Source organism: Lederbergia ruris (assembly GCF_018332955.1).
Classification (GTDB): Bacteria; Bacillota; Bacilli; order Bacillales; family Bacillaceae_C; genus Lederbergia; species Lederbergia ruris.
The window spans coordinates 173,014-228,144 of record NZ_BORB01000002.1 but is presented as its reverse complement, the minus strand read 5'-3'; the positions used below and the strand labels follow the sequence as shown (position 1 = coordinate 228,144).

Genomic DNA, 55,131 nt, shown 5'->3' with positions numbered 1-55,131 from the left:
CTTGGGTCTCTATTTGTTCTTCTCGCAACCTCTGCATATGTATGCCCTTTTCCGTTCACTTGTTGTCTGATATAATTAATTTCAGTCACTTCTAACACTCCTAATCTACCTCCTGCCAGAATAATGGGTCCAACAGGAAGTGTAGTTAATTATTGAGTTGTTAGCAAGTGGCTTTTTCTTTTATGCATAGCCCTATAGGACATGCATAAAAGAAGTGCCATAACCTACATTTTTAGTTTGCCATAAACATCCACCCTTCAATGCAAAGAAAAATACCAATAAATACACAACCAAAGAGCCTAGCAAAAACAACCACGATTTATCTTCCAAGTTCTCTGCAGCTAAAAAAACCCACCTATGAAATAAATACGCAACTCGAAAAATTAAAAGGGCTATTCGATCTCGTAAATAAAAAGGAAGGACATATTCAATTTTTTAGGGATCATTATCAATGGTCCCGTAAAAAAACAATCACTAAACCATATCGCATTATTATTAATAAGGAACATAAAATTTACTTATCAAAAATCAAACAAATTACTGGACTTTCGAATAGTAGAATTATTGAATGGTGCTTTCGAAAATAAAACTTGATTGAAAAGTTGCTATCGAATTATTATCTGGTATATAATGATTTTAATAGAATATAGTGACATTGTATGTCTTGAAAGGGAATCTGGTTAAAATCCAGAACTGTTTTAAGCAACTGTGATTGTGGATGAAAGATTGACCACTGAACTTAATGTTTGGGAAGGTATTCGAGTAAGGTGAAGCAAAAGTCAGGAGACCTGCTATGTGCTATTCGTATGAACGAGAAATTCTGGATTTGTGTTCAGAGGGACTCCAGTAGGATGAAGCACATTTAGCGGATTTATTGAACTTGTGAATCAAGAGTACCCTTTGAACCCATTATTTAAGTAGAGGTGGAGAATTTGACAAATGTTATTACTAGTATTTTCGCTTCATTAATTGGGAGTGCAATATGGTATTTTTTGTTAAACTATAAAATCATCTTTAAAATTGAAAAACGCAATTAGGCACAAGTAGGCTCGGTAATTCACCGGGCCTTTAGTTTGTTTTCATTGATTTTATTCAACTTAAGCGCCTGATAATGTTTAATTCCTTACGCTAGTCGTTTCCAACTACGTTGTGGTTAGAAAAGCTCTAAGGGTTTTCCAGCAGTTCAACCGATCATACTCCCTAAACGGTACCAGCAAGGACAACTGTACCTGTGCGCTCTTTGTGAGTAAAATTAATGTCACGGAAACCAGATTAATCTGTAGGAGTGTGTTGGTGCCAACTTCACTGGGCAACCAGAACCTGGCACTTAAACTAAGACTATTGAATGCTGAGGTAGAGACAAAAAGAATCTAGCTGCTATCGGGTTGGTCCCTTTTCATAACGCTAGGTACTCGAACAATTCTATATTTCTTCGAATGTCGGCAGCAAATACTAAGACAAGTAAATTGACAGTCTCGGATTTATTTTTATAATGCCTTCACCGAAATCAACGTTACCAACTTGTGCGAGAAATTCCGCCACCGGTAGAAATGTATAATCTCCTAAATTTGAGACTTTTTGAAATATCAAGGTTTGCTTTACCAATTCTTTTTTCCAATTTATCAACCACTTCTTTATGAGGATGTTTATATTTTTTTGAGTTGCCTGCCGAAATGAAAGCATAATTTGGATTCAAACGTGATAACATTTTATCATTTGTCCCTGTCCTACTTCCATGGTGTGATACTTTTAAAACTGTATCCGCATTTCCTTTATGAGGAGAAAATTTGTGATATAGATATTCGTGACCTGTATCTCCAGTTAGATAAATGGTATCATCTCCATTTAAAATCTGAATGGATATAGAACTATCATTCATATCTGGAGCCACTTGATTAGAAGAAGTATCATAATCGGGATTGACGATCTCAAACTTAACTCCTCCGTCCATAAAAAGACCTGGTTTATTAATATTAATCCAGTTTGGTATAGACTTAGCAGCTTCTAATAACATTTTCACTGACTTTAAATCATGTTTATAATCATGATTTATTAAGAAGTATTCTATATCAAACACTGCTTTGTTTAACAAAATACTAGCCCCTCTAAGATGATCTACATGTTTATGGGTTATTATTAATGCTTTTATCTTTGTAGAGGGTAGTCCATGAGAAGTTAAAATATCTTTTACATTTTCAATGAAATTTTCAACTGATTTTCGGGAGTAGTAATTGGTATCTATTATATACACAGACCCAGTCGGTGTAATAACCAGCAAGGAATCTCCTTGTCCAACATTAAAACAATATAAATATAAATTTGAAAGTACTTTCTTTTTCTTAGGTCTTACTATCTGAAGATCACCATCAAAGTGTTGGATCTCTTTCTCCTCTACTATATCTTTGTATGGTGATTCAATTCTAGTGTTATTAAAAATACTATTTTCCTTGGAATAAATGTTTTCAAAATTGATCGTACCATTTGGTAAATCAATTCCGTTAATACTGTAGAATCCCCCCTGGACTACTTGTCCTAAAAACTCAGTACTTATTGAGTCCTCAGATATATCGGGGTTATATTTCCTCATAATTGAAAAGTACATTTCCTTCTCTAGTAATTCCCCCTGAAATTTTATATTCTTTAGAAGATTAGGTGGGAAGTATTTTGCATTGAATTCAGGAATAATGTTAGCAATAAAAATCTCCTTATCTAAGTTATATAAATCTATTTCATCTATAGAAAATTCAAATAAATCTCTCACAAATAATTTCCTATTCAATATAACCACCAACTTTCTTTATTCTACTCTTTTCTTAATTTAAAAAAAGAAACCCTAGAAAAACTAGAGTTCCTTTGAATAATTCAAATTAACGAAGCAATTGCAATACTCCTTGTGGTGCTTGGTTAGCTTGTGCAAGCATTGCTTGAGATGCTTGTGCAAGGATAGAGTTCTTTGTTTGTTCCATCATTTCTTTCGCCATCGTGCGAACATTTACTTTCATAAATGACTAGACTATATCTTCACCCTCTAGGATTCTAGTAGGGGTCGGGCACTTCGGATTCACAATGCTGATGGACATTGTTTCACCTATGGATTTCATCATCATAGCTTGCGCCTAAGATGGTCTATCCTAGTCGTTGAACCTTCTCCACTCTTTCGGGACAGGAGCTTGGCTGCTGATTGCCCAATCTTTTCTTTTTTCACACCATCACGCTTGTCGTTTCCAACTACGTTGTGGTAAGAAAAGCTCTAAGGGTTTTCCAGCAATTCACCCGATCATACTCTCTAGCCGTTACCAGCTAGGACGACTGTACCTGCACCGCTTAGGCGGCTTCAGTATAATCAACGTCACGGATACGAGATTCCGCAGCTGTTAGGTTTTCGGAAGAAGTACTTAAATTATTAATTGTGTGTTCTAGGCGGTTTTGGTAGGCACCAAGTTTTGAACGCTCAGCAGAAACTTTTTCAATAGCTTCATTTATAGTAGTGATTGCTGTATCTGCATTTTCTTGACTAGAGATATCAATTCCTCCAGCCTTTGTCATATATTTACCATCATCATTAGCTTCTAGAGCTTTAGCTCCTGTTTTTGCCTGAAGGTTATAAGTACCTGGATCAGCGTCATCTTCAACTGCTGTTACATCAGATAGATTATAATATTCACCATTGATTTCAACAGCTACGATTTCGTCACCATTTTTAAGGACGGTTTGTCCTGTAAAATCCTGACCATCAACTTTCACATCTTCACTATTAGCAGTTTCTAACTCTGTCCCCCCTTCAGCAACTCCTAAGGACTTAGCATCCATGGCATTTATTGACAATTCAATATTTTGTTCGGCATTAGCTCCAATATGGAATTTACCTGTGAATCGATCGTTCTCATCAGCACCGAATAATTTTTTTGTATTAAATTCAGTTGTATTTGCAATTCGTGTAATTTCTTCCGATAGTTGATCTATTTCCTTTTGAAGCTCTTTTCTATCAGAATCATTGTTTGTATCGTTTGATGATTGAACAGCAAGTTCACGCATACGTTGTAGAATTGAATGTGTTTCGTTCAATGCACCTTCTGCAGTTTGGATTAGAGAAATCAATTTTGTTATCGCAAAAGCATTTAATCCTTTACCTCTTTATGTTTCCATAAAGTTCAGATCATATCTTCATCCACTTGGGATGCCCCGCGCTCGTGGGTGGGTTATTAGTTTGGTTCTTCACCACCTGATCGTTACACCTTCCTAATTACTTTTAACCAATTCATTAGGCTTGGCTCGGTATTGCCCACCATCCACTACTGCAAAGCTGGTTTGGGGTTCCACCGAATTCACGGAGTGTTCATCTAAGTATTACTACTTAGAGCGGCATTTCTCGTTTACCGTCTTGAGCGTTTTTAGACGCCATATCTAATCCTTTAACCTGCGCACGCATCTTCTCAGAAATAGCAAGCCCTGCCGCATCGTCACCAGCACGGTTAATACGCATACCAGAAGCCAATTTTTCCATAGATTTTGATTGTGCGTTTGTAGCAGCACCAAGTTGACGGTGTGTGTTCAACGCTGCGATATTGTGATTGATAATCATAATGTGTTTTCCTCCTTGAATGTGCCAGCCACGTCCTTGTGGTTGGTTGTTCTTGTGTTTTTGACGGGGTTGAGGATCGGCCGCGCTCCTCTCATCCGTTCTACTAGTTATATCGTCATGGTTCGGGAAAGTTTAATGGTTTTTGCTAATTTTTTCTTCTTTTTTTGTAAAAATTTAGGAAGTCGATTGCTGTTCTTTGTGGAAAAAGCAACATAAAAAACTGCCAATGATCATCATTAACAGTTTCATTTCATGACCTATTCTTTTTTCGCCTTCACTAAGACACCAAACAGATCTCCAACTCCTGTAGATGCTGCGGCATTTTCCTGCTGAATTTCTACCCAGATTTCCTTTCTGTGTATCTCTACATTTTTCGGGGCTTGGATGCCGATTTTCACTTGGTCGCCTTTGATTTGCGTGATGGTGATTTCGATATCATCACCAATTTGAATCGATTCGCCTTTTTTTCTTGTTAGTACAAGCATCGAATCACCCCTTTACCGTTTGGCCAAAGAGCGGCGTTTTAGTTTTGTAGTTTTCTTGATTGAGAATCACTTGCTTGGCATGGTTCGTTTTTACATTGACAATGATTGGCGCCTGCAAATTAGCGGTTGTTTTTTCAAATGGGTCGTGCACCGTTAAAATCACAAAGGCACTCACATCTTGATCACTTTCTATCTTTAACAGTTCAACAGTATTTTCATCTAAAGTAAAGGTGTAATCTGCAAAAAAGCTATATGGATCCGCAATGACAAAAGCAAGTGTTGGTGTTGTGACCGATTGCAAGACCGAAACCGCGTCCATCTCTGGTAATGGCAATAAAGTGAATTGCTTTTCATCTTGGAAACCGGGGATCCCTTTTTCAAAAGTAAGAATGGTCTCTGGCTGGATGTCGATTTCTCCATGGTATTTCGTTTGGATGTTCATCTTTCACACTCCTATTTTACAAGATCAATTTTCAACTGGTTTCGTTGTGCTAGCTGGATTTGTACATCTCCCGGTGAATAATGAATGATTGGCTTTTGGATGGCTACATCAATCCTAGGTTTTCTTGGTTGGAATTGAATGTCCACACGCCCTGGTTGGTAATGCGTTTTGACCGCAAAGGGGGATGGAATCCACGTGATATTTACGTCTGGCATGGGTGGGGTGGCATGGCGTTTCGCTTGCTCGACAAAAGCGTTTTGCCCATTCTGGATCTCAATCATTTCATCGCCTTCCTGGGCCACACGGGCAATGCCCTCCAAAACTTTTTGATTTCCCTTCACCGCATTTTCCTTTACTGCTTTAAACGTACTCTTTAGATTCATTTCTTCCCATGCTTGCGACTGGTCAATCGTTAATTTTCCTGGAGTTGTTCGCATTTTCAATTCAGCTTGTGGTTGTTCCATTCTTACATCCGCTTTTGGCTGTTGGATCAATTGTCTTGCTGGAACCGTCTGAATCGCGATTTTCGCTTGTCTTGATTCCATTTGAATCTGTGGGATTCGCATATCGTCCCCCCTTTCTTAACAAAAGGGATGTCCCTAATGAAGACCATCCCTTTTTTTAAAAAAATATCTATACCGGATCTAGTTCCAACGCCCAGCGACTAGCAAACTTTCGGTGCCTGCTTGCGTAAGTCAACATCGATTCACCCTTTGGTGTCTAGCTACAGGCGGTAGGGGCTCGAGGTCAAATAACCCTAAACCTAGGAAGGGAAAAACCGCCCTTCCTAGGTTTAGGAACATTTGCTTGTCGCCCCTAAACAACCGCCTTCCGCTTTTCGTGGTTCATCGTGTTTCCTTTATCTCAGGCCAACAGGATGTTGGTCAGAACGGCGTTGCGCCAGGACGGCGCGATTTTAGCCGTTCAGCCTTATTATCCAAGTTTGTACATCGCTAAACGGGCGCTTTATCTTAAAAAGTCCATTAATGTCGGTTGAATAATCCGCGCCCCAATTGACATGGCTGCACGGTGGACCGCTTCTTGTGCTTTAAAGTCCATGATCACTTTTTCAAATTCAATATCTTCATTGTCAGACATAATCCGCTTGGCGATCACTTCTTGGTTATCGATGCGGTCTTCCATAAAATCAAGTCGATTAGTCCGTGCCCCAAGTTCAGCTCTACCAGAAAGCATTTTATCGCTACTCGCATCGAGGTCATCCAAAAAGCCATTTAAATCGGTATCTCCTGATTTTAAAGCTGTTTCTAATCGATCGAGCACGGCAAATACGCTCGACTCACCAGTTCCAAATACAGCTTCCCCTTGCATATTGACTGCAACCTTTATCCCTTTTGCCAGTTCAAATTCCACATCATCTGAATTAAATTCGATTTTTTCCCCATTGACAGGGGCGGTTAATGTATCTGTTCCATTGAAAATATATTTGTCTCCAACTTTAGCATTGGCGATCGTTTTTATATGTTCTTTTAACTGGGCGACTTCCTCAGCCACAGACTTGAGTTGGCTTTCATCATACGTACCATTGCTTACCTGTACAGTTAATTCCCGAATCCGCTCCATGGCTTCACTCGCTTCGCCGATGGCAGAATCCGTTGTCTCCACCCAGTTCCGCGCTTCTGAAAAATTACGTTTGAACTGCTCAATCTCGGTCACATTTGTCCGATAGAACATCCCCTTCATTGCTACAACCGGATCATCAGATGGACGAGAAATCTTCTTCTGTGTTTGCGCTTGTTCAAATAATTTATCCAATCGAGCATAGCTTTGATTAATATTGTACATCACATTATTGGCAATCATGCCATCTGTTACACGCATTTCAAAATCCCCCTTATCGACCTACCATACCCATGCCATTAATAATTTTATCCAGCATTTCATCAATTGCCGAAATCATTCTTGCTGACGCTGAGTAGGCATGTTGAAACTGAATTAAGTTCGAGAATTCTTCATCTAACGAAACCTCACTGACAGAACGGCGATTTTTATCGATTGATTGTAGTAACACCGTCGTATTATATTCCATCCTATTCGCTTGCTGCCCTTTAACCGCCATTTCCCCAATCACACCTTCATAAAAGGATTGGAGTGTGCCTGATTTAATGTCTAAATCAGTTAGACCCGGTAATTCTTCCATGGCACCTTCTCGAATTACCCAATTTTTCATATCCGCCAGCTTTAAGGCATTTTCACCGTTCCCAGTTTCTTTTCCTGATAAAGCAGCGGCTACTTTGTCAGGATCTTTTAAAAGAACACTGATTCTACCAGCTGCCCCCTCATACGAGTCACCTGCAGCAAAAAAGTCTTCCCCTGTATCACCGTTCAAGTCGACTCCGCCTTTATGGACTTCATTAAATACCTTCGCAAAGGTAAAAGCATATTTATCAAGATTTTCAAGCATCTCGGGGTAATCTTCCTTGTATGCCTTGAATAAGGCCGACAGTTCCCCATTTCCTTCTCCAAGCGTGTCGTAGGAAAGTTCTTTTTCGCCTAAAAAGAGCTCTCCCGTTTCTTCTTTCCATTCCAATGAGCGAGCCCCTTGTTCATCCACAAGCAGCGTTTTTTCCCCATTGATCATCGCATAGACCTTCTTGCCTCCTTCAGCAATGGCTAAGGTATTTCCGCCATTTGTCACCGTTTCAGTTGAAATAGGAAGATAGCTTGCGAGTTCATCTAATAATTGATCTCTCGCATCATACAAATCATTCGGTAAATACCCATGTGGTTCCACCTCACTAATTTGCTGGTTAATCGACGCGATATCTTGCGCAAGTGCATTGATTCTCGTAACCGTTAGGTCCATTTCTTTTTTAAGGTCATTTTGCACCGTCGTTAGAGAAGAATGTAAGTATTGAAATGTTTCGGCCACGGAGCGAGCCCGTTGTAAAACCACTCTTCTCGCTCCTTCATTTTCCGCATTGGTACTCAAGTCTTGAAGAGATTGCCAAAACTGGGTCATTGCGGCTGAAAGACCATTTTCACTTGGCTCATTCATAATATCTTCCATTTGTTTGATGGAATTAGACATCGATTCATAGAACCCTAATTGATTTCTCTCACCACGATATTGACTATCAATAAATGTATCGCGAATCCGTTGAATCGATCCATCTTGAACACCCGTTCCTAATTGGCCCGGAATTTGCGGGCGGTTCATCGAGGCTGCTGGATATGGTGTCGTTTGTTCGAAATTAACACGTTGGCGTGAATAGCCTGGTGTGTTCTTATTCGCAATATTATGCCCTGTGACATATATGGCACTTTGTTGCGAATACATACCCCTTTTGGCTGTTTCAAACCCCATAAAAGTAGAGCGCATGAAAGATCCTCCTATTATTTCTCTTTGAAAACTTTTTATTTATCGGTAGCTTTTTCTTTAAGCTTGTGAGTCAAACATTGATCGCTTGTGGTCAGAATACGGATTGGCTGGACCTTGTTCTTTTGTGTAGTTGGGCAGTTCTTGTTCAGGGGCCAACAAGTCGAGATTCATGTTCACAAACTGTAAAGAGTACTGGAGCAACTGCTGGTTCAGAGCATTCGCCTCTTGTAACTCTCCTAACACTTGAATGAGTGCTATTTGCAATTCAGACAATTTTTCCTGATCCGTATCATTTAATTCTTTTAAAATCTCGGAAACCGTTGCCTCTCCTGGATGATTCGTGATCAGCAGGGAAGCTTTTTCCCTTTTTTGTTCTGCTACTTGAATCGCAGTTAAAACCTTTTGTTCCTCACGGAGCATGTTCGATAATGTTTCTATATCATTTTTCTGCAAAACCTCAGTCTTCTTGACCGTCATCGCAAGTAGCTGTTGATGGAGGTCAAGCAAAGTTTCCATAGATTCAATGAGTGTCTGAATCGACATTCGTAGCCACTCCCTATTTTAAGTGTAGATATTGATTAATAATCCTTCAATTTCTCCAACTAAACTTAATATGTTAAGCCCAGATTTCTCTTTATCAAGAACAGTATTTGCCAAATCGATCAGCTTTTTGTCCACTTCTTTGACAATTTTATAGACTTTGGTCCGGCCACGCCAATCAAGCCCACGTTGTTCTTTTAACTGAAGTCCATTATTCACCGCATCTTCCATAAAAGATTTCACAAGTTGCTTATACTTTTTAAAATCTTCAATGGTCTGTGATTTGGCAAGTTTCTGCCCTTGAGCTTCAATATCTTGGCGCATCTGGTCCATCCGCTCATAGACAATCTGCTCTCGTCCCTTCGTCATCACTTCAGAAAAACGAACAGACTCTGTCGCTTGACTAGCCTTCTTCTGAACTTGATGGACCCCCGTCTTTTCAACTCTGCGTACATCCATGAATATCACTCCACGTTTTCATTAAAATCTTGCCTTGGATGAATTGAATCCTGTGAGTTATGGGTTTCTTCCATGAGTTATGGGTTTCTTCCATGAGTTATGGGTTTCTTCCATGAGTTATGGGTTTCTTCCATGAGTTATGGGTTTCTTCCATGAGTTATGGGTTTCTTCCATGAGTTATGGGTTTGCGATCGGTCAGTCCCTTCCGATCGCAATCAACTTAACTGTTATTTTATTGCAATAATTGCAAGATTCCTTGTGGCAATTGATTGGCCTGCGCTAGCATCGCTTGTCCAGCTTGGTTTAAAATATTATTCCGTGTAAAGTTGGTCATTTCCAGCGCCATGTCAAGGTCACGGATACGTGATTCCGCCGCGGTTAGGTTTTCATTGGCTGTTTGTAGGTTGGTGACAGTATGCTCAAGGCGGTTTTGGTAAGCACCGAGTTCTGCACGCTGGGTCGAGACCGTTCCAATTGCAGTATCCAACGCTTTAATGGCATTTTGGGCATCAGCACTTGTTGAGACTTTCACAGTGCTAATCCCTAACTTGGATGTATCCATTGCGCCTATTTTCACGGTAAGTTCATCACCATCATTGGGTCCAATTTGGAAGTCAAACCCATTTGCATTATTTCCATCCAGTAATTTCATTCCATTAAATTCAGTTTTCTCAGCAATTCGATCTACTTCATTAATTAGTTGATCGATTTCTAATTGAACAGCTTCCCTATCACTATCATCCAACGTCCCATTCGCCGCCTGCACACTCAACTCTCTCATTCTTTGCAAAATCGAATGAGTTTCATTCAATGCACCTTCTGCTGTTTGAATCAACGAAACAGCGTCCAACGCATTCCGTTCTGCCATACCAAGGCCGCGGATTTGCGAGCGCATTTTTTCCGAGATAGCCAGTCCAGCGGCGTCGTCGGCTGCACGGTTGATGCGGAGTCCGGATGATAGTTTTTCTAGGCTTTTGGATGTGCTGGCCATGGTTTGTGATAGGTTTCGATAAGCGTTCAAGGCTTGGATATTATGATTAATTCTCATTGATTTTTCCCCTTCCGTTTGGTTATTCCCCTTGTTGGATCACTCTAACGTTTTTCTCGTAGGCGTTGGTTTGCTTAAAGCGTTCACGTTGTCCGGTTTTGACTTCCATGTTCATGGCTTCGGTCCAAGCTGTGGCCAGTTGCTCCATGATCGTCAGTACTTCTTGGAGAATCTGGACATCTTTTTTCAAGTTACCTGTGACGACCTCATTGGCCATATAGTTATATAAAGTATCGAGCTGGTTGGCGATCGTGCCTGCTTCATAGTTCAGGCCAGCTCCAAGTCTTTCGATAATGTCATTGACTTTTTGTAATTTCTGATTCGCTTCCGCCCATTGTTCGTTCTCAATACAGGCGATGGCTTCCTGCAATTGCTGAATGCCCGCTTCATAAAGGAAGGCTGTGAGTTGCTGTGATGATTTTTGATAAAGCAATTCTTTTGATAAAAAGTCCAAGTGCTTAGCCTCCATTCATATTGAATATCGGATTATTTCCCATATTATTTAGTGATTCGATCGATTTCTTCAATCATTAATAAAATTTCTGCAATCACAGAATACAGTTGCGGTGGAACATTGTTACCAAGATCAATATCCATTAACTGTCCGACGAGACTCGCATCCTCTTGCATATGGATCCCGTGTTCTTTGGCCATTTCCATTAGTTTGACAGCCATCGCTCCTGTTCCTTGGGCAACAACTTGAGGGGCCTGCTGGCTATCTGACTCATCATAACGGAGCACCGCTGCAGATGGGCCGTTTTTTAATCGGCGCATTTTTTGATTGTAATAGTGTGGCATGATCGCACACTCACTTTCTATTAAAAATTAAACAGAATAATCATAACCATGATCAGAAAAAGTTGGTTGACTTTTTACAGGGATATCCCCTTTCGCCTCTTCCGTTTTCAATGGCGAGAAGTGAATTTGTCCAACTTGGTAACCGATCTCCTGAAGGCGTTCCTTTGTTGTTTCGACTAATGGCGTCATTTTTCGTTCAAAGTCGGCCGAGTCATTTTTTAATGTCACGGATAATACGCGATCGGTCGCATTTAAAAGTATACCGATATCCCCCACCTGCTTCGTTTCCAGCAAGAAGTAGAGACTACAATTCTCCCAATCCATTTTTTGCCCAGATTGTTTCGATTGTAAGAAAACTTTTACATTTCCCACCTGTTCCCGCAAGATGAGCGGCAGGGTAAACATTAGCGTTTGTAATCCAGATGCATCGGGCTTACTGAGCAATTGTTGACCGGTCATATTTTGCAAAGCCTGTTCAGCCTTCTGACCTGTCCCATGGCTCTCCGCTAATTTCATCAGCACTTGCTTAAGGGATGAATCGGCCTCATGAGTTTTACCATTTAATAGATTTTGAGCAAACTCCGATTCACGTGTTAAGCCGAGCTGTCTTATGTATTCAAGCGCATGTCTAGCCGTTGGTTCCTGGCGTATGGCTTGTTGTGGTTCCTCAATTGTACGCCATAATTGCCTGGCTATTGGCTCCTCCCGCAAATCGGCCCATTGCTTCGCCACAAAATGCTTCACCTTTTGATCCGAGGGCTGAAAGATGATTTTGTCCACGGTTGTTCTTACTTGCTGAACAATCTCACTGGCCTTTCCACGCTCGCCTTTTGTCAACCATTTTTTCGCTTCATGCAGTTGCGAGCTTGCCTGCAATAACTTTTTCTCCGTCGTCATATCCATATACAGCATGAAATCACTTTTTAAAATCGCTTGATCAAGCTGTTTGATCGCTGTTTCCAATGATGGCCTTGCGAGTATAGGAGATTGCTGCACCATTTTCTCCGCTGTATAGAGGGCATTCGAAATATCTCGTTGCACGGCTTTAAAATCAAGAGCCGCCTGGGACATCTTCTTCGTGATCGTCGTGACAATTAGATCTCGTGATGAAGCAGGAATTGTTGCTAAGAATTCCTCACTCAATTGATAAGCCGGGTTCGCTCCTGTATTCACTTGGATCGGTTGCTCGGTTTCTAAGGCTGTCAAACCTTCAGCAAGCACCTGACGTGCCGCTAATTCTTTTCCAGTTGTCAATAGTTGTTCCGCTTTTCCGATCGTCTCTTCCAGAGCCTGTTGCTGATGGACTGATAAAATATCCATTTCCTTTTGGAGTGTCGCAAAAATCCGCTCCAATTGCGGTTGCTTTTTCACCTGGGAAAGTGCCTTTTCAATAAAGGCTTTTTGCGGTGAAATCATCGGTATTTCTTGTTCCGCATCGGTTTGTGAAAGGATAACAGAAGGAAAGGCTGTCCGTAAACTCGCCACCACTTTCGCCAATTCAGGATTTCCCTTTAGCTCTGCCGCAAATTCCGCTTCGATCATTTTAAGAGCCTGACTTTCACTCCCACCTGTTTGTAAAAAGCGAATGATTTCTTGTGTGAGTCGAGCTTTTTCTGGTGAGCCTTGTTGTTGTAAGTTTTTTAAAACATCGACCAAGCGAGCCGCATCTCGCTGCTCTACACTTGTCCCTGATGAAGGCCCTTTCGCCACAAGTCCATTCAATACTTCCCCCAATTTTGTACCATGTAAAGCTTCATGTACAGCCTTCAACTGGCTTGTTGTAAAGTCTAAATTTTTATTCGCCATCTGTTGCATCGTGGTCAACTTCTGCTCGGTCGTTCCATCTGCCTTCTCCATAAATTTCTGGATCGTCTGCAACATTTCACGTGTGATCGGGATTTGCTGTTGCTGTAAAATTTGAATGGCTTGCCTTGTTCCCTCGGGAAGGGCAGATGTCTGCGACGGGTTTGGTAGTGGCTTTTCAGGTACCACCTTCACAGTCGGGGGTTCAGTTTTCAGATCCGTTATTTGCAGCCGCACATTTCCAGAATCCGGAAGTTTCCCCTCATATTGCACCTTCATTTCTTGGCCTTTTACTTGAATAAGGGCTTCCTTTCCTGCAAGTTTTTCTTTCACATTGACGGAATAGGTTCCACCCTCCTTGACCGTATCCGTTACATCTATTTGCGGCAAAATCGCGGTCTGTCCTTCATTTTGTACCTGCATTTTTTCACACCCCTTTTCCTCTCACTAGCTGTAACGATTTAAATGAATTCCGTAGTTAACTGCAGTATCCTTCTTTACTCAATTAAAAAAGGAATTCGCCTCTTTCCGCGGATTGCGGAAATCCCCATTTGACTGGTGCAAATTCCCTAACCTTCGGATGATGGCATAGTGATGCAAGGGGATACATAGAATCGATATCACACCACTTCTATAAAAATCCCCCTGTTATTTTCGCTCTTCCTTGAGCTATCTTCGAATCCGTTCGGTACCTATATTCAAATATTTTCGGCAACCAAGCAACCAATCTCCATCCTAGAAATCAAAAAACTTGGCGATGCCTTTTGCGACTTCTTGCGGATCGACCTCGTAAGTTCCAGTCTGCACTTGTCGTTTTAATTCGGCGACACGCAATTCTCTTTCCTTCACAACTGATGGAGTATTTTGCATCTTTTGGGCCTCGGAGGAAATTTCAACTTTATCTGTCTTTTGACTAGATTCAGATCCTTCTTTTTTATGGGCTTGTCTTTGATATGGATTATTTTCGACGTGCCGAAAAGGATTAATTTTCATTTCATTCCCTCCCTCTTTTTTCATCTGTATCATTAATATCGGTAAACGCCTCGATTTATTTAGATCCTTTTGCTAGGTGAAATTCACTATTTTTTTCGTTACTTTTTTCGTTGATCTTGTGAATAATAAACGACCTTACTTAGTTCTTCATGCCGTTCTTTTTCCTTTTCAAATCGAGTTAGCTCCTCCTTAAGTCCTGTCGAGCATGGCTCACATAGCTTTCCCTCTTTAATTAGTTTACCACAACGCTCACAAGGATAACCGAGATTAGGAAATTGAGCCGCATGCAATCGCCCTTTCCGCACCCATTTGTATAATAAATCTTCCTTCACACCAGTCGTATGTGCAATCGTCTCAATCGTGGCTGCACGATTTTCCCTTTTACGTAAAAAACGATAGACCTGTTCATAATCGGCTTCTTCCTTCCGGTAGCACTCATCACACACATCGCGCACGGAATGATTTACATAGATCTTCCCGCAATTTGGACAATTTAATAAGTCCATGAAAATCCCCCACTCTTTTCATTTTATCTCATAGTTAACTGGCGGTAAACGTTCGTTTAGGCCTTCGAGAAGTTGGTTACATTGCACTGACCAACTCATATATTCCAAATAAAGTTTGCTTTTTTAATCGGTGAAGGAGAAAGTCCCCTAACTAATTGACTTTCTCGCTTTATTTACTTTTTATATCGACATAAAGATTGGGTTGTTTACGACTTTTTGAAGGGGAGTACAATCCACATCATTCATCCCCGCGCCAAGGTAAGTGAATAAATTCTTTTCGCTCCTTCCTTTTTCAATACCTTCGCAGCCTGTCGTAATGTGGTCCCAGTCGTGTAAATATCATCGATTAGAGCAATGTTTTTCCCTTTGATCTCCTCGTGATTGCCTTGAAACTGGAAAATTTGTTTTTGTTTTAGTCTTTCACCGCGTGATTTTTTCGATTGTTTTTCTGTATGGATTCTTTTTAAATAATCCTTCGTTTTCTGCCCGGCCATTCGGGCCAGGGCTTCCGCTTGATTAAATCCCCTTTCTTGTAAACGTTCTTCACTTAAAGGAATAGCGACAATGAAATCGAATGAAAGTTTATCCAATTCTTTTGCTAGAGTTTGAGCAAATATTTCAGCTAAAATATAATCGCCACGGAATTTGAAAAGGGCGATAACTTCTTTTAAAAATTCATTGTAATGATAGATAGAGAGATTTTGTTTGAGACAATTGGCCCAATGCGGATCTTGTTCCCAACGAACACAATCCATGCACAGATCTTCTTTTATGAATTTTTTATTTAATGTCGCTAGAGAACGGGAACATATTCGGCAGCGTTCTCCTGTAATGGGTTGGAGTTTCGCTTCACATGTGGCACATATTGGAGGTAGTGCGGACGGGAAGAGGAGGTTTGTCCATGTCAACTCTCTTTTCAGGTGGCTGTCACAAACTAAACAATAATCATTCATGAATCAATCAACCCTTTCTTTCTCGCCTCTTGATTCATTTGATCGATATGAGTGAGCGCGCGAATCATCGCCTTCGTCCGGCCATAATGAAAAAATGTAATATTTCCTTTTGGGAAATCAGCACTTCTTCCGACTCGACCAGAAATTTGCACAAGCGCGGCTTCTGTAAAAATATCATCCTCCGCCCCTAAGACAGCGACATCAATATTCGGAAAGGTGACGCCTCTTTCTAAAATGGTGGTCGTTAAGAGAAGGGGTGTTTCTCTGTTTCTCATTTTTTCAACCTTTTGCTTGCGATCAGGGTCTTCGGCATGAACAGAATCTATTCTTGGATCTAATTGTTGAAATAGGGGTAAAGCTTTCTCCATTAAATGAATATCTGGCAGGAAAACGAGGGCTTGTTTATTTTGGTCTAGTCTTGTTTGCACCCATTTTTTAACAATCGATGGGATTTTGCCTTTTGCGAATGATTTTGGCCAATTTCCACACCACTTGAATATAGGAATTGGTAGGGGATGGCGATGATAACGGGCAGGGATTTTGATATGGTTTCGTTTCCCATACTTACACTCGCGCTGCCATTTTTCCGAAGGTGTCGCCGTTAAAAAGATGCGGGCAGATTGGGGCTTGGCAGCTTTTTGGACGGCTGCTTGCAAACTTTGATCATATGAAAAAGGAAAGGCATCAACTTCATCGACAATCACAACATCAAAAGCCTGTGCAAAACGATATAATTGATGAGTCGTAGAGATCGTCAGCGGGGCAAAAAGATGGCGATCTTCACTGCCACCATATAGAGCCGCAACTTGAATACGGGGAAAAACCTTTTGAAACCGTGGCGCTAATTCCAGGACGACATCTGTTCTCGGTGTAGCCACACATACTCTCTGTTTCCTTTTTAACGCCTCATCAATCCCAGCAAATAAAACCTCTGTTTTTCCCGCTCCACAAACGGCCCAACAAAGAAACTCAGAATGGGAGCGAACCGCTTCTATGACAGCCAACGAGGCTTCCTTTTGTCCTTTAGATAAAGTGCCATCCCAGACCAAATGACTTTGTGTTTCGCCTTCTTTTAAAGGGGGCAAGACACTGGCCCAATCTACAGCAGGACCGCTCCAACTATAAAGCGACGTACATGTAGATACACGTCCCATTTTAATGCAATTTCGACAATAATGACTTTCTTCCCCACAACAAGCACATGGAAATGTCGCAAATAAACGTTGCTTGCGATTGTGACAGCGTTGGCATAGAAAAGCGCCCTTCTTACCAGTGATTCCTGGAGCTTTCTTTACAAAACCATGTTGGAGATGATCTTGGATGATGTTTTCTGGAAAGGGGATTTCTTGGAGTAATAACGAGCGGCCTAAGAGGAACTTTTGTAGATCTGGAGAATGTTTTTTCAATGTATCACCTCAAAAAAGTTCGTTGGAGACGATAGATCGTCCCCGTAGCTTTTATTTTAGCGAATTTTGAATTATTTGGAAAGCCTTTCTAACGATTGTCTCCGTGAATAGATCGCTTGTTTTTTGTTGATTTTTTCAAATGCACGTTGGGCAGGAATCATGATCACAATGGCGAATACGCTCATACTAAAGAAGATCGCTAATCCTTGGAATTTCCATAAAATAAAGCTAATCCCAAAAGTTCCAACGAGCATCGTGAGAGTGGGCAGTGGGTTCATGATCGTGACAAAAAAGGAATTTTTCATGACTTGAAGAATCTTTTGATCATAATGTACGAAGGTGGGAAACACATAAAATAACGTTAAGACATAAATAAATCCGATAATAAGAAACGGGATCGTTAAGATCACTGTCATATTACTTGGCGACACCGTAAGATAAACGAAATCGAGATACAGAATATAACCGCCCAATAGTGATAAATAGCCGAGAATATTACTTTTCATAAATTCTTTTTTGTATGATGCCCAAAACGTTTTGAAAACAGCGACATCAGTTTGACCCATGGCCCATTTGCGCGCGACAGCAAATGTGGCAGCTGTAGCCGGAAAAAGTCCCGCAACAATCAATCCGATGGCCGAAAAAAAGATCCACAAAATATTTAAAAAGGCTAGTCTTGTGATCCATTCCAGTGCTGTATTTATTGCTCTCATTTTGCTATTCCTCCTTCCGTCATGTGGATTTTCCGGGGCAATTACCTAGGTAATTACCCTAGAATCAATTCTCCGCTGAACTATCCTTTCAAACCACTCGTACTAATGCCATCGACAACATAGCGTTGAAATATAAAGAAGATCACAAACACGGGAATCAGTGTGACAACAGACATCGCAAACATCGCTCCCCAATTTGATACCGTTTCATTACTTAAGAACATATTTAGTGCCATCGAAACGGTATATTTACTAGGACTATTTAAATACAGTACTGGTCCAAGCAAATTATCCCAAGTCCAATAAAAGGTGAATATCGCTGTAGTCGCTAACGCGGGTGTAATCAAAGGTAAAATGATTCGCCGATAGATGCCAAATGTATTACAACCATCAATAGTCGCAGCCTCATCTAGTTCCCTTGGAATTGTCCGAATAAACTGAACCAATAGGAAGATGAAAAAAGGATGACCAAAATAGGCTGGGACAACAAGTGGTTTCAGTGAATTCAACCAATCCAATTTGGCAAAAATAATGTATTGCGGAATCATGACAACTTCATACGGCAACATGAGTGTCACAAGCATAATCGCAAACCAAAATCCTCTTCCAGCAAACTTGATCCTAGCAAATCCGAACGCAATTAACGAACAGGAAACTAAATGTCCAATCAACACTAAGAAAACAAATACTAAAGTATTTTTGATAAATACACCAAAGGAGTGGCCACCAAACCCTTGCCAACCTTGGGCAAAATTATCGAGAATAAAGGGCTTAGGAATTAAAGAATCAGCCGTAATAAAAATTTGCTCACTGACTTTAAAGGAACTCATGATTAGCCAAATGACCGGGTATAGCAACAAGATCGCAAAACCACCAACTAAAACATGATATAAAATATACTTCGGCTTTAACTTAGAAGGCCGGCGTTTGCCAATGCTTTTTTTCGTATCATGCTGTACCATTTCCTTAGAATTTAATTCCTGCATGGTTACCTGCCTCCTTCTGACTCATAATGCACCCAAAATTTCGATGTAGCAAAGATAATCGATGTTAAAATAGCAATAATGATTAGCATCACCCACGCCATTGCGGATGCATAACCCATATTAAAAAATTCGAACCCTTGCTTGAATAAATACAGTGAGTAAAGAAGTGTCCCATCTAGCGGTCCCCCCGTACCCTTTGAAATAATAAAGGCAGGAACAAATGTCATGAAGGCACCAATGGTCTGCATAATCGCATTGAATAACATCACAGGACTAAGCATAGGTAGAGTAATTTTCACAAACTTTTGCATAAAATTGGCGCCATCTACACTGGCTGCTTCATAATAACTTTGCGGAATTGACTTTAAACCGGCCAAAAAGATCAACATGGAAGAACCAAATTGCCAGATTGATAGAAAAATAAGCATCCAAAGCGCTGCGGTAGGATTCCCAAACCAGCGAATGGCATCCAGGCCGATTAACTGTAACGCTAAGTTGATGATTCCTTCATCCCCAAAAATATTACGCCACATTATCGCAACAGCGACACTCCCACCGATAAGGGATGGTAAATAATACATCGTTCGATAAAGACCGACCGCTCTGGAGGCTGTGTTTAGCAACATGGCGACTAATAAAGCGAAAGCCAATCGAAGTGGTACACCACCAAACACATAAATAAAGGTCACTTTTAATGATTGCAAATATCGTGGATCATCGGTAAACATTTTTTTAAAGTTATCTAGCCCGATCCATCTCGGCGGTGAAAACAAATCATATGAAGTAAATGAAAAGTATAAAGAGGAAACGATTGGAATTAAGGTAAACGCTAAAAAGCCTATAATAAATGGCCCGATAAAAAAGTAACCCCATAAATTATCCCGTAAGCGCACACTCATTTACTCATCCCCTTCCCATTGATTTTGAAAGTTTGATAGCTGATCAATAGGATCAGCTATCAGCTTTATCATTTAATTTCCTAAAATACTTTCCGCTTGTTGCCTAAAGTTCTTAGCCGCATCCTCTGGACTAATTTCTCCATAGTTCATCTGTTCTGATAAGCTATCGAGTAGTTCGATAACCTGTCCAGCTTGAGTAGGGTCTGGCGCGCCCATTGGTGAACTATTTTCTTCCGCCCATTCAATATAATCAAAGACTTGTGCTTGCGCATCTGATACTTCCGATTTCAGAGCTTCTTTTATTTCAGAAGAAACAGGTACACCCCGTTCGCCTAAAATTAATTTATTTGCCTCCACATCATTTATAAAGAAATCGATAAATTGTGCTGCTGCTTCTTTATGTTTCGAGTTTTCCGACATAGACCAGAACATACTAGGCTTTAGGAATAAGCCATCTTTCGCACCTGGCCCAGGCATCGGCGCTATTTCCATTGGACGATCTGCTACTTGTTGTAAGCCGACAAATTGATTGGACCATTGCCAGATCCCTACACCTTCTTGTTTCACGACAGGATCATCTTCAATGCCTGTTAATTGAGCTAGATAGTCAGGTGTTGGTGTTAAGCCATTGTCTACCTGTCCTTTAAGCATCGTAAAGAAATCAACAAATAATTGATCATCGTCATACCCTAATCCCGAACCATCTTCTGCATAAAGACGCTTCCCTTGTGTACGAAGATAATAGTTTAAGAACACATCTGCTTTCATGCCAGTATCAAAGTAAATACCCGCATCTTTAGCTTTAGCCGATATTTCTTGATAATCATCCCATGTCCAATCTTCCGGAATAGCATCCACGCCAATTTCCTTTAGCATCTCTGGATCATAATTAAAACCTAGGGCATTAACGCCTGCGTTAAATCCATAGACACCATCACCAACTTCTCCACCTGAAATAATCGTATCAGCAATATTTGATGTATCAATTTGTTCACCAAAGTATGGTTTTAAGTCAGCTAATTGATTATTTTTCGCATATTGAGAGATATACGAGAGATCCATCTGAATAATATCGGGCAATTCATTGGCTGCTGCCTGTGGAGCGAGCTTCTGCCAGTAATCATCCCAACTTGCATATTCCGCCTCAACTTTTACATTTGGATTTTTCTCTTGGAAAAGTTTAATCACTTCATTTGTATAATCATGTCTTGTCTGGTCACCCCACCAGGCGATTCGTAATGTCACTTCTTCATCTGAATTTTTATCATCATTACCTGATTGATCATTTGAGCCTGCCGGAGTCTTATCATTGCTACCGCATGCCACTAATCCAAAAACGAGCAACATTCCTAAAATGAAAACTAGGCCTTTTTTCAAAGTAAATCTCCTCCCCTTTTCCTGTCCCTTGTAAGCGATTGCAAATATAGTATAGCAAAAAAACTGTTCTTTCTATTATAGAAAAAACAGTTCTAATTGTTTAAAAAGGAGAGAAAAGGGACTTTTTTCTCTTAAGTTAGATTCTCACCGAAAAACTAGGGTTTAAAAATGAAATGTCTAGGTGCTCTGTCGTATTCCTAAAAATTGGTTAGAAACATTCTAATTAGTGCGAGTAAGAACATAGCACCTACTGCAAAGGTAACCCGCCGGCAGTTGATAAAATAAAAAACAAGGTATCAGCATTTATATTTCGTTCATGTGGTATAATAAAGCAAAAAGGAGTGATTAAAATTGGCAATGAGCATCGAAGAAAAAAGAAAGCAAGTAAAAGAATTTGTTGATAAATTAGACCAAGAACAGTTAGAAAAATATTACAAACAAATGTTTTTTGACACTCTTGAAGAGGAGGAATTAACTGACGAAGAGATCAAAGAGATTAATGAAGGTCTTGAGGAGATAAAACGAGGAGAAACATATAGCTTTGAGGAAGTGTTTGGTGATTCGGATGTATAGTATTGAATTTACCAAAAAAGCCAAGAAGTTTTTTAATAAACAAGATTCCGTGACGAAGAAAAGGCTTAAATATAGTCTCCTACAATTGGCTGAAAACCCTAGAGACAACACAAACAAGGATGTGAAGCTACTGAAGGGTGCTTCAGAACCCACTTTTCGACTAAGAGTAGGAAGTATAAGGGTAGTCTATAAACTGGAAGATGATCAATTACTAATAATTGTTATCGACATCGACAATCGAGGGCAGGTTTATAAGAATTTATAAACGGTAACATATAGATATCATAAAAACATGAAAAACAAACGAATAACCTTTCCCTCTTAACCCTTCCTATATTCCGAAGGAGTCAATCCTGTTTGTTTCTTAAATACTTGGCTAAAATACTGGGAATCTGTGAAACCGAGCTTTTCGGCCACTTCAAAAACTTTGACATCCTTTTCCCGATCAATCATCTCAATCGCCCGCTCCACTCTAATCCTCGTAATATAAGTAGAAAAACGCTCCCCCATTTCTTTTTTAAAAAGCTTGCCTAAATAATCCGGGCTCATAAACATTCTTTCATTGGCGATAAAATTAAGAGAAAGATTCTGATTGCCGATTTCTTTTTCAATAATGTGCAGGACCTTTTGAATAATCGCGGAATGTTTACTTTTATTTTGCTGATAGAAATGAAGGCTTATTTCTTTTGCAACCTTTGCAAATAAAGTATGCATACTTTGAATGGTTTCCATTTCTAATAGTTGCGGCATGATAAGCAAATATTCCTTCATTTGTTCTGGATGGCACATCCGAATCATTCCATTAAAAAGCTGAACACAATAGGATTTAGTGGTTTGGATATCTAGACGAAGTTGTACGAGCTGTTGAAAAAATTGTTCCAATTCTTTTCTGGCATCATCCCACCGTCCCGATTTTACCAATAAACAAAACTTTTGCTGATCATATTGCAGATCGTCTTCCTGCACGGTTTGAGTTGAAATATCGTCTTTAGTAATAATGCTCCCTTCGCCTAAATAGAAGCGGTGCTGTAGACACTCTAATGTTTGTTTATAAAGCTTTCTTACCGCAATCATTCTTCCTGCTTCACTAACAGCAATCGTTATATCCTTTTGATAATATTGAAAAAAACGTTCACGAATCTGCTCCATTTGGTCATGCAAATTGTCTGTTTGCGACGAAATGCCAATCACAAGTAAAACATGCTCTCCCACCGTGCAACTAAGAATCATATTTTCAAAGAGATGTTCCGAAATGTTTTTAATGGCAAATAAGTGTTCATAATCAAAAAAATCCTCGATTTGGAAAAGCACAAGTTTAATGAGAGGATCACGCAACTCCATACGAAAAATTCGTTGGTAATACTCCAATTCTTTATTTCCATAGCTTTCACTTGTGACAAATTCTTTTAGAAGTTGTTCCTTTGCATATGGAAGCATTTTTTCTAATTTCTCATTCATTTCTTGAATAAATCGGTCCTGACTCTCTATCTTTTCGATCTCTTCTATACATTCCTTTAAAGCTTGAATAATACTATTCTCGTTACAGGGTTTCAGTAAATAATGCTTCACACCATATTGCATCGCCTGTTTTGCATAATCAAATTCAGCAAAACCGGAAAGCATGATAAAATGGATTTCAGGATACTTTTCATGAACTTTCTCAACTAATTCTACACCATTCATTCCTGGCATTTTGATATCGGTGATGACAATATCTGGAAGCTCTTTTTCGATTATTTGATACGCTTCTACCCCATTTTTTGCCGTTCCTATTAATGTTGTTTGATAGGTTTCCCACTCGATAAAATTGGAAATCCCTTCAAGGATAATCCGCTCATCATCAACAAGTAAAACTTTATACATTACGATCTCACCCTTTATCATATGGCAATAGAATATGTACGGATGTCCCCACATTTGGCTCAGCTTCTATTCGTATTCCATATTCTTCACCAAATAATCGCTTAATCCGCTCATCGATATTTTTTAAGCCGATCCCTTGTCCCCTTGTTTGAACTTTGTAGTTTCTTACTTGGTCTAGGAGTGCTTCATCCATTCCCGGTCCATTATCTGTAACGATTAATTCTATCGTCTTCTCTTCTTTCTTAGAGCCGATCGTAATCAAACAAGGTTCAATCATAGGTTCCAAAGCATAGTGGATGGCATTTTCAATTAAAGGCTGTAAAGTTAGTTTCGGAATTTTATATGGGAATAAGCTTGAATCCACATCTATATGGAAATTTAGTCTTTCTTCAAAACGGTATTTTTGAATAATGACATAATTTTTAACGATGTTTAGCTCCTCTTCAATCGTAACAAGTGGCTCCTTCCAGCTCATGGAATTACGCAATAAGTAACCAAGCGATTCCACCATATTTGAAATTTGCATTTGCCGATTGCTCTTCGCTAACCAGTTAATCGATTCCAATGTATTGTAGAGAAAGTGCGGATTAATTTGTGCCTGCAATGCTTTAAATTCCGTTTCTTTGATCATAATTTGTTTGGAATAATTGGCATGAATTAAATCATCAATTTGTTGCGTCATGTCTAAGAAATTTTTATGTAATTCCCCCACTTCATCTTTGTGAAGCTTCGGCATATATAAAATTTCACTTTTTGCTTTGTTAAAATTCCCCTTTTGAATATATTTCATTCCAGCCGCTAAATTTTCTAATGGATTTGTAATACTTTTAGCGAATTTAATGGCAATGAATAGCACAGAAACAAACATAAGAATAAATAAAATTGGAACACTTGTTTTAATAAAGAGGATATGGCGAAAAATCTGGTCAAAAGGGATGACATTGAAATACGTCCAATTAGAAAAGTTTGATTGCATTTGCACAATAAAATATTTACGCTGATTGATGGTTTGGATACGATATCCTGCGTCATTTTGTTCCATCCATATCTTTTTCCCCATCTCTTCTGATTCAAGTGGATAAATAGGCTCGCCTGCGTGATTCATAATCAGAAAATACCCTTCCATCTTTTGGGAGATTTCCATAAAATGTCGGATTAATTTATCTGTGTCCACACGAATGATCACAGCGCCAAGATGATCAAAACTTAAATCTTGAAATTTTCTAACTTCCTGTGTGGAAACAAGGGTAATATCACTCTCAAGCTGATCTAACCAGATATGACTCCCGGACGCCGTCTTTGACTGGGATGTAATAGCTTCCATGACATCAGTTGGGAGTTTCCTTGGTCTTTTCCCGGCAATATGCGGCTCCCCATGGGCATCCACGATATGGACAGCCTCAATATAACTTTCCGAATTAATTAGATTTAACACTTTATCCGTGATTTTTGAACGAATTAAATGTTTTTCATATTCAGTCTGTTCAGCTCTTAAGTTGATTAGGTGTTGTTGAATCAGTGGATCCGTTGCAATCGTATAGGAAACATTCTCAATGTTTTTCAACTCATTCTCGATATTATCCGCTGACATATTCAAGACTTGGGCAGATTTTACATATAATTGTTCATCGTAGCTATGAAAAGCAAGTTGCAAACCTGCCACTGTTACCATTAATGAAATAATCATAATACAGGAGATTAAAATAATCAGCTTTCTTTTAATGGGCTGATTAAAATAGATTTTTTTCATAAAGCGCTCTCTCTTTGTCATATTCATGAGCTCTCCCCTAAATTCCGCCATAGAGTGCTTTGCTTTGGAGGATTGCACCCCATACAAAGAACCTCCAGAGAAAACAAGTCAGTCGCACAACCAATCAAGTATTTCTAGAGGTCGTATATTTCTACGAAAAAACTATTTGATTGTCCAACCAAGCCCCATGGACCCTTCACCTAGATGAGTGCCAATTACAGGACCAAAATAGCTAATGCTAAATTCAACTTGTGGATATTGTTTAGCTAATTCTTCTTTCCATTCCACAGCTTCATCTAGACGATTCGCATGAATAATCGTTGCTTGCAGGTTTTTTCCTTTTTTGACATCTTCATCTAATAGATCGACAATTCTATTTAATGCCTTTTTACGTGTACGAATTTTTTCAAACGGGACGATCACTTTATCCTGAAAGTGTAGAAGGGGCTTAATATTTAGTAAGCTTCCTATTATCGCTTGAGCACTGGACAATCTTCCACCACGTTGAAGATGAGTGAGATCATCCACCATGAAATAGGCACGCATATGTTTCTTCATTTCATCTAACACCGCAAGAATTTCAGCGGGCTCTTTTCCTTCTTTCGCCATCGTTGCGGCTTTGATCACATAGAATCCTTGGGCCATACAACTGAGTTCAGAATCATAAGCATAAACTTTGGCGTCTTTTATCATATCCCCGGCGGCAACAGCCCCTTGATACGTTCCGCTTATCCCACTGGAAAGATGAACACTGATAATCGCATCAAAATCTTTCGCCAGTTCAGCAAATAAAGTTTCAAATTCCCCAATCGGTGGTTGAGTTGTTGTTGGAAGCTTGTCCCCATTTCTCACTTCGTTATAGAAGTCTTTCGTCGTTATATCGATCTCTTCTCGGTACGATTCCCCCTTAATCACAACACTAAGTGGGATCATATAAATATCAAGTGCTTCACGGACATGCTTCGGTATATATGAAGTACTATCTGTGACAACAGCTGTCTTCATTTCTATCAACCTCATTTTTATAATTACTTTGTTTTCATCATTCTATCGAATAAACCTTCCTTTGAAAAGACTAATTGAAAGGATAACAAAATGATTCCCATTTCGGGCGTGGAGAAACTCATTATTGGGTGGGGAAACCCATTCATAGGGAGTGGAAACCCATTGCGGAGGGAAGAAAACCTATTCTTGGATGGAGAAACCCATTCTTGGACGGGGAAACCCATTCTGCACGGAAGAAGCCCATTCTTTGGTGGAGGAACCCATTCTGCACGGAAGAAGCCCATTCTTGGACGAAGAAACCCATTCCGCACGGAAGAAGCCCATTCTGGGGCAGAGAAACCCATTCCGCACGGAAGAAGCCCATTCTGGGGCGAAGAAACCCATTCCGCACGGAAGAAGCCCATTCTTTGGAGGAGGAACCCATTCTGCACGGAAGAAGCCCATTCTGGGGCAGAGAAACCCATTCCGCACGGAAGAAGCCCATTCTGGGGCGGAGAAACCCATTCTGCACGGAAGAAGCCCATTCCTGGGCGGAGAAACCCATTCCGCAGGGAAGAAGCCCATTCTGGGGCGGAAAAACCCATTCTGCACGAAAGAAGCCCATTCTTGGGCGGAAAAACCCATTCTGCACGAAAGAAGCCCATTCTGGGGCGGAAAAACCCATTCTGCACGAAAGAAGCCCATTCTGGGGCGGAAAAACCCATTCTGCACGGAAGAAGCCCATTCTTGGACGAAGAAACCCATTCCGCACGGAAGAAGCCCATTCCTGGGCAGAGAAACCCATTCCGCACGGAAGAAACCCATTCTTGGGCAGAGAAGCCCATTCTGCACGGAAGAAGCCCATTCTTGGGCGGGGAAACCCATTTCGCACGGAAGAAGCCCCTTTTAATGACAAGGTAAATCAAGCCCCAAAAAAAGAACCTGTTAAATTTATTAACAGATTCCTTTTTCGATTTAACGTACTTCTACCCAGCCGTTTTTAATCGCGGTGACGACGGCTTGGGTGCGGTCGTTTACATTCATTTTTTGTAGAATATTACTTACATGGTTTTTAACCGTTTTTTCACTTATATAAAGAGCTTCCCCTATAGCCCGGTTACTTTTTCCATCTGCAAGTAATTGTAATACTTCACATTCTCTGCTTGTGAGCAAATGAAGTGGGATTTGCACTTCTGGTTGTTGATAGCCATGGCCATCATTTTGTTGATTCGCGAGTCGTCGATATTCATTGACAAGCTTATGGGTAATTTTCGGATGGATATATGAACCTCCATCTGCTACTACTTTTACAGCTTCGATCAATTCGTCCGAATCCATTTCTTTCAGCATATAACCAGATGCTCCTGTTTTTAATGCGTGTGTGACATATGCCTCATCATCATGGATCGACAAAATCATAGCTTTTGTATTAGGATAGGCTTCAAGCAATTGACGTGTAGCTTCAATACCATTTGTATCCTTCATATTAATGTCTAGTAACACGACATCTGGATGGTATTCATCTACTAAGCCAATCACATCAGACCCATCGTCCCCTTCCGCTACAACTGAAAAGGATTTTTCAAATTCTAAGATTCGTTTCACTCCTTCGCGAAACAATTGGTGATCATCAATAATAACAATCTTTGTCGTCATTTTTTCTCCCCCTACATATCTATCGGCAAATTTTCTCAACTTTTTATTCCAATACGGGAACCTTTATATGGATCATCGTCCCTTCATTAGGAGTGGATTCAATTTTTAGTTCCCCATCTAGAATAGCAATTCGCTCCTTCATCCCGATTAGACCGAATGATCCATTTTTATTTACAGCCGGATCAAAGCCTTTTCCATTATCCCTTATAATGACTGATACTTGCTCCTTGCAAACTTCTAATTTGACTTTAATTTCTTTTGCATCTGCATGTTTAAGTGCATTATTAAGGGATTCCTGAATCAATCGAAACAAAGCTACCTCATATTTGGAAGGCAGACGTTTATCTTCTCCCAAATTGACAAATTGAATATGAACAGATGGGTGATACTCACCCATAGTCGAAATATATTTTTTAAGCGTTGGAATTAATCCTAAATCATCCAAAGCCATCGGGCGTAAATCATAAATAATTCGGCGTACTTCATAAAGGGCATCACGAATCATTTTTTTCAAACTGCGAATTTCCTTGAACGCTTCATCAGGGCCTTGTTCAATATGTACTTTTTCTGCCAAATCGGAACGAATTAATACATTCGCTAAAAGCTGGGCAGGTCCGTCATGGATTTCTCGCGATATTCGCTTTCGTTCTTCCTCTTGTGCCTCAATGATTCGCAATCCAAAGTCTTGTTTCATTTTTGCGTCTTCTAAAGCGATCCCGATATCTTTAATATCACTTATAAGATAATTAGAAATAACCGTAATTTGAGACACAAGTAATTCTGAACGATCAATGGTCTCTTGTAAGACTAGTAATCTTCTTTCCAAATCATCCCGTCTCTGTCTAAGCTGCTTTTCTAATTGTTCATTGACAATATATTGTGTATGCAAATTATGAGCAAATTCATATACCTTTCGAACCTGTTCTTCGGAATAAGTCTTGAAGTTTCGGCTAACCTCAGAAAGGCGTTTCCTTGCGAACCTTGATTTTTCTTCAAGTTCATCACTTTCAACAATGACTTGTCCGACTTTTTCCTTGATTTCTCTCAATTCTGTGATGAGGGTATCATGCTCCTTCCGGCATTGTTCGCCAATCCGGAATATCTCACTTTTGCTTTTGTCAACGGTATCTATCATTTGTTTTACAATAAAATCGAGTGCTTTTACATCTAGCTTTCTTAGTGGCATCTTCCCGTTGAAGGATACCCCCCTTTCTAAATTAAATTTATTTTACATGATTACGTAAATTTCAACTATTTTTATGTCGTATTTTGAATAAAATCCATCTTAAAGGCTAAAGAACGGACACCTCCTTTACCCAAAAAGGCCTATGTCAAAGTCCTATAGACCTGTAGGTAAAAACATGGATTCTATCTATTTTCACTTTAAAATGGCTCCCTATCTAATTCATTATTATATCACGTAAATTTGATATGAATATTAAGTTTAGCTTACAATTATTTCAAAAATAGATGGCTGTATTGCTTCTGTCCTAGTTTTTTTCTTCGAACAGAGAGTCGTAATTCTAAAGTCAAGATCCTGTTCAAATGCAATTGGTTACTACCTAGCATAACATGAAACTCGGTAAAAAAGACCGAGTCATCATCATTGGCCATAATTGGAAACACCGATTCCAATAAAAAAAGAGGCCTAGGGCCATAGTGACCTTTTGCCTCTATTTAGGCTAATCTTTCACCGCTCCCGCAGCGATTCCAGAGATAAATTGTCGACTGACAAATAAAAACATCATGATTAAGGGAAGTGTTGCTAAAAGTGTGCCAGCCATCACCATGCCATAATCGGTATCATAAATGCCATTTAATTGGGATAAGGTCACTTGTAACGTGTATTTAACCGGATCATTCAGGACAATAAGTGGCCAGAGATAATCATTCCATACACCAATAAAAGAGAAGATTCCTAGAAAAGCTAGGGCCGGGCGCAAAATCGGTAAGGCAATATTCCAATAGAGTCGGAAATAATTACACCCATCTAATCTACCTGCATCTAGCAGACTATCATGAATCGATTCCTGTGAAAATTGCCTAATCCAAAAGATTCCAAAAGCATTGGCAATTCCAGGCACAATTAGAGCTTTATAAGTACCGACCCAGCCTATTTTGGAAATAAGAATATAGGACGGGATAAAAGATAATTGCGACGGAATCATGAGAGTAACAAGTAAAAGCCCAAATAACCAGTTTTTCCCGGGAAATTGAAATTTTGCAAAGGTAAATCCTGCCAGTGAACAGAAGAACAAGACGCAGAGGGCAGAAACAACGGTGACAAATAATGTATTCAAAAAGGATTGAAAAAAATCAACATTATCAAGGACATTTCCGATGTTAGTGAATAGTTCTGATCCAAACACGAGCCTTGAAGGAAAACGTAAAATATCACTCGTTTGATTCGTTGCCATCACGGTCAGCCAATAAAACGGAAAGATCGAGATGAAAACTCCTACCATCAGTAAAAAATGTAGACCCATTGTCTTCAGCAAATTTTGAGTTTTATTCATTTTGGCACCCCTTTCTCATTGCTACCTGGCTCCTGTTTTTTGGACAACTTTCCAATTAAACAACGAGAATAAAGCGATAATGATAAACAAAGCCCAGGACACAACAGAAGCATAGCCGAATTGATTATCGATAAACCCTTGTTTATACATATATAAAGTGATCGTTAGGCCCGCTCCACCAACACCTCCAGAATTTCCTAGCAAGACTTGTGGCTCTGTAAATAATTGCATAGAACCAATTGTCGTCATTAAGACCGTAAATAAAATAATCGGTCTTAATAATGGAATGGTGATATAGAAAAATTGCTGAAAAATACTAGCGCCATCGATTTTAGCTGCTTCATATAGATCATTAGGAATCGCCTGTAAACCAGCTAAATAAATAATCGCATTATATCCTGTCCATCTCCAAACAACCATAGAAGCAATCACAAGCTTAATTAAGAAACTGGAGTTCAGCCATTCAACAGGTTCAAGACCGATTGTCGTGATCAAATAATTTAGTAGACCATAATGATTCCCAAATATGGATTTAAAAATGATCGTGACGGCCACAATGGAAGTTACATTGGTGACAAAATAGGCGGCACGATAGAAACCTTTCATTTTCACAAAAGAAGCGTTTAATAAAAAAGCGATCACTAATGCTCCAATCAACATAGGGATTGTCGAGATAAACCAAATAATGAATGTATTCCCAACTGCTTGCCAAAAAAGATCATCTGTCATAAGGTATTTAAATTGTTTTAATCCGACAAATTCCATTTCACCAATTCCATCCCATTTTTGAAAAGACAAATACAATGAAAATAAGATGGGAAAAAGGCCGAAGATAAGAAACACAATATAAAAAGGGGAAATAAATAGATAAAGAACTTTTTTCTCATAAATTTCTTTCCATACACTCTTTTTAGGCGCCTGGTCGATACTCCTTTCAAGGCCTTCCATACAAACTCCTCCCTCGTATATTGGCATCGGGACTGGCTGCGAGAATGGACGAGGCCAGAAATTGACTCGCCCTTTTACCCATTCATGTTAGCGCGAAAGTTCCTTTTCTACCTGCTCGAGAACCTCCTTCCATGCCTGGTCAGGATCCTTGCCTTGTTTCGCAACATCGGTTAAGGCATCATCAAAAATAGTATTAACCCGAGAGAAATCCACTCCAAAATATCTTGGTTTTACATTTTTAGCTGATTCCGAAAATACTTGCGTTGTATCCTGATTTCCAAAGAACTCTTCCGTTGAACTCATTTTTTCATCTTCAAAAACACTTGGAGTAGAAGGGAAGAGGTCCATTGTCACATAGGATTGTAATTGATTTTCAGGTTTCATCATCCATTCAATCACCTTATAGGCCTCTTCTGGATGTTTAGAGCTTTTAAGTATGCCAATAAAGGAGCCGCCATTATTTCCATCTCCACCAGGCGCTCGCGCAACTCTCCACTTCCCAGCGGTATCTGGTGCTGCGTCTTTTAAGATGTTTTTCACCCAAACCGCGCCAATGAAGGAAGCTACTTGCCCATTATTCATACTTGCGTTCCATTCCGGACCATCCGCCTCCGTATTCGCACTCAAACCTTTTTCATGAATTGTAATGGCACGATCCCATGCTTCCTTAATCGTTCCTGAGTCCCCGATAAATTGATCATTTTCATCAAAATAACTTTTGTCACTTTGACTAATGGATTGTCCAAATACTCGATTAATCGTATCGAACATTTTTACCCCTGTCGCAGCTTCTAATTTCTCCCCTGCGGCAATATAATCTTCCCATGTAGCGATTTCAGCGGAAACCTCTTCGGGATCGGTCGGTAAACCCGCTTCGGCAAATAGATCTTCCCTGTAAAATAAGGCCGTTGGTCCCGTATCCATAGGTAAGGCAATTAAATTTTTACCATCCGTTGTTAAAGCATAATCCCATTTCCATTCCAAATAGTCATCCTTAATCTCATCTGCCCCATAGTCTAATAGATTGACAAATTTATCGTGGTTCGGTAGAAATTCTGTAACCCAATCATTGATGGCCACAATATCTGGTGCGCCTGTACTTGTCGTTAAAGAGGTTTGTAATTTCGTCTTGTATTCCCCCCCATCAATTTTTTGGGCGTTGATTTTGATATCTGGAAATTCCTCACTTACTTTTTTAATTAGCTCATCATCAATCGAACGATTCCAATACCATAAGTTTAATGTGACTTTCCCATCCTTCTCTCCTTTGCCATCATCACCACTACTACAGCCAACAAGTGTAAAAACAATTATTCCTATCAATAAGATCAATAAAAATGGTCCTCTTTTCATCCTATTCACCTCTTTGAATTTTTAATTCTTCCAGCGGCTGAATCTAGGAGTCGTCCCACAAAAATAACTGAGTAATTCCGACCTTTTTAAATAAAGAAATTTCTTTTTACTATTGTATGGGCCTTCACTTAATATATGTTCACTACTTGTTTCGATATAAAGTAAGATTGCTAGAAAATAGAAAGCCAGCCCGATTAGGATGGACTGGCTTCTTAGAGAATATTTTCTTTTAGAGGATGTTCAAAAAGTCCGGTAAAAATGACACTGCGAATTTCTTCGTTGGCTTGCTTCTGTACTCCTTGGAAAAGAAAACCACTTTTCCGGCGTGCGATGCGGATTCGGGGAAGCTTTCCTTGTGCTCATGTATCAGCCTCGAACTTTCGACGCACAGGATGTGCTAGTGTCGGCGTTGCTGACAGGACGTCAGCGTAGTCGCCGACGGGTCCTTTTTATCCTCCTTTTTGAACACGCATTTTAAAATTATTTCGTCGCGGCTGGGCGCTCTTTCGCTTTATCCGCTTCTCCGGCATTTTTATTGGCGGCTTCGCGATCCTGCGCCATTTCCTCTACGGATTTTACTTTTAGCCGGGCTGCCCCTTGGTAATCAGGATTGGTTGGCAACAATTCCTCTGTTGCTAGCCGTTTCTTGGCTTCTGCAATCGCATCTTGATATTGGGGTAACCATTTTTCTTGAGCAACAAGCATTTCATCCACCATTTGCCAAATTTCCTTTGGATTACAAACCGCTCCCGTCAGCGGGTCCATCATCATCGCTTGCCGAAGCAAGAAATCATCTCCATGAACCGCTGCTTCTACGGCCAATCTTTGCACTGAGATACTTACATTACAAACGGCTGCACATCCCAATGGCAGATCGCCCACTTGTGGCATATTGATCCCATTTCGATCGACATATCCCGGTGCTTCAATGATCGCATCATCTGGTAAATTGGCAATCACCCCGTGATTCACAACATTGAAATGACCTCGATATACTCGCCCTGTCTCAAGTCCTTCAATAATATAAGAGCCATGCTCTTCACTGCGATTTTCCTGCGTATATTCAAACGGCTTTTCTTTTAACCAATTCGGGAAGTCTGTTTCAAACCAATTTCTTCCTTCTGTACAGACACGTAAGTAACCACCAGTTTCCCCATTAATCCAGGAACCCAAATCAATCCAATCTTGAATCTCATCTGGGCGTTTGCGGTACCATGGGACATACTCACTTAAATGTCCATTTGATTCCGTACTGTAATAACCAAACCTCCGTAACATATCAATGCGGACTTTTTCCGTTTTGCTAAACTCAGGATGTTGTTCAAAAGCTTCCAATAATTTTCCTGTTAAATCTTCACCTTTATGTTTGATGCTAATATACCAAGTTTGGTGGTTAATCCCTGCACAAATAATATCTACTTCTTTTTTCGGTAACCCAAAAGCTTCGGCAATCTGCCAATGCCCGCCTTGGACACCATGACAGAGTCCAATCGTGCGAACCCCACCATATTGATTACAAGCCCAAGTCATCATCGCCATCGGATTGGCGTAGTTAAGCAATAAACAGTCCGGGGCAGCGGTTTCACGAATATCCTTACAAATAGCGAGCATCTCAGCAATGCCACGCTGCCCATACATAATCCCACCTGCACATAATGTATCCCCAACACATTGATCGATTCCGTATTTTAATGGAATATCAATATCCGTCTGAAAGGCTTCAAGTCCACCAATTCTTACAACAGAGAAAATATATTTCGCATCCTTAAATGCCTCGCGTCGATCAGTCGTTGGCTTGATTTTAATGTTCAAACCATTTTCATCGATATCCCGCTGACAAAGCTGTGTCACCATCTCAAGATTCCGCTCATTGATATCCGTAAAAGCTACTTCAATATCATGAAATTCCGGAACTGTTAGTAAATCGCGTAATAGTCCTCTTGTAAAGCCAATACTACCTGCTCCGATAAAAGCTACTTTAAATGACATTAAACCACTCCCTTAAAATATGTGCTATTGGAAGTTTAACAAGCTTTATGTTTGAAAGATTGTATCTTCGTCACTTTTTCAAATTGTCAATGTTTAAAATTCTAACTTTTAATGAAAGAGTCTATTCCTCAAATTAGGTCCATTTAATAAAAACGTTCCGCAAACTATTGAATATATCATCACGCGACACAAAAATAAGCCAGATTCTCCTTATCTATCGGAAGAATATTTAACCGTAAATTTCACAATATACCGAGCGATTACGAATGATCATCAACCTATGCTGCTATCATTTTACCGCAAGCTGATCGAGTACACTTTTGAGTCGTTGTTGTTCGTCCTCGAACTGTGCATGCTGACGCCACTCCTGCTCAATGCTTCCATCTTTTATATAAATAATACGATCCGCACGCGCTGCTACAGTCGGTTCATGCGTAACGAACAAAATTGTTTGCCCATAATCTTCCTGCATCTGCTCGAAAAGCTGTAATACTTCATCTGTCGTATTCGAATCCAGGTTACCTGTGGGTTCATCCGCAATGAGTAGTGCGGGCCGATGGATCAAAGCTCGGGCTATCGCAATTCTTTGCTGTTGTCCACCCGAAAGTTGGCTGGGAAAATGCTTCCGTCGCTCATATAGGCCTACAAACTCTAGTAATTGTTTGGTTCGTTGCACAATTTCTTTCTTCTTCACTCCAGCTAGTACAAGTGGCAGGGCAACATTATCCTCTGCCGTAATCCCATGTAACAAATTAAAGGATTGAAAAATAAATCCCATTTTTTCTCTCCGAAATCGGGTAGAGTGTGGTTCGTTGAAAAGTAAATGGTTGACATTTTTACCTTCAAAATAGATCGTCCCATCGGAAGAGCGCTCCATTCCTCCCAATATATGCATCAGTGTCGATTTACCAGATCCGCTTGGACCCATAATGGCGACAAATTCTCCTTGTTGAACTTGAAAATCGACGGAACGCAACGCCACAACATGATTCTTCCCAAGCTCAAACGTTTTGGAGAGATTGCTAATTTTTAAGAATGATTCTGTCAATATAAAAACCCCCCTGCATAATACGCTTCCTGATATAACAAATGGCTGATCAAAACTGATACCTAAATTGTCGACAAGCTACACTCAAATGTAAGATGATCATATTATCCAGAAGCTTTAAATACATCCATAACTTTCATTCGTGCTATTTTCCCCGCCATCGGAATAGTTGATAACATCGACAATACAAACAATATGAAGTAAAGCACACCTATTTTTCCAAAGGGTATAGTCTCAAATATAAAGCTAAACCCACTTGAACTGATGCGAATAGATAAAAGGAGTATAGCTGCCGTTATTGTACCGATTAATAAAGATAAAACAGACAGCAAAATCCCTTGCCAGGCGACTAACTTCATCATCTGAAAGGGTGTTAAATAAATGGAACGCAAGACGGCATATTCGCGTCTCCTTGAATGAATCCCTGCATTAAGTGCATTCAGTACACCACCAATACCAACTACAGTTACAATGATCGTAATTCCTTGTATCATGGACAGGGCCTGTTCGTATTGCGTGTCAAATGCACTCATCGCCTCCGCCCTATATTCCCATCTCATCTCCGGATATTCTCGTTGTAAAAGGTTCAGTTTTTGCATCATTTGTTCGGCATAACCATCCTGAATATCGACCAAAATATCTGTTAAGCCACCAGGCTGAATGTCAGGATGGTTTTTATCAATTAAGAAGAAGCCCGATTGGAAATGAAACTGGTCGATTTTGTCGGTAATATCAACAACGGTGACTGAAGTGGACTGATCGTCTACAACTAATTGTAATGAATCTCCTATTTCAACGCCCAGTTCATTTGCTCCAACTGGTTGCAAAACGACTGCATCCTCTAATAGGCCATCTGGCAATGAAACCAAATCCCATTCAGCAAACGCTGCCAAATCTGTCACACCATAATTAATAAAACTTGTTAAATGAGCTCGAGGATCGTGATCATCGAACTTAGCGGGAATAGAGTTCGGTAATGGCAGAACTCGCTCCACCCATTCAATTTCTTCCATTTCATGCTTTAAATACCATGGCATCTCAGGGTGAAGTGAAAATTCTTGATGTGCACTTATAATAAAATCTGCTTTAAATTGATCTTCAAGATATTCAGGAGTTTCGCGACCCATACCTTGAAATAATGTGGCTACAGGAATGTATACTGTAAGAACCAGTGCCATTAATATCACCGAAAATAGTTGCGATCTTTCTACCATCAACCTTTGTGTTGATAATCGTAGTAAACGAGTTACCATCCATCCGGGTAACAAAGTGATCAAACGCAATAAGGAAACCCCTAGCCAAACAGTCCTGCTTAACAAGGCGATGATGAATAATAGTCCACCAAACATACATAACATCACTCTAATATTCCCATAGATAACATTAGTTTCGTCCTGAAAGAACAAGCTGGCCAACCAGCATAATAATCCGGTAACAGCAAAAATGATCCACCATACACTCTTACCATTGCGTGCAGCCACACTATCCAATGATTCACGAAAACTCTGCACAGGTTCAGTATGACGAACCTTCCACACAATCCCAAGGGATGCCAATAATACAGCAAACCAGGATAAAATAGAAATGATCACCATACCTAAGCTCCCACCTGTTTCGTCTTCAACGATGAGTTGCAAATCGAATAAAACGGAAATCCATGCAATTCCACGGTCACTACATGACCAAGCTAAAACAAGTCCTAATAATGATCCAATCGCCCCAATAAAAGCCCACTCATAGATAACCATTTTCATCAGTTGTTCAGGACTCCCACCTACTGCGCGAATAACCGCCAGCTCCTTTAAACGTTCTCGGTATGTTGTTTGCATCATACCGTAAACCAATATCATACTGGCGATAAAAGCAATGATACTCAAGATGTACCCAAACACACGTAAAAAAAGGTAATGATCCGCTTTTTCTTCCAGTCCTTGCAATGCATCAACACGAACTTCGCCTGGCAACTGACTTTTCAAATCACTACCGATTATAGCCACATTAGCTCCAGGTTCAAGCTCAACTAGCACAGGATTGATTGTTTCAGTTAGCCCCAATACTTCTTGCAACGATGATAAATGAAAGAATATCCAATCTTCATCAGATCTCCCTTTAATATTCGTTGGCTGCACGACTTCAGCCACTCTCCAAGTAATACTGCTCCCATTGAGCAAGTCAATTGTGATGGAATCTGATCCCGACACATCCCAGCGATCAGCTAAGCTTTCCGATAATGCCACTTCATAGTCCGACAAATCTTGCTCAAATTTGTAATATTCCTTTGTAACCTTGGCATAGATAATTGCCACAGTTTACTAACCACTGTATTCTATCTTCCTTTCTACAAAGGAATTCTGATACCAATGAGCCTGCGAAGTAAACATGTTATAATCTCCTCCTTTTACATCCATTAATTGCTTATAAGTCCCTTTTTCAATTAACACTCCCAAGTTTCTGTGTTTAAAAGTCTAACCTTCATTCCATTTTACAATCGTCCGAACAGAGGAACGGCGATAATCAACAGGGGTTTGCCCCGTATACTTTTTAAACACCTGGCTAAAATATTGGCTGCTGTTAATTCCGACATATTGGGAGATTTCGATAATGGGAATCTCTGTATCGGAGAGTAGCATTTTCGCTTTTTCCATTCGGAAAGAGTTCACATATTCCATGAGAGAGCTTTGCATCAACCTTTTAAATATTCTATGTAAGTAACCAGGGTGAAGATTCACGGCATCGGCTATATCTTTCACTTGTATGTTTTGGTCATAATGTTGATGAATAAATTCCAAGGCTTGATTCATATAAATATTGGCTTGCTGATCCACTTCCTTACTTTTTGTGACCATTCTTGCAATCTGAATCAATAACTGAGATAAAAGTAGATGAACCATCATGTCTTGTTTTTTATCACTTTCCAGTACAATGTTTTTAAGAGTATGATAGATTTGATCGGAATCTTTTAGAACAAAATAGGCTTCATGCAAGCTTAAAAATTGAGCTAATGTCCTGTTTTCTTTTACAAGATCTTGGATGCTGGGGACCCGATCCATTTTCTCCATAAATGTAAACTCAATATTTAACATTCTACATGGGGCGCCTGATCCAACGATTAAACGATGTGGCACATGCGCATCTAGAAAAATGAAGTCACCTTTTTTTAATGAGACACTCTCTGTTTCAAGCCCCACTGTGCATGCTCCATCTATTACATACATGATTTCCACTTCTTTATGAGTATGAAAATCCATTTCATATTCGTCCCACTCTTTAAAATAATAAGCATTGATTGTTGGAACAAAATCTTTTTTACTCAATTTAGGATCAAATAGACTTGTCATCTCAAGCATAGCCCCCTGTCTTAGGATTTCATTCATATCTATGTTATATTGAATGTATATGGACAACTTCAAAACCATCCTATTACTTTGAATTCAAACTTTTCATATATTCACTTTATCATAAACTTGGAGGTTAGAATGAAAACAATTCCATCCTATTTTACAGTCAAGCAGCACGGCGAACATGAAATCGTCATTCAAAAATCAAGATTTATTGCCCACCTTGCCCGAGCAGAAACGGAAGAAGAGGCACAAAATTTTATTCAAGAAATCAAAAAGCAACATTGGAACGCAACCCATAATTGTTCCGCCTATCTGATAGGGGAACAAGACCAAATTCAAAAAGCCAATGATGACGGAGAACCAAGTGGGACAGCAGGCGTTCCTATGTTAGAAGTATTAAAAAAGCGGGAAGTAAAAGATACCGTCGTGGTCATAACGAGATATTTCGGTGGGATCAAACTCGGTGCAGGTGGTCTTATCCGTGCCTATGGGGGCGCCACTTCCGAAGGATTAAACGCTGTCGGCGTTGTGGAAAGAAAACGAACAACGATTATGCATATCAAGGCGGATTACACGTGGCTCGGAAAGCTTGAAAATGAATTACGAGGCTCCATCTATCCGCTAAAAGAAATTCACTACGCCGACGCCGTCATCTTGGACGTCTATGTGCAAGATGCAGACATCCCGGTATTTACCGACTGGATCACCGACATGACCAATGCCCAAGTCGACATTTCAGAAGGGGAAAAAATATATTTAGAAACAGATATCCCCCCACGTTAAAAAAGAACCTCATTACGAAATGGGGTTCTTTGCTATTTGCAGGACTTCCCCTTCTCGGGAATGGGGTTCTTTGCTTATTTATGGGGTTCTTGGCACAAGAATGGGTTTCTCTGCATAAGTATGGGTTTCTTCTCTCAAGTATGGGCCCCTTCTCCCAAGTATGGGGTTCCTCCCATAAATATGGGTTTCTTCCCCTGGTTATGGGGTTCTCAGCACAAATATGGGTTTCTCTTCTCAGGTATGGGGTTCTTGGCACAAGAATGGGTTTCTCAAGATATAAATGGGGTTTTTACTTCAAATATGGGTTCTTCTACCAAGATATGGGGTTCTTCTTAAATTATAGGGTTCTCCATTTCGGAATGGGTTTCTCCACCAAAATATGGGCTTCTTAGACCAAGTATGAGGTTCTTGGCACAAGTATGGGTTTCTCAATCCTAGTATGGGTTTCTCATCCCAAATATGGGTTTCTCCATTCAAGAGCGCCCCCCTCCAATTAATTTTGGAATTTCTATCAAAAAAGGATAGAACCTCAAGTCCTATCCTTTTTCTAAAAATGAAATGATTTATTTTTCTAGTGCACGCTTAGCGAGCATAAGCGCACCTGTAATGCCGGCATCGTCGCCAAGTCCAGGTGGGACAATATATTGATCGATATTTTCCAAGATTTGCGGAACTGCTACATATCCGTTTAGTAATTCTTGAACCTTTTTCTGAATAAGTGGGAATAGTTGCTTTTGCTTCATAACGCCGCCACCCATGATAATTTTTTTCGGTGAGACGGTCAGGATGAACTGCATCAAGGCTTGGGCTAAATAATAAGATTCCAGTTCCCAAACTTCCTGCTTGTCTTGAAGTTCCACACCCTTTTTGCCCCAGCGCTTTTCAATGGCTGGTCCTGCTGCCATCCCTTCTAAGCAATCACCATGATATGGACAGAAGCCTTCATAAGCATCATCTGCATGTCTTCTCACTAAAATATGTCCCATTTCTGGATGGGAAAGTCCTTGTAATAGCTCACCTTGGACAACCGCACCAGCGCCAATGCCTGTGCCGACCGTTATGTATAAGCAGCTATCCACATCTTGCGCAGCTCCTAACATCACTTCACCTAGGGCAGCCGCATTCACATCCGTGTTAAATTCCATTGGCACTTGTAAAGCGTCCTTTAGTGTTTGTAGAAAGGGATAATCCTTCCATCCTGGTTTCGGGGTTGAAGTGATATTCCCGTATGTCACACTATTTTTGTCAATATCGACTGGTCCAAAGGAACCAACACCCAACGCTTCAATTTTATGGTTTTTAAAAAATTCAATGACATGAGGAATGGTGTTTTCCGGAGTCAATGTATCGAGTTGAATCCGTTCAACCAGTGTACCATCCTCATTCCCCACTGCACAAACAAATTTTGTACCCCCTGCTTCAATAGCTCCAAGCATATCTAACACTCCGTCTCCAAAAGAATATTTACAAGATCATGCCTATTTTATCATAAAAATTGATTTAAGTATCGCAATCTATGAGTCACTTTGTCATCTGCACCCTAATTCAATTCGTTTACAGAATCCCGCATACGAGAGTATTTTTCGTCTATACGAGAGTAATCTCAGCCTATACAGGAGTATTTTCATTTATACGAGAGTATTTCCTACCTATGCGAGAGTATCTTCCAACTATAGATGAATCATCTCCCCCATCCATTAGAATGTCCCCGCCATTTTTTGAAAATGATAGAGAGCACCAATTAAACCCGCTCTATTCTTTTGCTTACATTCTTGTATTTCCATTTTCGCGGCGATCGCGGTTGGCACTTTTGCAATTTGTCTTTTTACATAAGGAATTAATTCAGGCCGACTACTAATCCCTCCACCAATCACGATTTTTTCGGGGGCAAAAATATGCATCAAATTAATGATCCCAATGGAAAGCCGATCATAAAAGGAATGAATAATCTTCATTACCTCTGCGTTCTGTTGATCATATAATTCGAACCATTCTTCCCCGGTTTTTTCCTCGCCAAAATGTTTATTTAACCGGTCCACCATATTCCAAGTGGAAGAATAGCGGCTGAAATTACGCTGCTCTAATAACTCGGGGATATCCGCATGTGTATCCAGCATCATAAGTCCGAATTCTCCTGCCATCCCTTCTACACCATGAACAATTTCATTGCGGCTAAAAATCGCTCCACCAATTCCAGTGCCAATTGTCACACAGAGAAAGTTCTCACAGTCTTGCGCATTTCCTTTCCATTTCTCCGCTAAGGCAGCACAATTCGCATCATTCTCTACCTCTACTGGCACACCGAGATCAGCTAACTCCGCTTTTATCTTCACGCCGATTATATCCATTACAGAACCGGCATATGATACATAGCCGTTCTCCACATCGACAGCTCCCGGAATACTCAAAGCTACCCCGGCAATAGCGGGATAAAGTTCTTGCTGCTCATGGAAAACCTCTCGTATCACCCTAAAAATCGCCCCATCTCCAGACGCAGGAGTGGGCACTCTTTCCTCCGATAACATTTCAGCTTCTTCATTCATCACTGCGATCTTAATAAACGTTCCGCCAATATCCAACACTAAAAATTTCTTCATTTCACCACACCTCTAGCACGCTTTGACCACATCTCAGTCCTCAAATCCACCTTGCTCAGCTACGGAGCGATACCATTCACCGCTCTTTTTAATCGTGCGTTTGAAGTTGTTTTCAAGGTCGAGGGAGACGAGTCCATAACGATTTTTATAAGCATTCAGCCAAGACCAGTTATCTATAAATGTCCAGACATGATAGCCTTTGACATTGGTTCCTTCTTCAAGCGCTTTATGCACCCATTTCAAATGATTTTTGTAAAAATCAATCCGATAATCATCTTGAATTTGGCCATTTTCATCGACAAACCGGCCTTCGTCCTCAACACCCATGCCGTTTTCTGAAATAAAGCAGGGGATATTGCCATAATTTTCACGAACATTGACCAAAATATCATAAATGCCTTTTTCGTAAATTTCCCAGCCGCGATATTTATTGATTTTCCGGCCATGCATTTCATTGAAATAATCAAAAAACCGTTCAGGCATAAATGGCGCTTTTAGATTAGGCATATTTTCCTTCGCTTTAATGCGACGCGGTTGGTAATAATTGATTCCCAAAAGATCAACCGTGTTATTGGCGATCAGCTCTAAATCACCTTCCAACACTTCGGGCATAAACCCTTCCTCACGCAAAAGTTCCACAAAATCGGCAGGAAATTCCCCTTTTACAAATGGATCAAGGAAAGAACGATTGAAGAACAGATCTGCAATATGAGCAGCTTTTAGATCTTCAGGATGCTGACTGCGCGGATAAGATGGTGTGAGGTTCAGAATGACACCAATTTCTCCTTTATGTCCGCCTGCTCGGAAAGCTTGGACCGCTTTTGCCCCCGCTAAAATCGAATGAAAACCTGCCTGCACGCCTTTTTTGAAATCAAGTTCACCGGGGTAATGGAAACCGTATAAATACTGGCCTTCAATCGTTACAACCGGTTCATTATGTGTGAACCATTTAGTGACAAGATCACCAAATTGTTCAAAGCAAATCTGCGCATAACGAACATAAGCCTCTACGACCTCACGGCTTGTCCAGCCACCTTTATCTTGCATCGCCATCGGCATATCAAAATGATATAAGTTAACGAACGGCTCAATCCCATTCTCACGCATCGTTTGGAAGACATCACGATAAAATGTGACCGCCTCTTGATTCACTTCCCCATCGCCTGTTGGAATCAAGCGAGACCAGGAAATCGATGGTCGAAAACTGTTATGGCCTGTTTCTTTTAACAATTGAATATCTTCTTTATATTGATGATAGAAATCTGATGTATTTTCCGGTCCTACGCCATTGAAAAAGCGATTCGGTTCCTCTTGATACCAGCGGTCCCAAATGTTTTCCCCTTTTCCTCCTTCATGCGCACCACCTTCCATCTGTGTTGCAGAGGAAGCAGACCCCCACCAAAAGTCTTTTGGAAATTGATAAAATTGTTTTGTCATTGTACTCCATCCTTTCTCAAGTGGCTAGCCCAAAATCAAGATTCAGTGCGACTAGTCCCTATCGATTAAATATTTCTCCATTCCGTTGGCGTTGCGCCTACATGTTTTTTAAATTGCTTATAAAAATAAGCCGTATCGGAATAACCAACTTTTTTGCCAATTTCGCCAGCGCGTAGATGGGTCGTTTTTAATAATTCCTTCGCCTTTTCTAAACGAAAATGGTTAATGTATTCCGAAAAAACGACCCCAATTTCTTTTTGGAATAATTGCCCAAGGTAAATCGGATTAATATGAAAACGTTGGCTCAATGTTTTCAATGATAATTCTTCATTATAATGAGCATGCATATAATCTAAAACATTTTGTACGATTGGACTTCTTGAATCTTGCTGATGATCAATCGCGGATACCAATTCCTGACAATAATCCGTTAAAATATGTTTGATCTGTTGTAAATCTGTCGCATATACTAACTTTTCAATAGCTGCTGTATGATTGTAATGTTTCACATCTTGAATGGAATGATAAATATACACGATTAAATCAATCGTATATTTTCTTGCCACAGCTGGGGCGAGAAATTTTGTATCTTTCGTTAAAGTTTGGAAAAATAGTTCGATCCCATCTTCTACTTCTTCACCAGAGTCAAGGATTCTTTTTACTAAGTCTGCTTTATAAGTTTGTTGATTTTTTAATAATGTTTGCCGATCCACATGTACCTGGCTGGAAATCACCGTATTCGGCTCTAAACAAATTTGATAAAGAGAATATTCGCGTGCCTGGAAATAACTTTCGCCGATCTGTTCCATCGAAGCGACGGGGTCTCCCATTGACAAATAAAAAGTACCAATTTCGGGACAGTTTGTGCGTAAATATTCAGCTAACTGTTGATTTATTTGATAAAGCTCTGCCGGATCGGTCCCGTCCAAAATAATGAGTAATTCTTGATCAGGACTTAATAAACAGTGAGCGGAAAAGTGACTTTCAATATTCTTTCGCAGCTCTACATTTAATTCCTGATTACCTACATTGGAGAATTCTAAAGTTGACACATTATAAAATGGACGTAAGCTACTCATTCCATATAAAGACAATCGTTGTTCCCATTCATTCTTATTGATTTCACCATTTAATAAACGCCATAATGTATTATCTTTTAATGTATGAAAGGCGGTTTCTTCTACCTCCTCCCGAATAGCTGATAACTTCTCACTCACCGTCTGAACGGTTTTCAGCAATTCATCTTCATCTACGGGTTTCACCAAGTAGTTTTCAATGCCTAGTATCATGCCTTGTTTGACATACTCAAATTCTTCATAGCCTGATAAGACAATACATTTAATTTGCGGCCGAATTTTCTTCGCTTCCTCAAAGAGCCGCAAACCCGTTCGTTTCGGCATGATAATATCGGTTACCAAAAGATCGATCGGATTTTCTTGAATATAGTCGAGAGCATCTTCTCCATCCTCCGAAATATGCATAATCTCGAATCCATAATCTTCCCAATCAATAAGTGCTTCTAATCCCTTGGTAATTAAAGGTTCATCATCTGCTAACAAGACTTTATACATTTTCATCCGCTCCCATCGGAATGATAAGAGTGACCCTTGTCCCCTGATTTTCTTTACTTTCAATCGTAAGGCCATACTCTTTACCATGCTTCAATTTTAAACGCTGGTGAACATTTTTCATACCAATAGAATGCATGTTTTCACCTTCTTCATCGTTAATATGTTCAAGAATTGTATTCAGCCTTTCTTCTGGGATGCCTTTTCCGTTGTCCTTCACGATTATTTTAATAGAATCTAATTCTTGCTTTGCGATCATTTCCAGCTGATTATCTTTTTTATCCTTTTGAAAACCATGGACAATATAGTTTTCCACTATTGGTTGTAACACTAACCGCTGAATTGGTGTTTGCTCAATTTCGCGTGGTATATCCACATGGAATGTCAGTTTATCCGGGTGCTGAAGTTGGACCAGTTGTAAGTATTGCTGGACATTTTCAATTTCTGTTTGTAAGGGCACCATTTCTTTCGATTCTAATGAATAACGCAATAACCGCGAAAGATGGTAGATCATTTTACTAGATGTTTTGGCACCATCTACAACAGCCGTCATGCGAATCACTTCAAGCGTATTAAATAGAAAATGCGGATTAATCTGCGATTGCAATGCTTTTAATTCAGCTTGTTGTTGCTTTATATTTAAAACATAGACTCGTTCGATATATTTATCCAGCTCATCCAACATCAGATTAAAACTAGATGCAATGGTCGCCAATTCATCCTCTTTTTTGGATTCCGGAATGCGAATGGCTAAATTGCCCTTTTGTACTTCTTGAATCGAAGCATCGATTCTTCTAATTCGTGCTGAGTAATTTCGCATAAACGAGTAAGTAAGCGTAAGCGCAATGATGAGAACCGCGATAATTAATATCCACATTGTCCCTCGGACCACGGTCAATTTATTTAATTCTTTTTGGGGAATGACCGTGTAGGCACTATAATCCCCAATATCTGTAATGGAATTAATGAAATAAGTTTGTCCTTCCTGTTTCATTTGATCCACGTTATTTTCACTTGGCAAGTTTCGGACAAGCTGCTTTGGAATTTCTTGATTATTGCTATAGACAACTTGCCCACTTCTCCCTAATAGGAAAAAGGAGGATTTCACCGTAGGATTTTCTCGCTGAACTATTTTTTCCAACCCTTCTGTTGAATAAAAGATCGTTAGTTCCCCCATTTTTTTTAAGGTGGTTGGATTATTAATTTGGATTGTTTTCGTAAAGGTTTTATCCAGCTTTTCAACAGATAGAATCCCTGTATCTTGGAAACGTAATTCATCATTCGCTGATAGTCGCGCAATACTTTGCTTCCAGCGACCATGATTATAGATAAATAAATAGTGAATCTCAGGATATTCAGATGATTGAAGCGCAACGGCGTTTACATCGGGATCTTGGCTGAAAAACCCGTAAAAATAAGTATCCATATTGCTCGGGATAAACGTATTTTGCCTCATAAATTTATCTAATCGATGTTGAAGATAGTCCGCATATTCTTTATGAAGGGCATCAGAAAGATCATCGATTACATCCTCTTTTTCATACAGATTGCGAATGAACCCATTCCAATCTGATTCCTTATTTAGAAAATAATCCTCGACTCTTTCCAATGTTCTAATATTCAAATCCATTTCTCTTTGAACAATCACGTCTGAATAATAATTCGTGATAAGAACAATCAGAAAAATGACTGTGATAATAATCGTTAGAGATGAAGTTAAAAGCAAACGGTTAAATATTTTATTTTTCAAACGTTTCGTTGCCATTTATTCAGGTCTCCTATTTTTCGATTTGAGATTCGCATATAAAATAAAACTAAAAAAGATATGTAATAAAAGCAAGAATACTGTCTTATCTCAAAACGAACAAAACCCCATTGCATTGTTAAATGCTAAAAATCAAGCTGGATGAAGAAATCCAGCTTGATCTTGATCATCCAGCTCCAGCGCCTAGCGACTAGCAAACTTTCGGTGCCTTCCTACGATAAGTCAACATCGATTCGTCCTCTGGGCTCATCGTGTTTCCTTTATCTCGTCAGGCCCCTAAAAAGTTTGTACGTCGCTAAACAGGCGCTTGCGCTTTTGTTCGTTATTTTTGCTCAGCTTTCCATTCATCAAATTGCTTTTGAATTTCGGCCAATACTTTATCGATGCCTGCATCTTTCAATTTCTTATTGAATTTAGGCAAATTCACTTCAGGATCAACAGAACCTGTAGCAAGAGCTGGATAGAACTCTTTTGATACGTTTGAAATCGAAGCAATCTCTGTTCTTACTGGGTCACTATTGAAGTGGAATCCAAGCGTTGGTGCTGGTTTTGCGGATTCATTAAATTCCTCGAATTTCTCCCACTTATCATCAGGATCTTCTTCATATAGATCGAGAATAAAATGATTTCCTAACGTATACGTTGGCATATTATAGTTTTCAATCCGAGCTGGAAGGTCTTTAATTTTTCCATCGTCATTTTTCTCGTAATGTTCCCCTTCAATCCCTTTGTCGATTAAGTTACGAAGATATGGATCCGTATTTAATAGGTTTAGGAACTCCATTGCTTTTTCAGGATTTTGCGAAGTAGCTGAAATCGCCTGGATGGATCCTGTTACAGATGTATTAAAAGTTGTTGGTTCTTCAGCTGGAACGGAAACAATATCATATTTAGCAGAACGAGTCCAAAGTAAGTCGGCATATGGTTGAGAATCTTCCATACGGACAAACCAGTTTTCAACATCTAAAGGCCATGTATCTTTACTTGTTGCTGCATCGGATTTTAGGTAACCTGCTTTGAAGTATTTGTGCATTGTCTTAAAGGTATCCATAGCAATATCCGATTCAAACGGGTTCACAGCATGGTCGCGATCTCCTTCAAGTGGGAAAGCAAATGGCATATCTTGTTCAAAGATATAGTCAAATGGAAGATACGCTTTAAATGTAGCCATTGGTGTAACACCTGGCTCATTTTCCTTGATCTCTTTCAACATTGGTTCAAGATCCTCTAATGTTTTTACTTTAGAAATGTCAAAGTTATATTTGTCTACTAAGCGTTTATTAAATGCATATACCGTTTGTCTTGCAGCTTCCTTGTTAGCTGGGATACCATATAGTTCCCCATCTACCCTTGCTCCTTCTAAAAGAGCTGGATTGATGATTTCTTTTAATTCTTTCCCATGTTCATCTAATAAATCATCTAAAGGAAGGAAGGCACCTTTTTGGGCGTCTTGAACGTACTGTCCACCGTTTGTGAAACCAATATCAAATGGCTCACCAGAAGAGATGATGACCTGCATTTTTTGCTCATAATCTCCCCAATCAATTTGCGTCAAATTAACAGTCGCATTGATTTTTTCCTTCGTATATTTGTTTACCTCTTCAAATACTTTGTCTTTATCTTTTTGAGGTGTCCCTATACTGTACCATTTAATTTCATAAGGTTGGTCCCCTTTGGAACCTTTACCTGAACTTTCTTTGTCGCTACTTCCACATCCAGCTAGGACAGTACCAAGACTAAGAAGTAAAACGAGCAAAAGTACTAGTTGCTTCTTCATGCTGAAAACTCCTCTTTTCTTTTTCATTATTCTTTCACTCCACCAATCGTCAATCCACTAACAAAATATTTTTGGAAGAACGGATAGGAAACTGCGATTGGTAATGTAGCGATAACCACCATCGCCATTTTTGCGGCATCGGCAGGGATTGTATCAAACAAGCCTTGCTGTGCATTACTAATATCCATGTTCTGCCTCATAAATTCAATATTGGCTTCAATTTTCATCAATAGAGATTGTAGAGGGACTAAATTCGGCTGGTCTATATAGAGCAAGGCATTAAACCAGTCATTCCAATACCCTAGTGTACTAAATAATGCAATCGTTGCAATTCCCGGTAAAGATAATGGGAATACAATTTGGAAAAACGATCTCGTTTCACTTGCACCGTCAATTCTAGCTGATTCCAAAATTGCTTCTGGAACTGACCTTATGAAGAAGGTTCTCATAATGATAATGTAGAAAGCATTCATCGCAAGCGGTAAAATCAAAGCCCAAATCGTATTTTTAATGTGTAAAAATTGGGTTGCTACAATATAGGTAGGAACCATACCACCACTGAACAACATAGTAAAGAAGGCAAAGAAAGTAAAGAACTTTCTATATTTAAATTGTGGTCTGGATATCGCATAAGAATAGAATGTAATCATCATCACACTAATAACCGTTCCCACAATCGTTACCACTATCGTAATCCAATAGGATTGAAGGAGTTGATCTTTCGTCTGCCATAAAAATCGATAAGCATCCAAACTCCAAGTTTCTGGTATTAACTGAAAACCGTTTCTGACAATACTTTCTTCACTTGTAAAGGAAATGACGATAACATAAAGAAAAGGAAATACACAAGCGATTGCGAACAGCCCTAAAATAACCGTCATAATCCCGTTCGTAACTGGATGGAATTGATGATAATCACGGTGTTTTTTACGTTTTTTACTCGACTTTACTGGTTCTACTAATTGAGAAGTTGGTTCAACATTTTTTGTACTCATAATATCAGCCGCAGGGCGACCTTCCTCCTTTCTTTAAAAGGGTAAGCCTTAGAACAAAGCACTTTCCTCATCAATTTTTCTAACAATATAGTTCGTAATAAGAACGAGGACAAATCCAACAGCTGATTGATAAAGGCCAGCAGCCGTACTCATACCGATATCACCAAGTGACATCAATCCTCTGTAAACAAAGGTGTCAATTGTGTTTGTAACAGAATACAGTGCCCCTGAATCACGCGGTACTTGGAAGAACAACCCAAAGTCGGAGTTGAAAATTTTCCCTACATCCATAATTAATAAGATGATAATAAGCGGTTTGAGCATTGGTAATGTCACATGTTTAACCTGTTGCCATTTTGTTGCTCCATCAATCATTGCCGCTTCATAATAGGTTTTATCAATTCCGACAATGGAAGCTAAATACACGATACTTCCATATCCAATTCCTTTCCACATACTCATGATTACAAGGAAAAATGGCCAATATTTCGGTTCACTATACCAGGACAACCCTTCAATATTAAACCAACCCAAAATGTTATTTAGTAATCCACGATCTGGACTTAAGAAAGTGAATACAAAATAACTAACAATAACCCATGATAAGAAGTGTGGGAATAACATTCCAGTTTGGAAATACTTCGCCAATTTCTTATTCGCTAATTCACTTAGTAGAATAGCTGTTGTAACAGCGGTTACCATTCCCAGAATGATGAAAATTAGGTTATAACCAATTGTATTTCTTGTAATAAGATAGGCACTATCTGTGCTAAATAAGTACTTAAAGTTATCCCAACCAATCCATTCACTGTTGATGATACTAGCAAAAAAACCATCTGGATCTATACGGAACTTTTTGAAGGCGATAACGTTACCAACCATAGGTAAATAGGAAAATAGCAGGAGCCAAATAGTACCCGGCAGCACCATTAACAGCCATACACGATTTTTATAAATATCTTTGAACAACTTCAATTTTCGCTTACCTCCCTTGCATCAACTGTAACCACTTTCATATTCTTATTATAAAATTTACTATAGCAGAATAATAGTTAAGATTATTGATATTTACTGGAGAAACTAAACATTGTTTATTCATAAGTCAGAAAGGATTACTTTCATCGTTATCCAATAAACCTGATTTTAAAAACGACAAAGCCTTAATGAGCTTTGTCGTTTAATGAACTTCATGTAATTTCTTGAACTGAGATGACCGCACGACCGACCAATCTTTTTACTTTTGTTCAGCTTTCCATTCATCAAATTGCTTTTGAATTTCAGCCATCACTTTGTCTAACCCAGCATCCTTTAACTTTTGGTTGAATTTAGGTAAATTCTCTTCAGGGTCTACCGCTCCTGTCGCAAGTGCTGGATAGAACTCTTTCGATACATTCGAAATTGAAGCGATCTCTGTTCTTACTGGATCACTATTGAAGTGGAATCCCAGCGTTGGTGCTGGTTTTGCGGATTCATTAAATTCCTCGAATTTCTCCCACTTATCATCAGGATCTTCTTCATATAGATCGAGAATAAAATGATTTCCAAAAGTATAGGTTGGCATATTGTAGTTATCAATTCGAGCTGGCAAGTCTTTGATTTTACCATCGTCATTCTTCTCGTAATGAGTGCCTTCGATTCCTTTGTCAATCAGGTTACGTAGATATGGATCTGTATTTAGTAGGTTTAGGAATTCCATTGCCTTTTCAGGATTTTGCGATGTTGCCGAAATGGCCTGGATAGATCCTGTTACAGATGTATTGAATGTGGTTGGTTCTTCAGCTGGAACGGAAACAACATCGTATTTAGCTGAACGGCTCCAAAGCAAGTCTGCATATGGTTGAGAATCGCCCATACGGACAAACCAGTTTTCAACATCCATTGGCCAACTATCCTTACTTGTTGCTGCATCTGATTTCAGATAACCGGCTTTGAAATACTTATGCATTGTTTTAAAGGTTTCCATGGCGATATCCGATTCAAACGGATTTACAACATGATCACGATCTCCCTCAAGGGCAAAACCGAATGGCATGTCCCCTTCGAAAATATAATCAAATGGCAGGTAGGCTTTAAATGTAGCAATTGGTGTAATGTCTGGCTCATTTTCTTTGATTTCTTTTAACATTGGCTCTAAATCTTCAAGAGTTTTTACCTTGGAAATATCAAAGTTATATTTATCCACTAAACGCTTGTTAAAAGTATAAACCGATTGTCTAGCCGCTTCCTTGTTGGCAGGAATACCATATAGTTTTCCATCGATCTTTGCTCCTTCTAAAAGAGCCGGATTGATCGCTTCTTTCAATTCTTTCCCATGTTCCTCTAATAGATCATCCAGAGGAAGATAAGCACCTTTTTGGGCGTCTTGAACATATTGTCCACCATTTGTGAAACCAATATCGAATGGTTCACCAGAAGAAATGATGACCTGCATTTTTTGCTCAAAATCGCCCCAATCAATTTGTGTCAAATTAACAGTCGCATTAATTTTTTCTTTCGTATATTTATTCACTTCTTCAAACACTTTGTCTTTATCTTTCTGTGGCGTTCCTATACTGTACCATTTAATTTCATATGGTTTCTCGCCACCACCTTCATTCTTACTTGTTTCTTTCTTGTCATTGCCACAAGCCGCAAGAATTGTGCCGAGGCTAAGAACAAGCACAAGTAGAAGTAACAGCTTTTTCTTCATATTCGACTCCCCTTTTTATTGAATAGTAGTCTTACAATATAGTGAGAATTTCCCACTATTTGTAAGCGCTCTTACATTCTTATCATAAGATAAACTATACTAGAATAGTAGTTGAATAAGTTAATTTTTACTGTATAAATTAAATATATACCTTTTCAAAGTATAGTTTTTCTAAAAAAATTACAGTAAAGCTGACTTATTTTGGAGAAATGATCATTAATTCCTAGTTACTAACTCCCTGATTCCCACTCTATTTTTGGATAAATGTCAAAAAACTATTCTTACGAAAATAGAGCTGCCCCCATTTAAAGTGTCTAACTTTAAATGGGGGCAGCTCTATTAAAACTAATCAACCATAATCCAATCAACATTTTTTTGTTCTAATACAGACTCCCATGAAGAAGGTGGTTTTTCGTTACAAATAATGGCATCAACCTGTTCTAAAGTCGTAATTTTAGTGAAAGATTGTACACCTATTTTACTATGATCCGCTAAAACGATTACTTCTTTGGCATTGGTAGCTGCTAATTTTGAAATGGAGGATTCACTAAAATCATAATCACTTATCCCGTTTTTAAGAGATACACCGCCAACAGATAAAAAGGCTTTATCAACATAAAAGTTTTTCAACATTTCTTCACAAAGATGGCCACTCACGGACTGCTGGTCAGGGGAGAGTTCTCCCCCTAAAAGAATGACTTTCCCACGGAACAATCCTTGTGCTAAGGAATCTTTTAAAACATTGGCTGCAGGCAAAGAATTTGTGAGGATCACCAGTCGATTGAGATTTTTTATAAACTTAGCCAAGTTTAATATCGTGGTTCCGGTATCCAAAAATATCGTATCTCCATTTTGGATTAAAGAAGCCGCCTTTCTCCCAATGAGCTTTTTTTCGGTGTCATGAAGAATCTGCCGTTGTTGGTAAGGAGGTTCCCCATCTTCATAAGATACCTTTACAGCTCCCCCATAAACCCGTTTTAATTTCTTCACTTTTTCCAAAGCTTCCAAATCCCTGCGGATCGTTTCATTGGAGACATTTAATTTTTGCGCCAGATCAGAAACGCGAACTTTCCCATGAGCATCTAGCTCATCGATTAGTAATCTTTTCCTTTCTTCAGATAGAAGAGACATGATTCACCTTCTCTCTATTTCCTTTTCAATTATCGTAACCCTTTACTATCATATTGTGAACCCTCCCCCACCAAATCAAAGATTTGGTGGGGGCTTCCCTTGACCAACTAAATCATAAAATTATTTTAGGTACAATCCGAAAGCTATTCCTGATCTTTGGCATTTTGGATTTTGGTCGTTGACTCTTCTTCCAATTTCCTTAGTAGTGTAGGCACATCGATATCCGTTGTGGCCAGCTCTTCAATTGCTTTATCGATATCAACGTAAGCATCCCATTTGGCGCTCCGTCTTTCCTCTCCAAGCGCAGGATCTAGTGCAAATAGGGCAGGGACATTTTTGCCATCATAGAATTCATGATCAGCAGCAAAGTTTTCAAGAACTTTTGGATAGACGGTTGTCGGCCCCGCTGATACGGTTTTGGCCATATTTAGTTGATTTTCCTCTGAAACATATTCCATTAAAACTTGGAATGCTTCATCGGGATGTTCACTATAAGATGAAATCATTATCGGCCAGCCTTGTAATTTCGGTGCTGTGTTCGGCAGGTCCGGCCAGACAGGAAGGGGAGCTATATCCATATTTTCCACATTGGAAACATCATCATCCCATCCCCAAAGAAATAAACCATGCCAACCAACTGTCATTGCTGCCCTTTTTTCACAGAAAAAGCATGTATCATTATACTCAACCCCGGGGATATTATAATAATCCTGCACCAAGTTAAAAAAGGATAATAACTCGGGTTTGTCAGCTATCTGTACTTCACCTGTTTGTGGGTCTGTATAATTGACAGCAAGCTGAAACAAAGGGGGCTCAAAGTCATTCCCGTTAAATTCTAAGCCGATATAATCAGTCCCATTCCGTTCCCCTGTTAATTGCCTACTTAACTCGATCACTTCATCCCATGTCATCGGTTTATCCGGGTCAGGGTACGCAACACCGAACAAATCGAATATCTCTTTATTATAATATAAGCCATAACGGGATGCTCCATCGGAAATCCCGATCATACTTTGCTCATCATTAAATGATCTTAAG

The 55,131-nt window shown here is 39.6% G+C and carries 49 protein-coding genes, 1 pseudogene and 1 riboswitch (1 of these 51 only partly in view); of the genes and pseudogenes, 4 read left to right on the top strand and 46 right to left on the bottom strand.

Features of this window, described 5'->3' with window-relative positions:
- Positions 1-630 precede the first annotated feature (630 nt).
- Positions 631-810: riboswitch (cobalamin riboswitch) on the top strand.
- Positions 811-1,513: 703 nt separating this feature from the next.
- The 23 genes and pseudogenes from KI363_RS02440 to KI363_RS02325 all read right to left on the bottom strand — a co-directional run bounded on the left by KI363_RS02440 (position 1,514) and on the right by KI363_RS02325 (position 21,330).
- The gene (locus KI363_RS02440; RefSeq protein ID WP_212965340.1) at positions 1,514-2,761 is read right to left on the bottom strand and encodes a ComEC/Rec2 family competence protein; all 1,248 of its coding nucleotides are present in this window, start codon (positions 2,759-2,761) and stop codon (positions 1,514-1,516) included.
- A gap of 106 nt (positions 2,762-2,867) precedes the next feature.
- Positions 2,868-3,002 (bottom strand): flagellin, encoded by a 135-nt coding sequence (locus KI363_RS02435; RefSeq protein WP_062108993.1) that lies wholly within the window; start codon positions 3,000-3,002, stop codon positions 2,868-2,870.
- Between the two features lie 322 nt (positions 3,003-3,324).
- A complete protein-coding gene (locus tag KI363_RS21930; RefSeq protein ID WP_444543499.1) occupies positions 3,325-4,065 on the bottom strand; it encodes a flagellin N-terminal helical domain-containing protein in 741 nt (246 codons plus the stop codon).
- Positions 4,066-4,375: 310 nt separating this feature from the next.
- Positions 4,376-4,582 (bottom strand): annotated as a pseudogene (locus KI363_RS02420) (flagellin N-terminal helical domain-containing protein); the annotation flags it as partial.
- A 257-nt stretch (positions 4,583-4,839) separates the two neighbouring features.
- Positions 4,840-5,067, bottom strand: a complete 228-nt coding sequence (gene csrA, locus KI363_RS02415) for a carbon storage regulator CsrA (RefSeq protein WP_212965336.1) — start codon at positions 5,065-5,067, stop codon at positions 4,840-4,842.
- A 4-nt stretch (positions 5,068-5,071) separates the two neighbouring features.
- The gene (gene fliW, locus KI363_RS02410) at positions 5,072-5,509 is read right to left on the bottom strand and encodes a flagellar assembly protein FliW (RefSeq protein WP_212965334.1); all 438 of its coding nucleotides are present in this window, start codon (positions 5,507-5,509) and stop codon (positions 5,072-5,074) included.
- 11 nt (positions 5,510-5,520) lie between these two features.
- On the bottom strand, positions 5,521-6,075 hold the full coding sequence (locus KI363_RS02405) for a DUF6470 family protein (protein WP_212965332.1): 555 nt from the start codon (positions 6,073-6,075) through the stop codon (positions 5,521-5,523).
- A 400-nt stretch (positions 6,076-6,475) separates the two neighbouring features.
- Positions 6,476-7,348, bottom strand: coding sequence for a flagellar hook-associated protein FlgL (gene flgL / locus KI363_RS02400; RefSeq protein ID WP_212965330.1), 873 nt, complete (start codon positions 7,346-7,348; stop codon positions 6,476-6,478).
- Positions 7,349-7,361: 13 nt separating this feature from the next.
- Positions 7,362-8,849, bottom strand: coding sequence for a flagellar hook-associated protein FlgK (flgK, locus tag KI363_RS02395; RefSeq protein WP_158320831.1), 1,488 nt, complete (start codon positions 8,847-8,849; stop codon positions 7,362-7,364).
- A gap of 57 nt (positions 8,850-8,906) precedes the next feature.
- Positions 8,907-9,392 (bottom strand): flagellar protein FlgN, encoded by a 486-nt coding sequence (locus KI363_RS02390; protein ID WP_158320829.1) that lies wholly within the window; start codon positions 9,390-9,392, stop codon positions 8,907-8,909.
- Positions 9,393-9,410: 18 nt separating this feature from the next.
- Entirely contained in the window at positions 9,411-9,848 is a 438-nt protein-coding gene (locus KI363_RS02385; protein WP_212965328.1) for a YaaR family protein, read from the bottom strand.
- A 232-nt stretch (positions 9,849-10,080) separates the two neighbouring features.
- Complete coding sequence (locus tag KI363_RS02380; RefSeq protein WP_212965326.1) at positions 10,081-10,896, bottom strand: flagellin N-terminal helical domain-containing protein; 816 nt, start codon at positions 10,894-10,896, stop codon at positions 10,081-10,083.
- A 22-nt stretch (positions 10,897-10,918) separates the two neighbouring features.
- Positions 10,919-11,350, bottom strand: coding sequence for a flagellar export chaperone FliS (gene fliS, locus KI363_RS02375; protein ID WP_246516709.1), 432 nt, complete (start codon positions 11,348-11,350; stop codon positions 10,919-10,921).
- 44 nt (positions 11,351-11,394) lie between these two features.
- On the bottom strand, positions 11,395-11,697 hold the full coding sequence (locus KI363_RS02370) for an EscU/YscU/HrcU family type III secretion system export apparatus switch protein (RefSeq protein WP_212965365.1): 303 nt from the start codon (positions 11,695-11,697) through the stop codon (positions 11,395-11,397).
- A 24-nt stretch (positions 11,698-11,721) separates the two neighbouring features.
- Entirely contained in the window at positions 11,722-13,920 is a 2,199-nt protein-coding gene (locus KI363_RS02365; RefSeq protein WP_212965324.1) for a hypothetical protein, read from the bottom strand.
- 312 nt (positions 13,921-14,232) lie between these two features.
- Positions 14,233-14,490 carry a flagellar biosynthesis anti-sigma factor FlgM gene (gene flgM / locus KI363_RS02360; RefSeq protein ID WP_212965322.1) on the bottom strand — a complete coding sequence of 86 codons (258 nt, stop codon included), beginning with the start codon at positions 14,488-14,490 and terminating at the stop codon, positions 14,233-14,235.
- 98 nt (positions 14,491-14,588) lie between these two features.
- A complete protein-coding gene (locus KI363_RS02355) occupies positions 14,589-14,996 on the bottom strand; it encodes a TIGR03826 family flagellar region protein (RefSeq protein ID WP_158320822.1) in 408 nt (135 codons plus the stop codon).
- Between the two features lie 242 nt (positions 14,997-15,238).
- Entirely contained in the window at positions 15,239-15,751 is a 513-nt protein-coding gene (locus tag KI363_RS02350; protein ID WP_246516707.1) for a ComF family protein, read from the bottom strand.
- A gap of 194 nt (positions 15,752-15,945) precedes the next feature.
- Complete coding sequence (locus KI363_RS02345; RefSeq protein WP_212965320.1) at positions 15,946-17,355, bottom strand: ATP-dependent helicase ComFA; 1,410 nt, start codon at positions 17,353-17,355, stop codon at positions 15,946-15,948.
- Positions 17,356-17,426: 71 nt separating this feature from the next.
- Positions 17,427-18,068 (bottom strand): YesL family protein, encoded by a 642-nt coding sequence (locus KI363_RS02340; protein ID WP_212965318.1) that lies wholly within the window; start codon positions 18,066-18,068, stop codon positions 17,427-17,429.
- Between the two features lie 80 nt (positions 18,069-18,148).
- Complete coding sequence (locus KI363_RS02335) at positions 18,149-19,030, bottom strand: carbohydrate ABC transporter permease (RefSeq protein ID WP_373306701.1); 882 nt, start codon at positions 19,028-19,030, stop codon at positions 18,149-18,151.
- A 26-nt stretch (positions 19,031-19,056) separates the two neighbouring features.
- A complete protein-coding gene (locus KI363_RS02330) occupies positions 19,057-19,953 on the bottom strand; it encodes a carbohydrate ABC transporter permease (RefSeq protein ID WP_212965316.1) in 897 nt (298 codons plus the stop codon).
- Positions 19,954-20,025: 72 nt separating this feature from the next.
- Complete coding sequence (locus KI363_RS02325) at positions 20,026-21,330, bottom strand: ABC transporter substrate-binding protein (RefSeq protein WP_212965314.1); 1,305 nt, start codon at positions 21,328-21,330, stop codon at positions 20,026-20,028.
- A 351-nt stretch (positions 21,331-21,681) separates the two neighbouring features.
- On the opposite strand from KI363_RS02325, the gene KI363_RS02320 reads away from it, so the two are divergent.
- Complete coding sequence (locus KI363_RS02320; RefSeq protein ID WP_158320815.1) at positions 21,682-21,903, top strand: hypothetical protein; 222 nt, start codon at positions 21,682-21,684, stop codon at positions 21,901-21,903.
- A complete protein-coding gene (locus KI363_RS02315; RefSeq protein WP_246516721.1) occupies positions 21,896-22,168 on the top strand; it encodes a type II toxin-antitoxin system RelE family toxin in 273 nt (90 codons plus the stop codon). Before KI363_RS02320 ends, KI363_RS02315 begins: the two co-directional genes overlap by 8 nt.
- 56 nt (positions 22,169-22,224) lie before the next feature.
- Here the strand turns inward: KI363_RS02315 and KI363_RS22195 are convergent, their stop codons facing one another.
- The 3 genes from KI363_RS22195 to fakB form a co-directional block, all read right to left on the bottom strand.
- On the bottom strand, positions 22,225-23,766 hold the full coding sequence (locus tag KI363_RS22195) for a response regulator transcription factor (RefSeq protein ID WP_212965310.1): 1,542 nt from the start codon (positions 23,764-23,766) through the stop codon (positions 22,225-22,227).
- Positions 23,767-23,773: 7 nt separating this feature from the next.
- Positions 23,774-25,543 (bottom strand): cache domain-containing sensor histidine kinase, encoded by a 1,770-nt coding sequence (locus KI363_RS02305; RefSeq protein ID WP_212965308.1) that lies wholly within the window; start codon positions 25,541-25,543, stop codon positions 23,774-23,776.
- Positions 25,544-25,678: 135 nt separating this feature from the next.
- Complete coding sequence (fakB, locus tag KI363_RS02300) at positions 25,679-26,521, bottom strand: DegV family protein (protein ID WP_158320811.1); 843 nt, start codon at positions 26,519-26,521, stop codon at positions 25,679-25,681.
- Positions 26,522-26,683: 162 nt separating this feature from the next.
- On the opposite strand from fakB, the gene KI363_RS02295 reads away from it, so the two are divergent.
- Positions 26,684-27,421 (top strand): hypothetical protein, encoded by a 738-nt coding sequence (locus tag KI363_RS02295; protein WP_212965306.1) that lies wholly within the window; start codon positions 26,684-26,686, stop codon positions 27,419-27,421.
- Positions 27,422-27,475: 54 nt separating this feature from the next.
- Here KI363_RS02295 and KI363_RS02290 read toward each other — a convergent pair whose 3' ends face one another.
- The 9 genes from KI363_RS02290 to KI363_RS02250 form a co-directional block, all read right to left on the bottom strand.
- Positions 27,476-28,156, bottom strand: coding sequence for a response regulator (locus KI363_RS02290; protein WP_158320809.1), 681 nt, complete (start codon positions 28,154-28,156; stop codon positions 27,476-27,478).
- Between the two features lie 43 nt (positions 28,157-28,199).
- Positions 28,200-29,342, bottom strand: coding sequence for a sensor histidine kinase (locus tag KI363_RS02285; RefSeq protein ID WP_212965304.1), 1,143 nt, complete (start codon positions 29,340-29,342; stop codon positions 28,200-28,202).
- Positions 29,343-29,838: 496 nt separating this feature from the next.
- A complete protein-coding gene (locus KI363_RS02280) occupies positions 29,839-30,672 on the bottom strand; it encodes a carbohydrate ABC transporter permease (RefSeq protein ID WP_212965302.1) in 834 nt (277 codons plus the stop codon).
- 21 nt (positions 30,673-30,693) lie between these two features.
- Positions 30,694-31,620: a carbohydrate ABC transporter permease gene (locus KI363_RS02275; protein ID WP_212965300.1), complete on the bottom strand. Its 927-nt coding sequence runs from the start codon at positions 31,618-31,620 to the stop codon at positions 30,694-30,696.
- Positions 31,621-31,707: 87 nt separating this feature from the next.
- Positions 31,708-32,973, bottom strand: a complete 1,266-nt coding sequence (locus KI363_RS02270; RefSeq protein ID WP_212965296.1) for an ABC transporter substrate-binding protein — start codon at positions 32,971-32,973, stop codon at positions 31,708-31,710.
- Between the two features lie 480 nt (positions 32,974-33,453).
- On the bottom strand, positions 33,454-34,962 hold the full coding sequence (locus KI363_RS02265) for an alpha-glucosidase/alpha-galactosidase (protein ID WP_212965294.1): 1,509 nt from the start codon (positions 34,960-34,962) through the stop codon (positions 33,454-33,456).
- A 289-nt stretch (positions 34,963-35,251) separates the two neighbouring features.
- Positions 35,252-36,010, bottom strand: coding sequence for an ABC transporter ATP-binding protein (locus KI363_RS02260; protein WP_212965292.1), 759 nt, complete (start codon positions 36,008-36,010; stop codon positions 35,252-35,254).
- Positions 36,011-36,114: 104 nt separating this feature from the next.
- Positions 36,115-38,316: an ABC transporter permease gene (locus KI363_RS02255; protein ID WP_212965290.1), complete on the bottom strand. Its 2,202-nt coding sequence runs from the start codon at positions 38,314-38,316 to the stop codon at positions 36,115-36,117.
- 159 nt (positions 38,317-38,475) lie between these two features.
- Positions 38,476-39,348 (bottom strand): AraC family transcriptional regulator, encoded by an 873-nt coding sequence (locus KI363_RS02250; protein ID WP_212965288.1) that lies wholly within the window; start codon positions 39,346-39,348, stop codon positions 38,476-38,478.
- Between the two features lie 138 nt (positions 39,349-39,486).
- On the opposite strand from KI363_RS02250, the gene KI363_RS02245 reads away from it, so the two are divergent.
- Positions 39,487-40,134 (top strand): YigZ family protein, encoded by a 648-nt coding sequence (locus KI363_RS02245; RefSeq protein ID WP_212965285.1) that lies wholly within the window; start codon positions 39,487-39,489, stop codon positions 40,132-40,134.
- Positions 40,135-40,697: 563 nt separating this feature from the next.
- On the opposite strand, the gene KI363_RS02240 is transcribed toward KI363_RS02245, so the two are convergent.
- The 11 genes from KI363_RS02240 to KI363_RS02190 all read right to left on the bottom strand — a co-directional run.
- Complete coding sequence (locus KI363_RS02240) at positions 40,698-41,570, bottom strand: ROK family protein (protein WP_212965283.1); 873 nt, start codon at positions 41,568-41,570, stop codon at positions 40,698-40,700.
- Positions 41,571-41,831: 261 nt separating this feature from the next.
- Entirely contained in the window at positions 41,832-42,731 is a 900-nt protein-coding gene (locus KI363_RS02235) for an ROK family protein (RefSeq protein WP_212965281.1), read from the bottom strand.
- 33 nt (positions 42,732-42,764) lie between these two features.
- Entirely contained in the window at positions 42,765-44,168 is a 1,404-nt protein-coding gene (gmuD, locus tag KI363_RS02230; protein WP_212965279.1) for a 6-phospho-beta-glucosidase GmuD, read from the bottom strand.
- A gap of 65 nt (positions 44,169-44,233) precedes the next feature.
- Positions 44,234-45,739, bottom strand: a complete 1,506-nt coding sequence (locus KI363_RS02225) for a response regulator transcription factor (RefSeq protein ID WP_212965277.1) — start codon at positions 45,737-45,739, stop codon at positions 44,234-44,236.
- Complete coding sequence (locus tag KI363_RS02220) at positions 45,732-47,501, bottom strand: sensor histidine kinase (protein ID WP_212965275.1); 1,770 nt, start codon at positions 47,499-47,501, stop codon at positions 45,732-45,734. Before KI363_RS02220 ends, KI363_RS02225 begins: the two co-directional genes overlap by 8 nt.
- Positions 47,502-47,823: 322 nt before the next feature.
- Complete coding sequence (locus KI363_RS02215; protein WP_212965273.1) at positions 47,824-49,305, bottom strand: ABC transporter substrate-binding protein; 1,482 nt, start codon at positions 49,303-49,305, stop codon at positions 47,824-47,826.
- Entirely contained in the window at positions 49,305-50,273 is a 969-nt protein-coding gene (locus tag KI363_RS02210; RefSeq protein ID WP_212965271.1) for a carbohydrate ABC transporter permease, read from the bottom strand. The genes KI363_RS02215 and KI363_RS02210 overlap by 1 nt, the downstream gene beginning before the upstream one ends.
- A 48-nt stretch (positions 50,274-50,321) precedes the next feature.
- Entirely contained in the window at positions 50,322-51,203 is an 882-nt protein-coding gene (locus tag KI363_RS02205) for an ABC transporter permease (RefSeq protein WP_212965363.1), read from the bottom strand.
- A 304-nt stretch (positions 51,204-51,507) separates the two neighbouring features.
- Entirely contained in the window at positions 51,508-52,962 is a 1,455-nt protein-coding gene (locus KI363_RS02200; RefSeq protein WP_212965269.1) for an ABC transporter substrate-binding protein, read from the bottom strand.
- A gap of 345 nt (positions 52,963-53,307) precedes the next feature.
- Entirely contained in the window at positions 53,308-54,093 is a 786-nt protein-coding gene (locus tag KI363_RS02195; protein WP_212965267.1) for a DeoR/GlpR family DNA-binding transcription regulator, read from the bottom strand.
- Between the two features lie 143 nt (positions 54,094-54,236).
- On the bottom strand, positions 54,237-55,131 hold the 3' portion of the coding sequence (locus KI363_RS02190) for an extracellular solute-binding protein (RefSeq protein ID WP_212965265.1). It continues 443 nt past the right edge of the window; only the last 895 of its 1,338 coding nucleotides appear in the window; its start codon lies beyond the right edge, outside the window — the gene reads right to left on this strand; the stop codon is at positions 54,237-54,239.

Excerpts from the sequence above, each read along its gene's own strand:
- KI363_RS02315 (WP_246516721.1), top strand. The coding sequence starts at position 21,896 with ATGTATAGTATTGAATTTACCAAAAAAGCCAAGAAGTTTTTTAATAAA.
- fliW (WP_212965334.1), bottom strand. The coding sequence starts at position 5,509 with ATGAACATCCAAACGAAATACCATGGAGAAATCGACATCCAGCCAGAG.
- KI363_RS02290 (WP_158320809.1), bottom strand. The coding sequence starts at position 28,156 with ATGACGACAAAGATTGTTATTATTGATGATCACCAATTGTTTCGCGAA.
- csrA (WP_212965336.1), bottom strand. The coding sequence starts at position 5,067 with ATGCTTGTACTAACAAGAAAAAAAGGCGAATCGATTCAAATTGGTGAT.
- KI363_RS02335 (WP_373306701.1), bottom strand. The coding sequence starts at position 19,030 with ATGGTACAGCATGATACGAAAAAAAGCATTGGCAAACGCCGGCCTTCT.
- KI363_RS02350 (WP_246516707.1), bottom strand. The coding sequence starts at position 15,751 with ATGGATTGTGTTCGTTGGGAACAAGATCCGCATTGGGCCAATTGTCTC.
- KI363_RS02210 (WP_212965271.1), bottom strand. The coding sequence starts at position 50,273 with ATGAGTACAAAAAATGTTGAACCAACTTCTCAATTAGTAGAACCAGTA.
- KI363_RS02330 (WP_212965316.1), bottom strand. The coding sequence starts at position 19,953 with ATGAGTGTGCGCTTACGGGATAATTTATGGGGTTACTTTTTTATCGGG.
- KI363_RS22195 (WP_212965310.1), bottom strand. The coding sequence starts at position 23,766 with ATGTATAAAGTTTTACTTGTTGATGATGAGCGGATTATCCTTGAAGGG.
- KI363_RS02245 (WP_212965285.1), top strand. The coding sequence starts at position 39,487 with ATGAAAACAATTCCATCCTATTTTACAGTCAAGCAGCACGGCGAACAT.
- KI363_RS02265 (WP_212965294.1), bottom strand. The coding sequence starts at position 34,962 with ATGTCATTTAAAGTAGCTTTTATCGGAGCAGGTAGTATTGGCTTTACA.
- KI363_RS02275 (WP_212965300.1), bottom strand. The coding sequence starts at position 31,620 with ATGGAAGGCCTTGAAAGGAGTATCGACCAGGCGCCTAAAAAGAGTGTA.
- KI363_RS02280 (WP_212965302.1), bottom strand. The coding sequence starts at position 30,672 with ATGAATAAAACTCAAAATTTGCTGAAGACAATGGGTCTACATTTTTTA.
- KI363_RS02215 (WP_212965273.1), bottom strand. The coding sequence starts at position 49,305 with ATGAAAAAGAAAAGAGGAGTTTTCAGCATGAAGAAGCAACTAGTACTT.
- KI363_RS02240 (WP_212965283.1), bottom strand. The coding sequence starts at position 41,570 with ATGCTTGGAGCTATTGAAGCAGGGGGTACAAAATTTGTTTGTGCAGTG.
- KI363_RS02270 (WP_212965296.1), bottom strand. The coding sequence starts at position 32,973 with ATGAAAAGAGGACCATTTTTATTGATCTTATTGATAGGAATAATTGTT.
- flgK (WP_158320831.1), bottom strand. The coding sequence starts at position 8,849 with ATGCGCTCTACTTTTATGGGGTTTGAAACAGCCAAAAGGGGTATGTAT.
- KI363_RS02405 (WP_212965332.1), bottom strand. The coding sequence starts at position 6,075 with ATGCGAATCCCACAGATTCAAATGGAATCAAGACAAGCGAAAATCGCG.
- KI363_RS02385 (WP_212965328.1), bottom strand. The coding sequence starts at position 9,848 with ATGGATGTACGCAGAGTTGAAAAGACGGGGGTCCATCAAGTTCAGAAG.
- KI363_RS02435 (WP_062108993.1), bottom strand. The coding sequence starts at position 3,002 with ATGAAAGTAAATGTTCGCACGATGGCGAAAGAAATGATGGAACAAACA.
- KI363_RS02390 (WP_158320829.1), bottom strand. The coding sequence starts at position 9,392 with ATGTCGATTCAGACACTCATTGAATCTATGGAAACTTTGCTTGACCTC.
- KI363_RS02235 (WP_212965281.1), bottom strand. The coding sequence starts at position 42,731 with ATGAAGAAATTTTTAGTGTTGGATATTGGCGGAACGTTTATTAAGATC.
- KI363_RS02205 (WP_212965363.1), bottom strand. The coding sequence starts at position 51,203 with ATGGTGCTGCCGGGTACTATTTGGCTCCTGCTATTTTCCTATTTACCT.
- KI363_RS02225 (WP_212965277.1), bottom strand. The coding sequence starts at position 45,739 with ATGTATAAAGTCTTGTTAGCAGATGATGAACCTTTAATTACCAAGGGA.
- KI363_RS02380 (WP_212965326.1), bottom strand. The coding sequence starts at position 10,896 with ATGAGAATTAATCATAATATCCAAGCCTTGAACGCTTATCGAAACCTA.
- KI363_RS02200 (WP_212965269.1), bottom strand. The coding sequence starts at position 52,962 with ATGAAGAAAAAGCTGTTACTTCTACTTGTGCTTGTTCTTAGCCTCGGC.
- KI363_RS02365 (WP_212965324.1), bottom strand. The coding sequence starts at position 13,920 with ATGCAGGTACAAAATGAAGGACAGACCGCGATTTTGCCGCAAATAGAT.
- KI363_RS02195 (WP_212965267.1), bottom strand. The coding sequence starts at position 54,093 with ATGTCTCTTCTATCTGAAGAAAGGAAAAGATTACTAATCGATGAGCTA.
- KI363_RS02250 (WP_212965288.1), bottom strand. The coding sequence starts at position 39,348 with ATGACAAGTCTATTTGATCCTAAATTGAGTAAAAAAGATTTTGTTCCA.
- KI363_RS02340 (WP_212965318.1), bottom strand. The coding sequence starts at position 18,068 with ATGAGAGCAATAAATACAGCACTGGAATGGATCACAAGACTAGCCTTT.
- flgM (WP_212965322.1), bottom strand. The coding sequence starts at position 14,490 with ATGAAAATTAATCCTTTTCGGCACGTCGAAAATAATCCATATCAAAGA.
- KI363_RS02355 (WP_158320822.1), bottom strand. The coding sequence starts at position 14,996 with ATGGACTTATTAAATTGTCCAAATTGCGGGAAGATCTATGTAAATCAT.
- gmuD (WP_212965279.1), bottom strand. The coding sequence starts at position 44,168 with ATGACAAAACAATTTTATCAATTTCCAAAAGACTTTTGGTGGGGGTCT.
- flgL (WP_212965330.1), bottom strand. The coding sequence starts at position 7,348 with ATGCGTGTAACAGATGGCATGATTGCCAATAATGTGATGTACAATATT.
- KI363_RS02220 (WP_212965275.1), bottom strand. The coding sequence starts at position 47,501 with ATGGCAACGAAACGTTTGAAAAATAAAATATTTAACCGTTTGCTTTTA.
- KI363_RS02305 (WP_212965308.1), bottom strand. The coding sequence starts at position 25,543 with ATGAATATGACAAAGAGAGAGCGCTTTATGAAAAAAATCTATTTTAAT.
- fakB (WP_158320811.1), bottom strand. The coding sequence starts at position 26,521 with ATGAAGACAGCTGTTGTCACAGATAGTACTTCATATATACCGAAGCAT.
- KI363_RS02285 (WP_212965304.1), bottom strand. The coding sequence starts at position 29,342 with ATGCCACTAAGAAAGCTAGATGTAAAAGCACTCGATTTTATTGTAAAA.